Below are 57,671 nucleotides of genomic sequence, written 5' to 3' on the forward strand. Positions count from 1 at the left end.
AAGAAAAATGTGTGTGTAATATAGGCCTTTGATACGTTTAAAAAAAATTCCCTGTCGTTTCAATTAAAACGACAGACGTTTTCTGTGTCCCATAATTCTTGTTTCTTATTTATTTGTAATATCTTTGTAACCGATAACACATTAACTCTATGAATTTAAGAACTGTAATATTTTTTTGTACGCTGATTTTCGGCTATTTCCATTCTTTTTCGGAAACATATAAATATCGTGTGACATTGAGAGATAAGTCTGCAACTGCCTATAGCATTGACCGTCCGCAGGAATTTCTGTCCGAACGTGCTTTGGAACGTAGAAATAGGCAGGGGATAGGTATCGACTCTACAGATTTGCCGGTATGCAAAAACTATATTGACCGTTTGGTGGAACAGGGAGGAAAGTATCTGATGCAGAGTAAGTGGAATAATACTGTGCTTATGCTTACTCAGGATGAAGAAACGGCAGAAAGATTCAGACAAAATCCATTTGTTATGGATGTAAGAAAGGTATGGGTTTCACCCGATACTGTTTTTCCAAGAAATAAGGATCGCAAGAAGGAAATAACAAATAAGTGGAAAAAGACAGACGAATATTATGGAGTGGCTGCCAATCAGATAAAGATTCATCACGGCGACAGTCTTCATAATGCCGGTTTCCGTGGAGAAGGTATGCATATAGCGGTTATAGATGCCGGATATTATAATGTGGACAAAATGAAATTTTTCCGTAAGCTTCATATTTTAGGAACAAAGGATTTTGTTAATCCTGAATCTGATATATATGCCGAGCATAACCATGGCTTGAAAGTACTTTCGTGCATGGCTGTAAATATGCCTAGGGTAATGGTTGGTTCTGCTCCTGAAGCTTCTTACTGGCTTCTCAGAAGTGAGGATAATGATACTGAACAGCCGGCAGAGGAAGATTATTGGGCAGCAGCTGTAGAGTTTGCCGACAGTGTAGGTGCAGATGTTGTGAATACTTCACTTGGATATTATTCTTTTGACAATGTGTCCGACAATTACAGATATCGTGATCTTGACGGACGCACTTCGCTTATGTCGCGTTCTGCCAATATCGCTTCTTCTAAGGGAATGCTTATAGTATGTAGTGCAGGAAATTCAGGTTCATCCAGCTGGAAAAAAATTACACCTCCTGGAGATGCTGAAGGCGTACTGACAATAGGTGCTGTAAATGCAGACGGTGTGAATGCTGATTTTTCTTCAGTTGGTAATACAGCTGACGGACGTATAAAACCAGATGTAATGGCGGTAGGTTTTCATTCTAGTATAGCCGGACCTAATGGAGGAACTTCATATGGTAATGGAACATCCTTCGCTTCGCCGATATTCTGCGGACTTGTTACATGTCTTTGGCAAGCTTGTCCGTGGCTTACTGTAAAGGAACTTATTGATGTGGTTCACCGTTCTTCTGACAGGTATGATTATCCGGACAATATATTCGGTTATGGAATAACGGATATGTGGAAAGCATACAGAATAGGGCAGGAGATGAAAAGCAAGTAGATATGATGGAAAATGAAGCAATGTCTTTATACGAACTGAATTCTTTGGTTCGACGAGGTCTTCATTCTATTCTGCCTGACGAATACTGGATACAGGCGGAGTTGAGCGATGTGCGCTCTAATTATTCCGGGCACTGTTATCTTGAGTTTGTCCAAAAAGATCCTAAAAGCAATGCTTTGATAGCAAAGGCTAGAGGGGTGATTTGGAGTAGTGTTTTCATGCGTTTGCGTCCTTATTTTGAACGAGAAACAGGGCAGGCTTTTGTTTCCGGAATAAAAGTAATGGTGAAGGTTACGGTTGACTTTCACGAATTGTACGGCTTTTCTCTTACTGTTGTTGACATTGATCCTGCATATACTATAGGCGATATGGCGCGCAGGCGAAAGGGAATTCTGAAGCGTCTTGACGAAGAAGGTATCCTGACAATGAACAAGGAGCTTGAAATGCCTGAACCTCTGCAGAGGATAGCTGTCATCTCTTCGGCAACTGCAGCCGGATATGGTGATTTCTGCAACCAGTTGCATTCCAACAAGTTCGGTTTTGTGTTTTATACAAAGCTTTTTCCTGCTATAATGCAGGGAGACAGGGTAGAGGAAACCATAATATCATCTCTGGAAAGAATATATTCTGAAATAGATAATTGGGACGTAGTAGTGATAATCCGTGGTGGAGGGGCAACATCTGATTTGTCCGGTTTCGATACATACGATTTGGCTGCTCATTGTGCACAGTTCCCACTACCTATTATAACAGGTATAGGGCACGAACGCGATGATACTGTGATTGATATGGTTTCGCATACAAGGGTAAAGACGCCTACAGCCGCTGCCGAATACATAATAGGCATGATGTTGCAGACGGCAAGCCGACTTGATGATTTGTCGGAACGCCTCCGTAGTGAGATACCAGTCATCCTGAATTCGGAATCGGAACGTCTGAACAGACTTGTTGCACGTATTCCGTTGGTGGTACAGTCCAGACTGCAAAGGGAAAATATGCGTTGCGAGCGTATGTATTCGCGTCTGGTAATGTCATGGCAGAAACGTTTTCTGGTAGAACAACATCGTTTGGATGTTTATCCTCGTCTGTTGATGTATGTTCGTTCTGTTATGGAAAAAGAAACTCATAAGATTGACCTGATGGAGAGAATTCTTAAATCCGCATCTCCGGAACAACTCTTGAAACGCGGTTATAGTATCACTCTTCTTAATGGAAAGTCTGTGAGGGATGCTTCAAAGATTAAATCCGGTGATGAGGTGGAGACTGTTTTGGCAACAGGTAAATTTAAAAGTATAGTAAAATAAGATATAGTTATGGCTGCAAAGAAAGAAACATATACCGAAGCCATGAAGAAGCTTGAAGCGATAGTGGCAAAAATAGAGAGTGGCGAACTGGATATCGACCAGTTGGGAGAAAATCTTCAGGAGGCTCAGAAACTCATAAAGTTCTGCAAGGATAAGCTTTATAAGGCAGACGAAGAAATAAAGAAAATGCTCGATGACGGACATTCGGATGAGGAATGAAAAATGTAAGCAACATGCCGGTATTTAAGGGTTTTGGTCTAAATATTTATTGTAAAAATTGGAATATGTAAATTAAAATCTTACATTTGCCGTCAATGTTATAATATCAGGAACATAAAAATATTAAATAATAAAGTTATGAAAGAAATTGACTGGTCTAATTTGTCGTTCGGTTACATGAAGACAGATTACAATGTACGTTGCTATTATCGCGACGGCAAGTGGGGTGAATTGGAACTTTGTTCGGAAGAAACATTAAATATCCACATGGCAGCAACATGTTTGCACTATGGTCAGGAAGCATTCGAAGGTTTGAAGGCATATCGTGGAAAAGACGGAAAAATCCGCGTGTTCCGTCCGCAGGCAAATGCAGAACGTCTTCAAAGTACTTGTAACGGTATCCTTATGCCTGAATTCCCTACAGAACTGTTTTGCGAAGCTGTAAAGAAAGTGGTAAAGGCAAACGAACGTTTCATTCCTCCATATGAGAGCGGTGCTTCGCTTTATATACGTCCGTTGCTTATCGGTACAGGTGCCCAGGTAGGCGTACATCCGGCAAGTGAATATCTTTTCGTAGTATTTGTTACTCCTGTAGGCCCTTATTTCAAAGGTGGTTTTGCTACTAATCCTTATGTTATAATCCGTCAGTTTGACCGTGCTGCTCCTCTTGGAACAGGAACATTCAAAGTTGGTGGTAACTATGCTGCCAGCCTTCGTGCAAACAAGATGGCTCATGATGCAGGATATGCAAGCGAATTCTACTTGGATGCAAAAGAAAAGAAATATATCGATGAGTGTGGTGCTGCCAATTTCTTCGGTATTAAAAACAATACATATGTGACTCCTCTTTCTACATCAATCCTTCCTTCTATCACAAACAGAAGCCTTATGCAGCTTGCTGAGGATATGGGACTAAAGGTTGAACGTCGTCCTATAGCTGAAGAAGAACTTGAAACATTCGAGGAAGCTGGAGCATGTGGTACAGCTGCTGTTATCAGCCCTATAGAGCGTATTGATGACCTTGAAAACAATAAATCGTATGTAATAGCCAAGGATGGTAAACCAGGTCCTATAAGCGAAAAATTGTATAACAAGCTTCGTGCTATACAGTATGGTGATGAAGCCGATCCTTATGGATGGGTAATGATTGTCGAATAATTTGAATATTAAGATAATTTGTAACGACCGGATTTGAAAAAGTCCGGTCGTTTTTTTGTATCAGTTTTGCTCATGAAACACCGGTTTATATAAAACAAAATGAGGATATATCGTAATGACATATCCTCATTGTATGCTTTTAATAAAGTAATTATGCTTCAGCGCAAGGAACTACAGAAACAAAGCTCTTGTTTTCACGTCCTTTCTTGAAACATACAGTACCATCTACCAATGCGTAAAGAGTGTGATCACTTCCCATACCTACGTTTTTACCTGGATTGTGAACTGTTCCTCTTTGACGAACAATGATGTTACCAGCCTTACAAGCTGAACCACCGAATATCTTTACGCCTAATCTCTTGCTTTCTGATTCACGACCGTTCTTAGAACTACCTACACCTTTTTTATGTGCCATTTTCTTCTACGTTTTTAATGATTAAGCAATAACTTGTTTGATTGTCAATTCAGTAAACTGCTGACGGTGACCGTTCAGTTTTCTGTAACCTTTTCTTCTCTTCTTGTGGAATACAAGTACTTTGTCACCTTTAACAAGGCTAGATTTTACTTCACATACCACTTTAGCACCTTCTACAGTAGGAGCACCTACAGTTACGTTACCATTGTTGTCAACCAACAAAACTTTGTCAAATTCAACAGTTGCGCCGTTTTCAGCGTTCTGAATGTGGTGTACAAACAGTTTTTTGCCTTCTTCAGCTTTGAACTGCTGACCGTTAATTTCTACAATTACGTACATTTTAAATAAATATTAAACGGGTTTCTTCCGTAAGGTGGACCGGTTCTTGCAGTCACTTTTTTACCTTGTCGGACTAAAATCGGCTGCAAAGATACTCTAAATACTTTATATAAACAATTTTTTCTTGGTTATTTTTGTCCAGTTTTTGAAGATAATTTATTGTTTGTAAGTGATTTCTGTTTTATTAGTAATCGGCTTTGGGCTTTTAATTCAGGTGCAGGGGTATAAAAAAAGATATGCCTATTATCGAAATAGGCATATCTTCGTATATTTTTATGTATTCCGTTTAGATATTAGAAATACAAGTATCTGTTGTCAACAACTTTTGATTTCTGGTAAAGATCATTGATGAACTGAGTTGCGAATCTGTAATACATGTTTGATAATGTAGATTCTTCAGATTTTACATCAAAAGTTTCTTTTCCGTTTTCTTTGCTTAATACTTGTACCATATAAACACCGGCATTACCTTTTACAGGAGCACTTGTTGCGTTAACGGCTGTTTTAGAAGCTACGGCACCTATAACAGGTTCGCTTCCTCTAGTCAATGATATATAAGCAGGTGCAGAGAATGTTACATGTTTTACTGTATCGCTGACAGCGTTCTTTACGGCTTTTGCCTGATCTATTGAAGTGCATGACTTCATGTCTGCCATAATCATTTCTGCCTTTTTGTCACGACGGATTTCAGCACGCAACATGTCTGCTACAGAGTTGATATTACGGTAACCTACTGGGTTAATTCTGTCAAGTGCTGCTACCATGATGTGGTCGTTGTTTCCACATTCGAAAAGAGGAGATACAGCGCCTTCTTTAGCACCGAATATCCAACGTATAACTTCTTTTGTTGATGGTACACCACCTACATAGTGTTCTGCAGATGAAAAATCAGAACGTGGAATAACTGTGTAACCGTATTCTTCTGCATTCTTTTCAAGTTCTTCTATGCTGTTGCTCTGTGCAACGAACTGGCTGAACTTGTTGTATGCTTCATTATATGTATCATTGCTGAATTCTACATTACGTTTGATCACAGCCACTTTGTATTTATCCTGCATGCTTTTCTTGTTCATTACCTGTAGGATGATGTTTGCATGACCGATGTTTAGTTTTGCAATTTCTTTAACAGGCTGGCTTAAAAGTGTCTTAATGAATTCTTCATTTTCAGAGTTAAGCTGAGAACCTTCCCAAGTATTGGCTCTAACCCATGTAGATTCGCCTGTCTGACCATAAACTTTCGCAATTTCTTCGAAGTTTGCTCCACCTTTCAAAGCGTCATATATACTGTCTGTAAGAGTCTTTGTCTTTTCTTCAGTATCGGCATAAACCTGAATCTGGCGGAACTGTATAGAGTCAGGAGCATTAACTTTAGCTATGATCTTGAATGCATTGTATGAATCGTCAGCCTGACTGTAGTATGGGCCGAAAACTTCGTTCATACCAATTGAGTCAAGGCGTGCAACAACATCCGATGGAAGTACTGACTTGTTGACAGGAATATCAGAGTATGATACGCTTGATCCTGTTGAACGGATAAAAGCAGCGTAATCAGCTGTTGTATTGTTAAGCTGTTCGCTATATTCAGTCACTTCGTCCAAAACTGCTTTTCTGTCAGCATCCGAAGGTAATACCTGGATATCTACAAAGCGGATGTCGCGAGTTTCAGCCAGCTGTTTGAACTGTTCCTTTCTTTCATTGTACAAGCTTCTGATTTCATCGTCAGAAATTTTAACCAAAGAGTCGTTTATAGCTGAATATGGAACAGCAGCCATAAGCAGGTCACTCTGTTCAGTACGTGCTTTGAAAGCATCTTCTGCAGAAGTAGGGTTAGCGATAAGTGATTTAGAAATCAGATTCTGGTATTTTTCAGCTAAAGCAGACTGTCTGAGTGTCTTTTCAACAAAGTTCCAGAAATTACCCATAGTCTGATAGTATTCAACATACTGTGAAGGCATCTGGCTTGTGCTCAAGTTTGAATAGTCAACGAGGAACTTCTTCAACATATCCTTATCGAAAGCACCTGTCTGTGGGTTACGGAACGGAGTGTTCATCAACAGAGGGTGTGTACCTTCGTCAATGATAGCCTGGATTTCAGCATCAGTTACTGTAAGTCCCAACTTTTCAGCCTGTTCAGCAATAAGTTTGTTGTTTACGTATGATTGCCATACCTGGTCTTTTACACTTGCCAATTGAGTCTCGTTAAGTGATGCCAAACCATTTGTCAGTTTGATCACTTCAGTGTATTCGTCAACTAGCTTTTGATAATCCTGAGCGGAGATTTTTTCTCCATTAATTTCTCCGATGTCTTGCCTTCCCTGATGTGGCTGGAATATTTTCCAAGCGTCGCCTGCTATGAAAGCGAAGAGGGCAATACCGATAACAATGACCAATAATGGTCCTTTGCTTCTAATAGTTTGTAAAGTTGCCATTTAAATTTATTATTTTTTGTTTATTGTTTTTCTGTAATTAGCGCACGAAGATACGAAAAATGTTTATGAGTTGCTATTTTCTATACAAAAAAATGCTTATTTCTGTATTTTCAGTTTAACCAGCTCTATTTTTGTATTGGTGGCCTTGATAATATTGAACTGGAATTTGTCTATCACTATATTTTCATGAGGCTTTGGAATTCTTTGGTATTCATTTATTATTAGTCCGCCTAATGTCTGATATTCATCGCTTTCCGGAAGACCTATACCAAATTTTTCGTTAATATCTTCTATTTCAAGTCGGCCTGATAAAATGTATTCGTTTTCACTTATAGTTTTGGCTATTGTGTTTTTATTGTCATGCTCATCTTCTATATCGCCAAGAAGTTCCTCTACCAAGTCTTCAAGTGCGATAACGCCCGATGTTCCACCGAATTCATCTACAACAACGGCTAGGGACTTTTTCTGTTGCATGAGCAGTTGCATAAGCTTGTTGGCTCCCATGCTTTCCGGTATTACCGGGATAGATTTGATGTTTTGTTCCCAGTCATCCTGTGTATTGAACATTTCGGAAGAATGGATATAGCCTATTATATTGTCTATATTGTCACGATATACTATTATCTTACTTAATCCACTGTCAACAAATACTCTCATGATTTCTTTTTTAGGAGTACCGGTCTCGACAGCTACTATTTCTGTTCTTGGAATCATACAATCCTTTACTTTAATGCTTGAAAAGTCCAAAGCATTGCGGAAGATCTGTATTTCAGTATCTATTTCCTTTTCGTTGCTGGTATCGTCGTAGCTACTTTCTATAAGATAATCCAAATCAACCTTTGAGAATGCTTTTTCTCTATCTTCTTTCTTTATTTTTTTACCTGTAATTGTCAGTATGGAAGTTGACAGCATGGCAGAGAATTTACTGATAGGGTATAGTACCAGATAACATATATATGTTGGAATACAGAGATATTTCAATGTGAGGTTAGGGTTTATCTTGAATATTGTTTTTGGAAGGAATTCCCCTGTTATAAGTATTATTAATGTTGAAATGATTGTTTGAATGACAACTAGTAGTGCCTCGTTGGTTATTAGTCCTGATAACAGTTTGTTTTCTATTATCTCTGCCATGAGGATACCATATATGACTAAGGCTATGTTGTTGCCAACCAACATAGTAGAGATAAAATTGTTAGGGTTATTATAGAAGACGGTAAGTATCTTTGTGGAGAAATTATTGGATTTTTCCATCTCAAACCTTAACTTATTTGAGGACACGAAAGCTATCTCCATTCCGGAAAAGAATGCAGAAAATGCCATTGTGATTAGTAATTCGATGATAATACCCATTTGTGTTATTTTTAGGCTTATGTGTTTTTGCTTTTATCGGTTATTGGTATTTTGTTTTGTACTTACTGTGTCTGATGGAGCTGTGTCTTCTACTGTAAAAATACCTGTAGGAGTGAATATCTCATATTCGGTCATCTCCTGGTTTGAATCGAAACCATAACCAGTCAGAATTTTGTCTGACTGTTCTATCTTGATAAATCTGTCAGAGTATATACGTTTTTTCGATTGGTCCCAAAATAGCAGTTCTGTGTCAAATTTATCGCCGAGCTGATTTTGTATGTGTACGTTACCTCTTAGTTCCCAGATTTCTTTTTTTTCGTGATAATAGGCTGTGTCGGCTTTTATACTTGCATCAACTCGGAAAAGTGTATCAAACTTTTCAAGGTACAAGCCTTTTTCAAAAGCCCAATATGGTGGGTTTTTCTTACTGAATACCAACCATTCATCTGTTATGATTTTATATCTTATCATACCGGAATCTGATACATACGATACTACACCGGTACTTTGCATGTCGGGTAGGGAATCTTTTTCATCGATAGCTGATGCTAATTTTTTACCCTTTCCGCTACATGACGGGAAAAAAAGAAACATAACAGTTGCCCAAACGGCAACTGTTATGCTTATGAAAAATCTTGTATTAAAAATCTTGTGTCTATATGACATACTTTATTATCTGATAGTTGTTGTTTCGCCAATCCATCCTCCGATTGTAACTGTATGTCCCTTGCTTAAACCAAGGAAGAACAAGTCTTCATCTTTCGGAGTATAAGCAGAATATGTTCTGATAAGTTCGTTGGCTTTATCTGTAACGCTTGGATCAACACTCTTTGCACGCTGCAGTTTGTCTATAACAGCAAAGAATGTACATTTGTTCAATGCAGACTCGTCACTCCAGTTAGGGCTTGAAGCATACATCTGTGCGATAAGGATATATGCATCGCCATAATTGTTGTTGAAAGAGATTGCCTTGTTACAATATTGTTTTGCACGGCTCAACTGCTTTTTGCTGAACAGTATTACAGCTGCATTGTAGCAGTATTCAGCTTTCTTCATAGGATCCTGTTCAAGTTCGATAGCCTGGTCGAAGTAACCGATACTCTTGTCAAGGTCACCTTTCTTGTAATACATATATCCGCAACCTGCTGCTGTAGCTGCAGTCGGTTCAATTGCGTGTGCAGCTTCAGATGCTTCGAAATAAGCTTCTTCTTCTGTACATTTCAATAATTGCATAACTGTAATAACCTGCTTCAAATAGTCAAGGTTAGTTTTGTTCTGTGCAACTTTAGGACCATAGATAGCCTGAAGGTTTTCGCAAGAAGCAGCACCACTGTTTATGAAATATGCATCAACATTATCTTTAGTTGTCTTGAGCAATTCTTTCATCTTTTCTTTCTTTTCTGCTTTGTATGCAGCGTCAGCATAACCTGATACAGTCAGATAATCCTGTATGAACTGTTCTTTGTGGTTTTCGTCTGTTTTGAGTTTACGTGAAGACATATCCATCATGTCAAGGAACATGAAATAATCAGATTTCTCTTTTTCCATGTTGATTGCCTGTTTTGCCCAGTCGTATGCTTTGTTCAGATCAAGATTCTTTCCAGAGAAAACAATGTAGTCATGAACTTTCATACCAATGATAGAACCTTCTGTTGATTTGCTTCTAACCAACTTATTAAGTTTATCAAGATATTTGATACGCTGGTCATGTACTGCCATCAATTCATCAAGGTAAGCTTTCTGTTGAGCTGCATCCTTTGTACTTTGTATCAATCCACGAAGGATTTTAGCACCATTGGTGTATGTACCTACCTGTGCAAGAGGAGCTTCAGTGAATACTGCTTTCCAAGGTTTGTATGCATCCTTGAAATTGTCTGTTTTTACATATTCAGTATAAATACTGATGTTCTGAAGGCAGCGGATACTATCTTCTCCGTGTCCAAATCTAGAACCGTCTTCTACTCCTTTTTGAGCAAAAGTCGCTGCAGAACCCAATGTTAAGGCACACAGCATTGTAAACATCTTCATTCTCATCGTATTATTAATTTAATTGTTTATTGTGTCTTTATAATATTCTATCTATGGTTTCAATTAATTGACTCTCCATTTCATAAACCAAGGTTCATTAAGTGTCAATCCTATTTTCAAGACAAATCTGTCTTCCGACATCAAATTGCTTACGCTAGGAGAAAGTTTTATATATTGTCCGGTGATGCTTAGGACTGTCTTGCGTTGGAAAAGTGATAATGGAAAACCAAAACCGGCAGATGCACCGATTTCTTTTGCCCCGTCTGCATAAGAAGTACCATTCGTATTTGTTGGTATTTTCACATACGGTGAATTATAAAATGCTCCTGCTCTATATGATATTCTTTTAAAGAAGTTTTTGCTTATATTATTAGGTGTGTATTCAGCTCCTACTGCTATCTTGTTTCTATTGCAGTACATGCCGGCAGCACTTGACAATTTGGCTTTTGACCATTCTTGAAGAGTGTAATCAGCCGTTACTGTCAATTTATTCTTGTACTGATATGCCAAACCGATTCCATATGAGGATGGAATGCTATATCCGTCATATGCAGTATTTTCTGTTGTCGATGAATAGCTGCTTCCGTCTGTAACTTGTGTTCCTGTAACCTCTGTAGAATTTAAATTATGTCCCAGGCTGTATGTAAGTCCTAGTGTGAGACTGTTATTCTTGTTAAAAGGTTGTGTGTATTGCAATCCTAAATCAAGTTTATAGCTCTTGACTTTCAGGTTTCTGTATGTTATTGTATAGTCACCTCCATTGCTTAATGTTGCTGTGGTGCTATATTCTTGTTTTCCATAAAGATAACCTATATTTGCTCCGATTGACAAGTTATCGATAATTTTGAAACCTAATCCTCCGAAAATAACATTTGTACCACCGTCACCTGTATATGTGTTTGTTACTGATACGGTGTTGCTGTTCGAAGCGTGGCTTGTGGAATTGAAATTATAACCTACTGTCGAAAAAGGAGTAAATCCAATTGCCATTCCTACTCTTGGATGAAGACGGAACTGTATTGCCAGATAGTCGAAGCTGGAGTTTCTTGCATTCGATCTGATGTTGTTTTCCTCGTAATTGCAGCTTTTCATGCTGAAACCTACATCAAACATAAACGACAAAGAATCTACTGAAGTATATGATGCGGGATTTATAGGATTGATATGACGGTTTGACCTGAGTGCATTTCCTACGCCACCCATGGCTGCATTACTGGTAAAGACTTGGTCAGACAAGTCTCCTAACCCGAATCTTGTATATGGAGAGTTAGTGCTGGATTGGGCAAAAGCAAATACTGATGCTGTTGCAAAAATAGCGCTAATAAGTACCTTTTTATTCGACATTATAATTCAATATTCTGTTTAAACCTTTTAAAACTAAAAATCTATCTGCAAAGATGATACTTTTTAATTTTGTATCAAAAGAAAATTTGTCTCCGCCAGTTAAAAAAACTAAAAGGTCGGGGCATTTTTTTTGGAATTGAGCTATATAGCCCTTTATTTCAAATTCAATTCCTTTTATGACTCCTGCCCTGATAGCTGTTTCTGTACTATATCCCAGTTCCGGCATGTCTCCTCCTTTTTCTATTAAAGGAAGCTTGTCACAGCAGGCGCTTAACGATTTGAATCTTGTGTATATTCCGGGTGAGATGTTGCCTCCCCAATATGTGGCATTGGCATCAATAAATTCGTATGTCAGTGCTGTTCCGGCATCTATTACAAGAATGTTTCTGTTTGGCATCAAATAATTAGCGCCTACTACAGCCGCCAGACGGTCCATACCTAAAGTTTCCGGAGTTTTGTAATTGTTTATTATAGGTACAGGCGTTTTATGAGTTAGCTCCAGTATCGGAAAATCTACATTTGATAATTGTCTTTTTATTGTATTGCTTAATGTTATCACAGAAGCAATAATACATTTGTCTATTTTGTATTTATGACAAAGTATTTTAATACAGTCCAGTGAATGGTTTGAACCTCTAAGTATTTCTACCTGTTCGTCACCATCGAAAACTGCCAATTTGGCGACTGTATTTCCTATGTCTATTATTAAATTCACAATCTATATTTTTGTATTGCATGCAAAGTAAAAGAAAAAAAGGATAAGAATTGCAATAAAATAGATGTTTTGTTTCATATTTATAGATAATTAGTCTTATTTTTGTGTCCAAATTTACAAAAGTGCACTTTAAATAAATTATGTTTGTCAATAAAATAAGAATATTTCTATCGCTGTTAATTATATGGGGGAGCATGTTATCTTATGCTCAAAAACGTGACAGCATTCAGTTTAGTTTGCTCACCTGTTCTCCCGGAACTGAAATATATTCTTTATTTGGTCACACTGCAATAAGATACCAGAATTATACTCAAAACAAGGATATTGTATTTAATTATGGGATGTTCAGTTTTTCATCTCCTAATTTTATTTATCGTTTTGTGAAGGGTGAGACTGACTATCAGTTGGGGGTGAACGATTTTAGATCGTTCGAAGCTGAATATATGTTCAGGGGATCTTCTGTTTATCAGCAGATATTGAATTTAACTTATGAAGAGAAGCTCAAGCTGCAAAATCTGCTTTTTACAAACTATCTTCCACAAAATAGGGTATATCGGTATAATTATTTCTATGACAATTGCACCACAAGAGCGCGTGATCAGATAGAAAAGTGCATTGATGGAGATGTTGAATATCCAAATTCAGTTCCCGACAAAACATTTCGAGGCATTATACATGAGTTTACAAAGGGATTCGATTGGGAGGAATTCGGTATAGACCTTTGTCTGGGAGCCGGTGCTGACAAGCCGATAGGTATTCGCCAACAGATGTTTTCTCCTTTTTATATGCGTTCTTTTGCTGAAAGTGCTTTTATTAAAGACGAAAATGGGAACACCAGACCTTTGGTGTTAAAAGAAGAAGTGATTGTGGATGCCGATACTGTAGATGCCGCTGAGAGTTCTTTCTCGTTTAGCCCTATAGCTTGTGCCACTTTTTTCCTTTTTCTGAATGTGGTAATTGCATTTGTTCAGATAGTAAGGAAAAAAATATACTGGTTTTGGGATTTAATTCTTTATTTGTCTCAGGGATTGGCGGGATGTATAATAGCCTTTCTGTTTTTCTTCTCAACACATCCTACTGTGGATTCCAATTGGCTGATTTTATTATTCAACCCGATACCGTTATTTTATTTGCCATTTATGGTTTACAACGATATAAAACGTAAAAAAGACAAGTGGCATGTAATAAATTCTGTGTATTTAACATTATTTATATTGATATTGCCGTTAATACCACAAGAAATTAATTTATCAGTATTACTTTTGGCACTCGGTTTGTTGTTTAATGCAGTGAGCCATCAGATTGTTTATAGAAAATAAAAATGAGAGAGCGATTTATAACATCTTTAATTACTGCTATAGTTATTTCCGGAATCAATGCACAGAATGTTCCGGCTGTTCCTAAATTGGTTATAGGTCTGACTATAGATCAGTTGCGTACAGATTATATAGAAGCCTTTTCTGCCATGTATGGTGAAAGGGGATTTAAGCGTCTTTTCAGGGAAGGACGTGTATATATGAATGGTGAGTATGATTTTATCAAACCTGACCAGTCGTCTTCCGTAGCTTCTATATATACTGGAACTACACCTTATTATAACGGAGTAGTCGGCAATAATTGGATGGACAGAAATTCTTTATGCGTAGTAAAGAGTGTTGATGATAAATCATATATGGGGGTTTATACCTCCGAGAATGTCTCTCCCAAGTATCTTACGGTATCCAATCTGGCTGATGAACTGATGGTTTCCACTCACGGTCAGGCTCATGTCTATTCTATAGCTCCTACAAAAGAAATGGCTATTATGGGGGCTGGACATGCGGCTAAAGGAGCGTTCTGGATTAATGATGAAACCGGTAAGTGGAGCGGAACTACATACTATGGAACTTTCCCTGAATGGGTAACAAACTTTAATGACCGTAATGGTCTGGATTTCAGAATTGACCAGATAACCTGGGGACCATATCTGCCAGTTACTGCATATAAATATATCACAACAGAAACAAAGCAGCTTACATTCAAACATAATTTTACAGATGAGCGTCTGTATAAGTATAAAAAATTCAAGACAAGTCCATACGTAAACGATGAGGTTAATAAACTGGTAGATGTTTTTCTCAATAATACGAATGCAGGATTGGATGACACGCCGGATTTGTTGACGTTGGGTTATTATGCAGGAAATTATGACGGAAAACCGGACAATGAATATGCTATGCAGATTCAGGATATGTATGTCCGTCTTGATAATACTATAGGCGATTTGCTTGATATGCTTGACCGCAAAGTGGGATTGAAAAACACTTTGATATTTATAACTTCAACCGGATATCGCTCGCCGGAGTCGGAGGACTTGCCTGAATACAGAATTCCTACGGGCGAATTCCATCTTAAACGTTGCTCTGCTTTGCTTAATATGTATCTGATGGCTATATATGGTCAAGGCCAGTACGTAGAAACATATTATGGAAATCAGATTTATCTCAATCATAAACTTATAGAAGATAAGAACTTAAATATTACTGAAGTAATGACACGTTCATCTGAATTTATAGTTCAGATGAGTGGAATACGTTCTGCTTATTCTTCTCAGCGCCTTTTGCTCGGTGCTTGGGATCCGAAAATTGAAAAAATCAGAAATTCATTTACCAGAGAATGTTCCGGAGATTTATATATAGAAATATTGCCGGGATGGAAAGTGGTAGATGAATACTCTAATAGTGTAAGGGTAGAACGTGAGGCATATTCTTCAGTTCCGGTATTTTTCTTTGGATATAACATAAAACCTGAAATTTTATATTCACCGGTCAAAGTGTCTGCCGTTGCACCTACTTTGGCACATTTCATGCGTATAAGGGCTCCTAACGCCAGTGTAGTAGCTCCTTTGACAGGAATACGTAAATAAATCTTTGCAATTACCGCATTTTGACGGTTTTTAATTATCTTTGTACGCCGTTGAATTTATTTAACGGCATTAATCAGTAAATAAAAAATAAAATATATAATGGGATTTAATGAATTTATAAGCAAGTTGTTCGGGAACAAGGCTTCTCGTGACATGAAGGAAATTCAGCCATGGGTAGAAAAGATTAAAGCTGCATACCCTGAAATAGAGAAGCTGAGTAATGATGAGTTGCGTGCCAAAACGGAAGAGTTGAAAAAATATATCAAGGATTCTGCCGTAGAGGAAAACAAGAAAATTGAAGAGCTTAAGGCTACAATCGAAACTACAGATATCGAAAAGCGTGAACCTATATTCGCACAGATAGATAAACTGGAGAAAGAAGTTCTTGACAAATACGAAAAAGCACTTAATGATGTGCTTCCTGTAGCTTTCGCTATAGTAAAAGATACAGCAAGACGTTTCACTCAGAACGAAGAGATAGAAGTTACTGCTACTGATTTCGACCGCGAACTGGCAGCAATGGGAAAAGACTTTGTTCGCATTGAAGGTGACAAGGCTATATGGAAAAACCATTGGGTTGCAGGCGGTAACGATATGAAATGGAGCATGATACACTACGATGTACAGCTATTTGGTGGTGTAGTTCTTCATCAGGGTAAGATTGCGGAAATGGCAACAGGTGAAGGTAAGACTCTTGTGGCTACATTGCCTGTATTCCTTAATGCGTTGACGGGTAACGGTGTGCATGTGGTTACAGTCAATGACTACCTTGCAAAACGTGACTCTGAATGGATGGGCCCTCTCTATATGTTCCATGGATTGAGCGTTGACTGTATTGACAAGCATCAGCCGAACTCTGCTGCACGTCGTCGTGCATATATGGCAGATATCACATTCGGTACAAACAACGAATTCGGTTTCGACTATCTGCGTGACAATATGGCAAACAGCCCTAAGGATCTTGTACAGCGCAAACATAACTATGCTATTGTCGATGAGGTTGACTCGGTTTTGATTGACGATGCACGTACACCTCTTATTATATCAGGTCCTGTTCCTAAAGGCGACCAGCAGTTGTTCGAAGTTCTTCGTCCGTTGGTAGAACGTCTGGTAGAGGCTCAGCGTAAACTTGCTACACAATATCTGGCAGACGCAAAACGTCTTATCGCTTCAGACAAGAAGGAAGAGGTGGAAGAAGGATTCCTTTCTTTGTTCCGTAGCCATAAGGCTCTTCCAAAGAACAAACCTCTTATCAAGTTCCTCAGCGAACCGGGTATCAAGGCTGGTATGTTGAAGACAGAGGCCATTTATATGGAAGCAAACAACAAGCGTATGCCTGAGGCTGTAGAACCTCTTTATTTCGTAATAGATGAAAAAATGAAGAGCGCCGACCTTACAGATAAAGGTATCGAACTGATAACAGGTTCATCTCAGGATCCTACATTGTTCGTTCTTCCTGATATAGCCGCACAGCTGTCAGAGCTCGAAAACGAAACATCTTTGACTGATGAGGAAAAACTGGCTAAGAAAGATGAACTTATGACTAACTACGCTATCAAGTCTGAACGAGTTCATACTATCAACCAGTTGCTTAAGGCATATACAATGTTCGAAAAAGATACTGACTATGTGGTAATGGATGGTCAGGTTAAAATCGTTGACGAACAGACTGGACGTATAATGGATGGTCGTCGTTGGAGCGACGGTTTGCATCAGGCTGTCGAAGCCAAGGAAGGTGTAAAGGTAGAAGCAGCTACACAGACATTCGCTACAATCACTCTTCAGAACTATTTCCGTATGTATCACAAATTGTCTGGTATGACAGGTACTGCAGAAACAGAAGCAGGCGAATTCTGGGATATTTATAAACTTGATGTTGTGACTATCCCTACTAACCGTCCTATCGCACGTAAGGATATGAACGACCGTGTTTATAAGACTAAGCGTGAAAAATATAAGGCTGTAATCGAAGAGATTGAAAAGATGGTTGAAATGGGACGTCCTGTATTGGTCGGTACTACATCAGTAGAAATCTCTGAAATGTTGAGCAAGATGCTTACTCTCCGTAAGATTGAACATAACGTACTTAATGCCAAATTACACCAGAAAGAAGCTGATATCGTTGCTAAAGCCGGTTTGGGACGTACCGTTACAATTGCCACAAACATGGCCGGTCGTGGTACCGATATCAAGTTAAGCGATGAAGTAAAAGCAGCCGGAGGTTTGGCTATTATTGGTACTGAACGTCATGAATCTCGTCGTGTTGACCGTCAGTTGCGTGGTCGTGCCGGACGTCAGGGAGACCCGGGTTCTTCTGTATTCTTCGTTTCACTTGAAGACGATTTGATGCGTCTGTTCTCTTCTGACCGTATAGCATCTGTAATGGATAAGTTGGGATTCAAGGAAGGCGAGATGATAGAACACAAGATGATTTCTAATTCTATCGAACGTGCTCAGAAGAAAGTTGAGGAAAACAACTTTGGTATCCGTAAGCGTCTGCTTGAATATGATGACGTGATGAACAAACAGCGTAATGTAGTTTATACTAAGCGTCGCCATGCGTTGATGGGCGAACGTATCGGTATGGATATCGTGAACATGATTTGGGAACGTTGCGCAAATGCTTTGGATATGGCAACATATCATGAGGCAAAAATGGAAATTCTTCAGACACTTGCAATGGAAACTCCATTTACAGAAGAAGATTTCACATCTAAGGATAAGAACGTACTTACTGAAAAGACATTCGATGCTGCTATGGAAATCTTCAAGCGCAAGACAGACCGCATGGCTATGATTGCTAATCCGGTAATCAAACAGGTTTATGAGAACCAGGGACAGATGTATGAAAACATCATGATTCCTATTACTGATGGAAAACGTATGTATAATATTCCTGTAAACCTGAAGGCTGCATACGAATCAGAATCAAAAGAGATTGTGAAGGCTTTCGAAAAGGCTATACTTCTTCATACTATTGATGAGGCTTGGAAAGAAAATCTTCGTGAACTCGATGAACTTAAACATTCTGTACAGAACGCAAGCTACGAACAGAAAGACCCATTGTTGATTTTCAAGCTTGAGTCTGTGAAACTGTTTGACAATATGGTTTCGAAGATCAATAATAATACAATTTCTGTATTGATGCGTGCTCAGATACCGGTTCAGGAACCAGAACAGGTTCGTGAGGCAGCTCCGGAACCAGCTCCAAGAAAACAGCAGTATAAGGAAGAAAAGGTTGACCTCAATGATGCTTCTCAGCAGAGTGCTGCCGGTAAAGATACCAGAGAGGTTAAAAATGAGCCTTATAAAGCAGAAAAAACAGTTGGCAGAAACGATCCATGTCCATGCGGAAGTGGATTGAAATATAAGAACTGTCACGGAAAAGTATAAGAATTTTAATAAAATACACGTTTAAAAGGTCGTCTCTTAACAAAGGGACGGCCTTTATTATTATACCTTTATTACCTTTTAACTTCATAATATTCAGAAATATATTATTTTTGTACAAATAAAAAAATGAAGATATTATGAGAAAATATGCTTTATATATTTTTTTGCTGGTGAGTGTCGTAATTTCATCATGCAGTTCTATCCAGACACTTACTTATGATCAGCTGTCTCCGGCCGAAGTTAATTTCCCGTATCAGATATCTGTAGTTGGCGTCGTCAATAATATGCCGTCTCGTCCTGAACCTAAAAAGAATATTCTGACTTTAGGTCAAATTGAAGGTGAAGGAAAGAATGCTACCGAGGCATTGGCTGGTCTTTTGGCAGACAGTAAATATTTTAATCAGGTTATAATATGCGATTCTGCTCTACGCTCTGATAATTTTTCAACAAGCCTTTCAGTTGATGAAGTTGGCAATCTTTCTTCAATGCTTGGAGTAGATATGATTATTTCATTCGAGAGACTATTGCTAAATGTCGAGAAAAAGGAATTTATTAATCCGGGCTGGGATGCATCGATACCTGTTCTTCAGGCTCAAGTCACTCCTGTGGTGAGATTGTATTTGCCGGGAAGGCAGAATCCTTTGGTCGAACTTAGCGCAACGGATTCATTGTATTTCGATTTGGGATATAGAATTTCTGAAAAAGAGCTTATTCAAGAAGCTACATCTCACGCCGCATCAGTTATATGCAATAAAATAGTTCCTTACTGGCAGACGGTAAACAGGTTATATTTTAATGGTGGAGGAGTAGAAATGCGTGATGCCGGTGTTTATGTAAATGAAGGAAATTGGGAGGCAGCACGAGAATTATGGACTCAAGTTTATAATCGTCAGAAAAAGGGAGATACAAAATTCAAGGCTGCATATAATATAGCGCTTTCGTATGAGATGACAGGCGATATGAATAAAGCCGAAGAATGGTTGAACAAAGCGTCCGATTACGTCAAATCAGGTTCGGACGATGAAATGGTTTTAAAGTATTATATTACCCAGTTTATAAAGAGGAAAGACGAGTTTGGAAAATTGAATATTCAAATGGGACGTTTTAATAACAATTTCTGAGCCGTTTGTTTTGAAACTTTATAATTTTTAGTAATTTTGAGGTAATAAATATTTTATGCCTATGAATGTTAGTGAAAAAACACGTGCAGCTATATCGTCATCTATTAGAGAAGCATTATGCAGATATGTTTCGGGCGATGAGAATACTGTTGTTACAGATATACATTTGCAACCGAAGCAGGATAGTGGAGAACTATTGATATTCAATGACGATGATGAAGAATTGGCCCGTACTATTATAGATGAATGGATAGAATGCGATTCGGAAGATTTTATGACTGAAGTCGAATCTGTCTTACGTTCGGAAATTGTAGCATTGAACGACCAGGGATATTTCGAAAAGTTGTCTTTACTGAAGCCATACTCATTTGTATTGGTAGATGAAGACAAGGAGACTGTCGCTGAGTTGATGTTGATTGATGATGAAGATACCTTGTTGCTTAACGATGAACTTTTGAAAGGGCTTGACGAAGAGCTTGATGCCTTTCTGAAGGATCTTTTGGAAAAATAATTAGGATTTTGTTATTATTCGGGGTAAGGTTACATAAATAGCCTTTCCCCGTTTTTTGTTTTATATTTAATGATGATTTATGGGAGAAAGGATTTTGTTTAGAAGAAACGAACAGTTGCATACCGTGAATCCCAGATGGCGCGGTAATCCTTCCGTTAAAGGTAAATTCTTTAACCGTCAGCACAGATGGCGTCCTGGAATGGGAAGTATTTTGAAATGGAGGTTCTCGCCTAATCCGCAAAGGAAAGAAAAGCGTAGGATAAAGTGGAATCCCAATGTGAGATATCTCCATAGTCTTGATGCGGTAACAGGCAATTCGCTGATATGGCTTGGGCATAATTCTTTTTTTCTTCAGTTAGGCGGAAAACGTTTCATGATTGATCCTGTTTTCGGAAGCATACCTTTTGTGAAGAGAAGGAGTACTTTTCCTGCCGATCCTTCAATATTCAGGAATATAGATTATTTGCTTATTAGTCATGACCATTTCGATCATCTTGACAAACCGAGTGTTGCTCGTCTGGTTTCAGAAAATCCCGGAATGAAGTTATTTTGTGGTATCGGTACCGGACAACTGATAAAAGGATGGTTTCCTGAAATGGAGGTAATCGAAGCCGGATGGTATCAGCAGCATAAGGATGACGGACTTTGTCTGACCTTCCTTCCGGCACAGCACTGGAGCAAAAGAGGAGTGAGCGATGGCGGTGAGCGCCTTTGGGGAGCTTTTATGATACAGGCAGATGGAATAACTATTTATAATAGCGGTGATACGGGATACGCTCACCATTTTAAGGAGTTGTCTGATATTTTCCCACACATTGACTATTGTATGATTGGAATAGGTGCATATAAGCCACGATGGTTTATGAAACCTAATCATATATCTCCATATGATGCCCTTACTGCTTCTGCCGAGATGGGTGCACGAATGACGATACCGATGCATTATGGCACTTTCGACCTTTCAGATGAACCTTTATTTGATCCGCCTCATGTATTTGCGGCCGAGGCCAGAAAAAGGAATATGGATGTTATGATTCCTGAATTGGGTGAAGTGGTTAAATTACATCATATCAGATAGGATCTGTTTTCTTGGAAAACATGAAATCTATATAAACAAAAAAATGAACAGCCTTTCGGACTGTTCATTTTTTGTTTATAGATATATTCGGTTGATTACTTTTTCAAGGCTGCGATGCTTTCTTTCAGTGCTGCAATCTTGGTTTCTGCATCAGCCTGTTTCTTGCGTTCCATTTCAATAACGTTAGCCGGAGCCTTGCTTACAAACTTCTCGTTGCTTAGCTTCTTCATTACGCTCATGAGGAATCCTTCCTGATATTTCAGGTCTGCTTCAAGTTTCTTCAGCTCTTCTTCCACATTGATAAGGTTGCCCAGAGGAACTGCATATTCAGTTGTACCAACCATGAACGAAGCTGCACCTTCTGCCTTTGCATCTACCTGTGCTATTTCAGACAGGTTACACAATTTCTCTATAACGGCGTTGAAGTCTGCAACAGGACTTTCTCCAACCACTTCAAGATTCAGAGCCTCTTTCTGAGCAATGTTCTTCTGAAGTCTGATAGTACGGATGCCACCGATAACTTCTTTTACAGCTTCAAATTTGTTTATGATAGTTTCATCATAAGTCTCTGTCATGTTAAGAGTCTGAGTCATGATGCTTTCACCATCCTTGCGGTCATAGATGTGCTGCCACAACTCTTCAGTGATGAATGGCATGAACGGATGCAGAAGTTTGAGCAGTGTATCGAAGAAACTCAAAGTCTTTTCGTAAGTCACGCTGTCGATAGGCTGTCCGTATGCAGGTTTCACCATTTCAAGATACCAGCTTGAGAATTCGTCCCAGAACAGTTTGTAAACTACCATAAGAGCCTCGCTCAGACGGTATTTGCCGAACAGGTCGTTTACCTCGGCTGTAGTCTTTGCAAGCATTGCCTCAAACCATTCAGTTGCCAGGCGTGCGTATTCAGGCTGTTCGTTGCCTTCTACGTTCCATCCCTTTACCAGACGGAATGCGTTCCATATCTTGTTGTTGAAGTTACGTCCCTGTTCGCATAGAGCGTCGTCAAACAGGATATCGTTTCCTGCAGGAGCTGCAAGCATCATACCCATGCGTACACCGTCGGCACCATATTTATCAATCAGTTCAAGCGGGTCTGGTGAGTTACCGAGTGACTTGGACATCTTACGGCCGATTTTATCGCGCACGATACCTGTGAAATATACATTCTTGAAAGGCATGTCGCCCATATATTCATATCCTGCCATAATCATACGTGCCACCCAGAAGAAAATGATGTCCGGTCCTGTTACAAGGTCGGCAGTAGGGTAGTAGTATTTTATTTCCTCATTGCCCGGATTGTTGATTCCGTCGAACAGAGAGATAGGCCATAGCCATGAAGAGAACCATGTGTCCAGACAGTCCTCGTCCTGACGCAGGTCTTCAATCTTCATGTCCTTATTGCCTGTTTTCTCGATGGCAAGTTTCAAAGCTTCTTCAGCTGTTTCTGCCACTACGAATCCACCCTGAGGCAAGAAGTAAGCGGGAATTCTGTGTCCCCACCACAACTGACGGCTTATACACCAGTCCTTGATGTTCTCCATCCAGTACTTATATGTGTTCTTGTATTTTGCAGGATAGAATTTCAGCTCGTCGTTCATTACAGGAGGCAACGCCATGTCTGCAAAGTGTTTCATCTTGAGGAACCATTGCATTGACAGCTTAGGTTCGATGGCTACGTTTGTACGTTCAGAGAAGCCTACCTTGTTGTTGTAGTCTTCAACCTTTTCAAGCAAGTTTGCTGCTGCAAGGTCTTTGGCGATTTGTTCACGAACGTCGAAACGGTCCATTCCTACATACATTCCGGCAGCCTCGCTGATAGTACCGTTGTCGTTGAAGATGTCGATAGATGGCAGATTATATTTTTCGCCCAGCATGTAGTCGTTTACATCGTGTGCAGGAGTAACCTTCAAGCATCCGGTACCGAATTCGATATCAACATAGTCATCTTCGATAACAGGGATTACTCTGTTCACCAGCGGAACAATCACTTTCTTTCCCTTCAGCCATTCGTTCTTTGGATCGTTAGGATTGATACACATAGCAGTATCACCCATGATTGTTTCAGGACGAGTAGTTGCAACTACGGCATAACGTCCTTCAGCATCTCCTTCAACCTTATATCTCAGGTAGTAGAGCTTGCTGTGTTCCTCTTTATAGATAACTTCTTCGTCAGAAAGTGCTGTCAGGGCTTTAGGATCCCAGTTTACCATACGCACGCCGCGGTAAATCAGTCCCTTGTTGTAAAGATCAACAAAAACCTTTATCACGCTCTTGCTTCTTTCTTCGTCCATAGTGAAGGCTGTGCGGTCCCAGTCGCACGAAGCACCAAGTTTGCGTAGCTGTTTCAGGATTATGCCTCCGTGTTCGTGAGTCCATTCCCATGCATGTTTCAGGAACTCCTCTCTTGTGAGGTCGGTTTTCTTTATTCCCTGCTGAGCCAATTTGTTTACCACCTTAGCTTCTGTAGCGATAGATGCGTGGTCTGTACCCGGAACCCAGCATGCGTTCTTGCCCATCATACGGGCACGACGTACCAGGATGTCCTGTATAGTATTGTTAAGCATGTGTCCCATGTGGAGCACTCCGGTCACGTTTGGTGGCGGGATTACGACGGTATATGGTTCGCGTCCGTCCGGTTTAGAACTGAAAAGTTTGTTGTCCAGCCAATACTGGTACCATTTCCCTTCCACATCTGCGGGATTGTACTTACTTGCTAATTCCATGATTTATATCTAATTATTATTTGTTTTTACGAAATGTATAATCGGTTGCAAAATTAATAAAAGTTGTTCGAAAATTCAATATAATGACCTATAGTCTTTATGACTTATTCCGGACGACGATATTGTTTTCTTTTCCAGAAATTGAATCCGGCATAAATCTTCAGGCTTCCAAAGGAATTTGTCATCGAGAAGTTATCTTTTCTATAGTCGTAGGTGTGTAGTATTAGTGTGGCTCCTACATAGTATTTGCTGTTGTTCCAGGTTATTCCGGCTCTGGTTATGAGGTCGAAGTTTATATCCTTCACCCACTGTGTCCAGTCAGAATTAGGAGTAGTAGGTGTGTCGTTTATTCTCGCTTTTTTATATCCGATGGCAGGAAGTAATGAAATATTAAGAAGACAGTTTTTGGCAAAGACCCAGTTGTAGCCGTATCCGAGGCTTAAATTAAAGTCTGTATATGCAAGCTTGTTGAAGTTTAATGAAGGACGTATCTGATCCTTGATTTCCTGTGGTAGTTTGCTTTGGTCTAAAGTAATGTCATGCTGCGAGAAGGCAAAGCCTGCCATTAGCGATCCGCAGCTTTTCTTTTGGTTTGTTGACTGGCTGTATGCTGCCGGATATGAATATTTTTCGCTGTTGAATATATAGTAGGCATTAAGTCCTTTAATCTTGCTGTTGAAGCCGTTGAAATTTGTGCCTATATATTTTTCGGCATTATCAAAGTTTTTGCAGGTGGTTATTCTGAAATTGCTTCCTGTTTTTCGGTAATACAGATCCACACCGAATTTAGCACTGTAAAGGTTGAAAACCATTTCTGTTCTTGGCTTTTCCCTCTCTTTCTTGAATAAGCTGGCCAGATCGAACGAGTAGCCCAGGAAAATCCATCTCCATCCGAAATAGACTCCAAGCTTTGTGTTTACTTTTGGTGCGAAACCCAGTAATTGATTACCGTTTTCGCCTGTTCCGCTCAAGCGATAATGTTCAAACCATGTACTTTGTTCAAGCATCATGGTCAGGTTGTATTTATTGGGCTGTATATAATTCGTGTCCGTTGCGTTAAACCATTCAACGCTTCTATTGAAAAACTTTTTGAACGGACTTGTTTGATTGTCGTATTTTAAATCAGACAAACAATTCAGCGAATCGCTTATAGCAGTCTGCACACATTCTTTTTCCTCATTCTGTGCTTTCAGTAAACATGGAATGAGGAGGAACAGTATTGTTGCTGAAACTAAAAGAATGCGTGCCGACATTTTATTAAAGTTTATTCAGTATGCGGTCCATAGCCCAGTTGGTAGGAGTGGCGCTGATGCCATCGCAGGTACAGATTGCTTTTCCTTGCAGATGTTCCACTACGGCCTTTATCAGTGGTAGCTGCACATGCGGAGGATTGGGTGGAAGTATTTCTTCGCGTCCTCTTTCCGTATGTAAAGCTATAGGGTCGTAAGTGAACACTGAAAAACATATCATGCCTTTGTCTCCTATTATTTCAATTCTGTCTTCTTTTGCAGATTCATGAGCAACAAAACACCATGAGCCGGAACCGGGGAGACCCGAATCGAATTTAAAGCATGCGCTTATGGTGTCTTCAGCTTCGTATAAACCGCCACGATTGTTCTTGTATCCTTCAGCTTCGAGTATGCATCCGAACATATCTTGCAGCAAGTCCAGCTGATGAGGCGCCAGATCGTAGAAATATCCTCCTCCTGCAATAACTGGCTGCACGCGCCACGGAAGGTTCTTGCTGTTATAGTCCAGGGCTCTTGGAGGTTGTGCAAACCTTATTTGAACATTTATTACGTTTCCTATTTCTCCGGACGTTACAAGTTCCTTCACTTTTTGGAAATACGGCAGATACCGCCTGTAGTAAGCCACAAAACAAGGAATTCCTGTCTCTTTTGATATTCTGTTTATTCTGGCACAATCTTCGTATGATGCCGCCATAGGTTTTTCTATATACACAGGCTTTCCTGCTTTCATTGCCATGATGGCAAATGTGGCATGCGAGGATGGAGGTGTTGCTATATATATGGCATTTACTTCTTCATCACCTATCAGCTCCTGCGCATCAGTGTACCATTTAGGTATGTTGTGTCTTTGAGCGTATGATTTTACTTTTTCTTCATCGCGGCTCATTACGGCAACTACTCTGGATCCTTCCACCATATTGAATGCGGGACCACTTTTCTTTTCTGTCACTTCTCCGCATCCTATGAAACCCCAATTTACCTTATCAAAATTCATCATAACAGACTAATAATTTCGCTTAAAGTATTCGTTATATAAATCTTTGTATTCCTTGGTCTTGATATATCTCTCCAGCCAGCTGTTTATACTGTCAAGCAGTATTGGAGCATTTCTGTTAACTCCCCATGAGTAGAACTGATTAAAGCTTATGTTTGTATTCAGATCAAGATTTTTGAATCTTCTCATGTACATTTTTGCGGTTCTTTCATCGCATACGGCATAATCAATATCTCCTGCCGATACCATTGCTAATAGTTGTTCTGGCCCATAGTCGGTTATTTCTTCTATGTATATCGAATCGCCTATCTCGTCCATCAGATTATTGATTCTCATCAGTGCAGGCGAGTCCTTTATTATATGTATGGTCTTGCCGGCAAGTCCTAGAGGGCTGTCAATGCGATTGTCTTCGTCGTTTCTTTGAATAAGTATCTGTTTCCCGATGGCGAATGGATTTGTAAATAAGATACTGTCTTTCAGTTGTGAGGTAGTTGCAGTTCCCAGTGCAATCATATCGTATCTTCCTTCTATGACACCTTTGATTCTTTTCTCAAAACTCATTTCGGGTGTCATTTCAAGTTTTATGCCTTTTTCTTTTGCAAAAGCACTTAATACTTCATAATCAAACCCGTAGGTCTCTCCCTTGAATATATAATAACTTAGGGCATTGTATTCTGTTACAGCTTTTATGACTCCCGACTCTATAATCCCATGATAATCTCTGGGATAGAACTTTTCCTCAGGATTCTTTCTGGAGAACAATAGTATTATAACAGTCGATACGACTATTATGGATATTATATATTTCAGAATCTTTTTTGCCATATACTCAGCTGATTTTATATAGTTAATCAAAGAAGTTCCATGAGATGCCTATCTTTAGTCCTCTTGGGTTTAACGGATAATGTGGAGCAAAGAAATAACTTCTTTCGCCTGTTCCTTGCACCAGGTTATACATCATCAGGAAAAAGCGAGTACGTTTCAGATGTAAATTAATGTATCCGTTCACCAGTGGATAACCTCCAAGCTTATATTTTGTTTCCGGATTCTGCAGATAGAACTGTCCTATTGCCGGTGCATAGTCAGGTGCATAGTATTGTGTAAAATATCTTACGTCTGCTCCCAATTCCACTGTAAGAACTTTTTTGGCCAGTCCTGCTCTGATGTAGAGATTGTGATAAAGCACAAGATCCGGCAGTGGAAGAACACTGTTGTTACTGCTTTTCTGATACACAATCTCATTGTCAAGATGTAAGATGCCAAATTTGAAATCTTGCCTTAGTTTGGCGCTGAACACCTGTATGCTTCCTGGGTTCTGCCTTACAGTAACATTGTTCTTATACGTCTTTATATTGGCATCGTTGGCATCTGTGTATCCTACTGAGACATTGTCCAGATACGTATAGTTAGTGATGTTTTCCACGCCTGCCTGCAGTTGCGTACGCCAGCGGTCTATACTTAGTCTTCCCTCTATCTTTGTGCGTGTTATCATTGACAGGTCATTGTCCCACCAGTAGTGTTTCGAATGGAAATGTCTGTAATAGAATGCCGGATTCAGGTTCTTTATATATGCGTTTACATCCAGCCTTACAGTGTCGTTGAACAGACGGAAGTTCAAGTCTCCTCTTACTTCTATATTGAATTGTCCTATATCTTCACCCAATATCGCAACTTCACCCAATACATCATAGTGTAAAGTTTTTCCTTGTGCCTTTGTCAATTGTCCGCCCACTGACAATACATTCTCCTTGTAGTCTCTCATATATTGTCCAGGAGTACCTTCTATACTGTCTGTCATTGAGAATCTCCTGTGTTCGAAACTCAAAAAGGCTGTCAGTCCGGCTTTTGCCCATTTGTTGAACCCTTCTCTAAGTGATATTCCAACCGTATTCTTGACAGACATGTATTTTGTCACGTCAGTGGAGTCGGTTCCAAGATAGTGGTTTTCGAAATATTTCCTGTTTTGCTCATCGTTGTATGAGATATACTGTCGTGTGTTCATATCCACCTTTACGGTGTGTATGAAGCTTGTTACCGGAATAAATACTTCTTTTGCTATGGTATCGTTCTCGGTACTTTCATCTTTATAAAATCCCAGATTATATCTGTGTGTCAGGAACGCGTGGTATCCTGTATTCTTGTTCCAGATATCTTCGAGGTTAGTCTGTATTTCATACGATTTATACACTCTTCCACCGTCTGCCATTTCTATAGGTGCTGTCACGTATCGGTCGTCTGCTATACCTCCGTTTTCGGTAACTCTTATGTTGTCGTTTATAAAATTGAAGTGCATTTCGTATTTATCGCCATGATAATATGCAAACAGGTTACCGTTGAACTGTGCTGTTGACTGGTTCATATATTTACCTCTGCCATATATGTAGTCTATGTCGAAACCGAAACCAAGCCTTTTGTTGGCATTAACGGCAAAGTAGGCTTTAAATCTTTCTTCGGCACGTCTTCCTGCTCCGTGTTTGTAATAAGTAAGATTAGTGAACGGAGATTTTGTGTTTGTATATTTGACTTTTCCCGGTGTTACAAGAGCAAAATCATAAGGGTCAGTGAAAAATTCCTGTGTGGTTTCTGCCCTTTCGAAGAAAACATGTGATATGCGTGGCGAGCCAAGATTACCAAGATAAGTATAATGTCCTGTCGGTCCGCCATTGTCGTTTGTGTTTTGAAATCCGAATTGGAGAGTGTCAACCGGTATTGCAGTTTTTGTCCCGAAACGTTCGTCTATGGTCCATGAACTCAAACCTATGGGCACGGTACTTGCATCAACCACGGCAGTTGTGTCTATAGGATTTCCGTTTCTGTCATAACGGTCGCTGCTGAGTCCTGAAGCAGATGAGCCGTATTGGCTTTGCATCATATTTTGTGCGAATGTATTGACGCACACTAATATTAATATAGCTGTAATAAGTATCTTTCTCATATCGTGGCAAAGATAGTGCAAAACGATAGAAGTACAAAGCGAAAACATAGTTTTCGGCTTTTAATTCAGGGGTGAGTCCTATCTTGTCCAAAGATACGATATAAAAACGAAAAAAGGAGGATAATCATTATAGATTACTCCTCCTTTTTGGTATATTATTGAGTTATTATGCTTCTTTTATTATTTCCATACCGATGCGGATAGCTTCTTCGTTCATCGGTATAAGATGATGGTGACGTTCCGGCAGAGTCTTGCGCAAAGCTTTTACTACACTTTCTGTTGATACTACCGGCATCAGTTTCAGCAATCCGCCAAGTACTATCATGTTGAAAGTCTTTGCCATGTTGCGTTCATTAGCTTCGTCCATAGCATCAATGCGATAAACTTTTATATCTTTTCTGGTAGGAGGATTGATAATTCCATATCCGTCGTAGATAAGTATTCCGCCAGGTTTTACCTTACTTTCGAATTTTGCAAGTGATGGCTGGTTCAATATAATGGCGCAGTCATATTTGCTCAATATAGGAGATGAAATTCTTTCATCGCTCACAATGACAGTTACGTTTGCTGTACCACCTCTCTGTTCAGGTCCGTATGCCGGCATCCAGGTCACTTCCTTGTTTTCCATCAATCCGGAGTAAGCAAGAATTTTACCCATGGACAAAACTCCCTGTCCTCCAAATCCGGCTATAATTATTTCATGCTTCATTTTCTTTTTGAATAATAGGGTGATTGAATATTATAAAGTAGTGTCCTTAAGGTCGCCTAGCGGGTAGAACGGGAACATGTTCTCTTCCATCCATTTGTTGGCCTTTTCCGGTGACATTTTCCATCCTGAGTTACAAGTAGATACTATTTCCACCAGGTTGGAGCCTTTTCCCTGCATAGAGTTTTCGAATGCTTTTCTTATGGCTTTCTTTGCCTTGCGGATGGCTGCAACAGTTTGAACAGACTGTCTTGTCACATAGCATGTGCCTTGCAGTGTAGCTGCAATTTCAGTCATTTTAAGCGGATAACCGTGTATTTCAGGGTCACGTCCGTAAGGACAAGTAGCTGTTTTCATTCCCACCAGTGTAGTAGGAGCCATCTGTCCGCCTGTCATACCGTATATAGCGTTATTAATGAAGATGATGGTAATATTTTCACCTCTGTTGAGTGCATGTATAGTTTCTGCTGTACCAATACATGCCAAGTCGCCATCTCCCTGATATGTGAACACCAGTCTGTCCGGCCACAGTCTCTTTATTGCAGTGGCAAGTGCTGGCGCACGTCCGTGAGCGGCTTCCTGACAGTCAATGTCAAGATAGTTATACATGAATACAGCACATCCCACAGGGCTGACACCTATAGCCTTTTCGCTCATTCCCATTTCTTCTATTACTTCGGCAATAAGCTTGTGTACCACACCGTGGCTACATCCCGGGCAGTAGTGCATTGGGTTATCATTAAGCAGTTTCGGCTTCTGGTAAACCAGATTTTCCGGCTTCATTATTTCTTCTTTTGTCATATTATTTTCCTCCGTCATTGTCATAGTAAGAAGCGGAACACGAATTCTATCATCTTCAGGAACAGTGAAGCGCCGCATACATAAAAGAATACGGTTTTGTCATCGCCTAAAGTGAAATATAGGATAATAGATGCCAGTGCTCCAATCATGAACAGAATGTTCAATATGTTTCTTATCTTGTCGTTGTCCATTATTTATTCTTACTGGGGTTATTTAATGAGTTTTTCTTTCAAAGCATCTACCACTTCGTCCGGATCTGGTACGATACCGCCCAAACGGCCGAAGTGATGTACTGGTACGTTGCACTCTACAGCCAGTTTTACATCTTCAATCATTTGTCCGCTGTTGAGTTCTACCACCAATATACCTTTGACTTGTTTTGCTCTTTCTGCAATTTCCGGAGATGGGAACGGCCATAATGTTATAGGACGGAACAGACCTACCTTTATACCTTCCTCGCGTGCATGCTCCATTGCCTTTTGTGCTATACGTGCGCATGAACCGAATGCTACTATCAGGTATTCCGCATCTTCGCATTCTATTTCCTCATAACGTCTTTCGTTGGCTTCTATTTCAGCATATTTGTTCTGCAGATGTAAGTTTCTCTGTTCCATTACGGCAGGGTCAAGTTCCAGAGAAGTGATTACGATAGGTTTGCGTCCTTTGCAGCCTGTAGAAGCCCATGGACACTGTTCGATTATTTCTTCGTCTGTACGTCTTGGGCGTGGTTCAGGCAATACCACCTTTTCCATCATCTGACCTATTACGCCGTCAGCAAGTATCATTGCCGGATTGCGGTATTTGAAAGCCAGGTCAAAACCTAGTTTTACGAAATCTGCCATTTCCTGAACTGATGCCGGTGCAAGTGCTATCAGGCGATAGTCGCCGTGTCCTCCTCCTTTTGTAGTCTGGAAATAGTCCGCCTGACTTGGCTGTATTGTTCCCAGTCCAGGACCTCCACGCATTACGTTTACGATAAGACAAGGCAATTCTGCTCCTGCTATATAAGATATACCTTCCTGTTTAAGGCTGACGCCGGGACTTGATGATGATGTCATTACCATTTTTCCTGTTCCCGCACCACCATATACCATGTTTATTGCGGCAACTTCACTCTCTGCCTGCAAAACCACCATTCCGGTTGTTTCCCATGGCTTCTGTTCAGCCAGTGTCTCAAGCACTTCTGATTGCGGAGTGATAGGGTAACCGAAGTATCCGTCCACGCCGATGCGTATTGCGGCGTGTGCTATGGCTTCGTTACCTTTCATTAGAACTACTTCTTCTGCCATATTTTTCTTTATTTATCGTTTATTCTTAATAGTATGGTTATTCACATTTAGCCCTGTAAACAGTCAGGCAACCGTCAGGACATACGATAGCGCATGATGAACAACCGTTGCAAGTGTCTTCTACCACCTGCTGTACATAATTATATCCTTTTTGATTTACTTTTGGAGTAAGAGCCAATACTTTAAGCGGGCAGGCTACCACACAAAGGTTGCATCCCTTGCATCGCTCGGTGTTTACTACCACCACTCCTTTCATTTTAGCCATAAATATACGTATTTAGTTTTTATTGATTAAACATATCTTTATTATAGAAATTCAGGATATCCATCATCATGGCTCTGGCGTCTTTTGCCGGACTTTCCGGATTGATGTTTATGGCTTCCTGATAATTGTTGAGCGCGCCTTGCCAGTCACCAAGTTTTCTGCATGCATTTCCTTTCAGATAATAAGCTCTGTCGGCATACTCATTATTCTGTTCTATAATCCTGTCCAGGGCTTCCTTGGCTTCGGCTATATGGCCGTCATTAATCATTATTTTTATGTTCTCCAGTATATTATTCATCAAGATACAAAATGTTAAGACGTATGCAAAGATACATTTTATTTAATATCAAAGTCTATTTTTTAAGAATAAATAGTCATCAAATATCCTTTTTTAGTGTGTCTTGTTGTTATTTTATGTATTTCTTTTGTAAGTATTTTTATTTATTATACCTTTGCGAGGTTGAAACAAAAAGAATGAAAAACGGAAATATAACTAACTTTAAGAGTTTAAAATGAACAAAATTATTTCAAAAGAACATTTTTCAGAGAAAGTTTTTAAGCTTGTTATTGAAGCTCCTCTGATTGCAAAATCTCGTAAAGCAGGTCATTTTGTTATCGTGCGTGTTGGCGATAAGGGTGAACGTATGCCTCTTACCATAGCCGAAGCAGATCCTGTGAAAGGTACCATTACATTAGTGGTTCAGAAAGTGGGATTGTCTTCAACTCGTCTTTGTGAGTTGAACGAAGGAGATTATATCACAGACGTAGTAGGACCTCTGGGTAAAGCTACACATATTGAAAACTTTGGTACTGTGGTTTGTGCCGGAGGTGGAGTAGGGGTTGCTCCTATGCTTCCTATCGTTCAGGCTCTGAAGGCTGCCGGAAACAAGGTTATTACAGTACTGGCCGGACGTTCAAAAGAACTTATCATTCTGGAAAACGAGATGCGTGCAAGTTCTGACGAAGTAATTATAATGACTGACGATGGCTCATACGGAAAGAAAGGTCTGGTGACAGAAGGTATCGAAGAAGTGATCAAGCGCGAAAAGGTAGATAAGTGTTTTGCCATCGGTCCTGCCATCATGATGAAGTTCGTTTGTCTGCTCACAAAGAAATACGAAATTCCTACAGATGTATCTTTGAATACTATCATGGTTGACGGTACAGGTATGTGTGGTGCATGCCGTATCACTGTAGGGGGTAAGACTAAGTTCGTTTGTGTGGATGGTCCTGAGTTCGACGGACATCAGGTTGACTTCGATGAGATGTTGAAACGTATGGGGGCATTCAAGGATATTGAAGTGGAGGAAATCCACAAGCTCGATCCTAAACCGGATACATGCGAAGCTGTAAAACCGGCTGACGACCGTTCTGCACAGTGGCGTGAAGAATTGCGTAAGAGTATGAAACCTAAAGAACGTACCCTTATCCCACGTGTACATATGAACGAGCTTGATCCTGAATACCGTTCACACAGCCGTAAGGAAGAAGTTAACCTGGGCTTGAATGAAGAACAGGCTCTGACAGAAGCTAAGCGTTGTCTTGACTGTGCCAATCCTTCATGTATGGAAGGCTGTCCTGTAGGAATCAATATACCGACATTTATAAAAAATATAGAGCGTGGTGAGTTCCTTGAAGCTGCACGCGTATTGAAACAGACTAGTGCACTTCCGGCTGTTTGCGGTCGTGTATGTCCACAGGAAAAACAGTGTGAGTCTAAATGTATCCACCTGAAGATGGGACACGAGGCTGTAGCCATCGGCTATCTTGAACGTTTCGCTGCCGATTATGAACGCGAAAGCGGACAGATTTCTGTACCTGAAATAGCTGAAAAGAAAGGAATCAAAGTAGCGGTTGTTGGTTCAGGTCCTGCAGGTCTTTCATTTGCCGGCGATATGGCAAAGATGGGTTACGATGTAACTGTGTTCGAGGCTTTGCATGAAATTGGTGGCGTGTTGAAATACGGTATTCCTGAATTCCGTCTTCCTAACAAGATTGTTGACGTGGAAATAGACAACCTGTCTAAGATGGGTGTGGAATTCGTTAAGGACTGTATCATCGGTAAGACTGTAAGCGTGGAAGATCTCGAGAAAGAAGGATTCAAAGGTGTCTTTGTTGCATCTGGTGCCGGTCTGCCTAACTTTATGAATATTCCGGGTGAGAACTCTATCAATATCATGTCATCGAATGAGTATCTGACACGTGTCAACCTGATGGATGCTGCAAGCGAAGATTCTGATACTCCTGTCACATTCGGTAAGCGAGTTGCTGTAATCGGTGGTGGTAACACTGCTATGGACTCTGTTCGTACAGCACGCCGTCTTGGTGCAGAAAAGGCAATGATTATCTATCGCCGTTCGGAAGCGGAAATGCCTGCACGTCTTGAAGAAGTTAAGCACGCCAAGGAAGAAGGAGTAGAGTTCCTTACACTGCATAACCCTATTGAATATATTGCCGACGAAAAAGGTCGTGTGAAACAGGTTGTTCTTCAGAAGATGGAACTTGGCGAACCTGACGCTTCAGGTCGTCGCAGTCCTGTTGCCATACCTGGAGCTATCGAAACAATAGATATCGATATGGCTATCGTCAGCGTAGGTGTATCTCCTAATCCTATTGTTCCAAACTCTATTCCTGGCCTGGAACTCGGACGTAAAGGTACAATTGCAGTAAATGACGATATGCAGTCTTCAATTCCTACAATTTACGCAGGTGGTGACATCGTTCGCGGTGGTGCTACAGTTATCCTTGCCATGGGCGACGGTCGTCGTGCTGCTGCTGCAATGGACAAACAGTTGAGCGGAAAATAATTTTAGACAAGAGTTTTAACGGTTACATTCCGTTCTGAAATAATTATGAGGACAGTCTTGGCTATCTGTGATAGTTGAGGCTGTTCTTTTTTTATGGCATAAAAAAACTCGACTGCTGGAATAACAGCCGAGTTCCATATAATATTAAGTTGATATATTAATTATTAGCCGGTAAATCACTTACAGGTATAGATGTTGTTTCCGGTGTTTTTAATTGGATACTACTCCAGTCTTTCCATGTAGGAGATACAATGTATTGCGGTTCCTGCATTTTACCCAACAGAGCTGTAGCTTTTTTCACTTCAGCATTTGTTCTTTCAAACAGTTCCTGCATAGTGATATCGCCCTTTGCGTCTTTTATGGTCTTTAACAGGTAGTAAGTGTAATATCCCTGTTTCTTGTCATGATATACACTGGATGTCTGGTCGCCGCTACTTGATGAGAAACTGATTGTATTACCTTGTGGCATACCTAATTTAGGAACTACACGTACACCCTTTTGTGCTATCAGAGGAGCAGCACTCTTGTAACCACCGCTGAAACATGCGTCAAGGAAAACGTATGCACCTTTTACAGGATATGTGGCCAGTCTTTGATACAGGTCGGCAAGAGAAATACCAAGATGTATATTCTTACCGGTGATATCTACCGGCAGAAGGTATGCCTGTTTTGTCGCTTCATCATTGTTTCCGTGTCCTGAGTAGTAGAAGAATAGTTCTGCTTCAGGGTCTGTACTGGCCATGTTGAGCAACCAGTCGAGCTGTTCGTGCATCATACCTGCAGTGGCGTTTGGTATTACCTTAATTTGTCCTGTAGGGATACCGAATGTCCGGACGCAGTATTCTCTGAATATCATAGCGTCATTTACGGCGTATGGAACATTTATTTCAGCATTGGCTCCTGTCATGCTGTAGTCTTCATTACCGATAATCAAGGCATATCTGTGATTGTTTACAGCTCCTTCAGGAATGTCTTCAAGAAGTTCGCTCTTGAACGACAGTTGGAAATCCTGTACGTTTACTTTTCTGTTGGCTATCTTACCGTTTATCTTTATTGAATTTGCTGCAGTAAGATATTCTCCTACTTTTACTTTATATGCCTCGTTTATATGTGACGATTGTGTTTCTTCTACAGCTGTCAGCATTACGGCAACAGAGTCTTCTGCAAATCTCTTGTTCACAATAAATCCATAATCCAATGTAGCCACATCTCCCGGAGCTATACTGTCTATTATCATTTCCGGCGAATCTGTGGTATATACATTCTTTGGAAGTCTGAAGTTTACTTTTACATTCTTTGCAGTCTTCGTACCGAAGTTTTGTAAAGCGATAGTCAGTTTACCGTTAGAGCCAAGAGTGATTGAAGAACCGTTAGAGGCAAAGAACTGATGGTCGGCAATCTTAAGTCTTGGCATAGCATATTCCTGTGCGTTTACAATAAGTTCCGAAGGGTCCGCATCGAATCCGTTGGCTTCGAAAGCATATATATTGATTTTGGTAAGAACGGTAGGCATCTCTTTCTTTACAAGATATCTGAAAGTGTATTCTTTCGACTTTCCGGCTTCTATATTTCCACCGTCAATTTCTCTCGGACCTTCGAAATATTGGTCGTATCCCTGTTGTTCGGAAAGTCTTAATCTAATACTGTAAGCATCTCCTTTACCTTTGTTTTCTATGGTAAATTTAACTGCGAAGCTTTCTCCTGCATCAATTACTCTGTTATTGTTTCCATCGATAAAGCTGTCAACCCTTATTACTAGTTGTGCCGGATCCAGCGGAACAGGTGTGGATGATGTGTTATCTGTAACATTTTCAACTTTTTTCAGAGCTTCATTATAAGCCATCAGTCGTGGTTCGAATGTAGTAAATGAAGCACCGTCTGCTATTATCTTGTTTAGCACTTCATATTCACTGTTCATATCCATATATTGATATACCCCGGCAAGTCCTTGCATATAGATTTTTGATTCTGGTTTCTGTTTCAGAATCAACAGGAACAGTTTTTGGGCTTCAAGAAGGTATGTGGCAGCCTTTTGTCTTACCAGAGCATATTCAGTATCACTGGCTATGGTTGCTCCGTCGTTTACTATTTTTGTTGCAACATTGAAGTTGGCACGTGCCAGTCCGGTGAGTAGTTCGAAATTGTTAGGAGCAAGGGCATACAGTCTCTTGTATATGTCAAGCGCTTCTATATTGTTTCCCTGCTTTTCCAGTATTCTGGCTTTAATAGGCAGAACCTGCAGGTTGTTTGGATCTACGGCGAGAATTCTGTCAATGGCATTCAGCAGTTTGGGCATATTGTTTGTGGCAATATGTACATTGACAAGGTTGTACAGAAAGTCGAGCGAAACAGGATATTTCTGAATAGCCTTTTCCAGTATTTGTTCCTGTTCTGCATAGTTCTTCTGGCTCATGTAAATCATGTTCAGATATACATAGCAGTCTTTTTCCTGTGTCTGGTCTCCTGTTTCAAGATATAGGTTGAAATATTTTTTTGCTATTTCCAGTTTTTGCAGATTATAAGCCGAAACAGCTGCGAAATATACAATAGAGTTGTATCTGTTGTCCTTTGGTAGTATCTCGCTTCTGAATATAGGCATGTATCTTACGTCGATATAAGCCGAAGCAAAGTCAAAAGCTTTTGATGTTTCCTTCTGCTCATAGTAATACAGTGCGGCATTCAAAAGGAACGGATACATTGAGCGCAGTCTGTTTTTAGTACCGTTTATATAGTTTGAATTGTTGTCTGTTCTGGTAAGTTCGGCAAAATCTCTGTATGACTCCCATAAGTAAGCATACATGCTGTTCATGTTGTTGCCTTTGTCCTTTTCACTTTCAAAAAGAACATATTGCTGATTGGCTTTCTTGTATAAGCTGCCTGCATCTTGGGCGAATGTACATATCGAGCAGGATACCAGCAGTAAGAATGAAAATAGTAATTTAACCATAATATAAAGAATTAAAATAGAAGGACTGTAATGAATATTATCAGCCCTTCTTTAGTATGTCATTTGATATTAATCAATAATTATTTTTTAGCGTTAGGGAAAGCATCCACAATAAGGAACTCGATGTTTATACGTCTGTATTCGCCACCTCTTTCCTTAGCTACTTCAACGTGGTATTCATATTCGTTCTTAGTAGTTTGCAGTGTGTTGATATTGTTCTTTATATAGTCCATAACACCGGCAGCTCTAAGAAGAGCCAACTGTTCGTTTCTTGTGATTCCGCTTTCTTTTGTCACTGTTATGTTATCAAGATTGCCATCTTTGTAATACGGTTCGTCAACGAATTCGCCATATTGTCCTTTATATGCAATTTTGCTTCGTATAGGGCTGGCATCTGCAGAACCTGTAATTATGATTTTCACGTGTTTGCCTTCGCCCAGATAGTTTGCAAATTCGCCTTCAAACGCATTCTTGATAATCTTCATCAATGACATTGCCGCATTTGAGTTTTGTATGTCATATCCGCCTGACGGGAAGTCTTCTTTTGCAGAGAACTCTTTATTTATAACTTCATACTGATAGCCGATTTTGTAGTTCAGGATTTTTTCTCCATCTGCATTTACATCCGGAACTACTTCTGTCTTGACATTAATCTGTGTATTGTCGGTGATAAGTTCGTCCTGTTTGTTTTCAGCTACTACATCTTCCTTGATAGCTTCCAGTTTAGCCTCTTCCTGGCTTGCCTGTTGTATGATTTCCAAAGGTACGAAGTTGCTGTCGTCCTGTATAGCCGACATCTTTTGTCTTCCAAGGTTATCGTAAATATATACCTTGTTAGTAGTTTCGTTTTTAACTTCTACGTATGCCAGCTCGAATTCGTCATTTTCGTTCAGGTAATATACGGCATTCTCGAATTTCAGGTCTTTACTGTCTTTAAAAGAATCCAAGTCTTCCATTGGCACTTCAAGTGCGATAGACGACATTGTATTAAATCCGACATTAAGCATTCCGTTTGTGGTATCATAATTACCTATAAACGGATTTTCCAAGGAGATTCTGTCACCAGCCAGTTTTGTAGCAGCTTCATTTTCGAATATAATCTGCTGTTTGAGGCGTGTTTCGTCGTTCACACGGATGGCATATTCTTCCATTGTTTCACCCTGCATCATTTTCACCCATTCATTCATCTTGGCATCAACTTCGCTGTTTACCAGTTTTCCGTAGAATGGGTTCAATCCGTTGGCATCCCAGAAAGCAATGGATTTTTTTCTTCCGGAAATCAAATATACATCTTTACTCTGATTATCCATGAAGAATTTCAGTTTGGAAATTCCTTTGCCGCTTTCGTCTATTTCATCTTCTATCTTGTTGTTTTTAAGATTGATGATTACGACCTTGCTGTCGTCTTTCACAACTGCTATATATTTTCCGTCCGGATGAAAGTAAGGATTTCTCAATGTTCCTCCTATGCTGTCGAAGGTGTGGCAAACAGTCCATGTTTTTGTATCGAATATTTCCAGACCTTTTTCCTTGGTAGTGACGGCAAATTGAGATGCGTCTTTATTAAAGCTGCTTCCTGTTAATGTTGCGTCGGTCTTGATGTTCTTTCTGAGTTCTTTTGTATTGAAATTCCAGATGTTTATTTCATTGCCGTGAGTTGAAGCTATAAAATAGTTATTGGAACTCATCTCAAGTGAAGTAGCAGGAGAAGGTGTCTTTATATATGCCTGAGGAAGATATTCCTTGGTATCGTAAATGATAATTTCATTTGCAGACGTACCTGCTATGAAATGTCTTGCATTGTCCGAATAGCACATGCTTGTAGTTTCGGCATCTTTATATTCTTTTCTTTTTTCTTTCAGAGTAAACAGCTTTTTGTCTTTTGTATAGAAAGAAAAAATGCGTATTTCTTTACCTTCTCTGGATACAGCTATAGAACTTCCGGTAGGGTTGAATACTATGTTGTTGATTTTGTTGTATGTTATGATAGGATTGTCTCTTAATGCAAGCAATTCGCCGTTTGACAGATATGCAATACAGTATGTTGTATTATCAAACATTTTTATTTCATACTTTGACGGGAATTCCTTTTTATAATCAATTTGAGCGTTTGCTACATTGATGCCTAGAGTAGCGGTAAGCATACAGGCTAATAAACCAGTGCCTTTAAAAGTTAAATCAATTTTCATACTATATTCTTATTTGGTTTTTAATATTTTATCACTGTAGGTTTTGAATTCTTTAGGTTAGGCGGACACCAGCCTACAGGAACATAACTGTTGCATGTAGGTTCGCAATAGGTATATTCATTTTCATCAATGATTAATGTTTCGCCTTCCACCTTTTCATTGAATTTTATTGCTGTTGCAAGGTGTCCCGGATAATATAGCAGTACCGTTTCCAGTCCTAGCAGATCTCTTACGAGTGTAGAGAATAGTGCTGATCTGTCTTCACAGTCGCTGAAAGGGTAGTACAAAGTCTCTTCAGGAAAGAATGGATGATCTTGTCCCCATACAATATCGTCCAATTTATATTCGAAGGCTGTCTGTACGAAACCTATCAGTATATTGGCAGCTTCAATTTCATTCTTCCCGTTTATTTTTTCCTTCAGGACAGGATATAACTGTTCCTTTATGTCATTGCTTAAAGGTGTTGATGCATATACTATCCATTTAGTCATTTCGTCATTATTCGAATGAGATTGCGGATATGATAAATAGAAGTTCATCAGATTGGTGTTGAATTTCAGGTCAACACTTATTGAATCTTTTGTTTTTGATTTTATCAGGTGTGGTTCTGATATTGCCATGTCAAACTTCTGTTCTTTCCTGATGTCCAGACTCATTGAAGTTTCCCCTGGAAAATCCTTTGCGAATATGTACAAACCGTTTTCTTCAGAATCCAATGGATAGAACATCTCGTTCTGTATGTTGAAGTAGCGTTTGCCATAGATAGTATTATTGCTGGCTATCATCATGTAGAGTCTGTTTGATTTTGATCTTCCTATTCTGGTCTTGTATCCGGACTGGTTGAATAGGAATGTCTGCAACACTACAGCTTCGTTTGATTCAGCTCCATAATACTGTCTGCTTAATTCCTTTAAGGTATTGAGATAGGCCCAATCACATAGGTTATGCTTTATTCTCAAAGTCAGACAGTCTCTTATCAGGTTATTGAATGCACTGTCCGACAGATAGTTCCACATGTCAGCCACATCATTCTCTTCCGCCCCCTTAAGATTGTATTTCGACGTTTCCTTGAATCTCACTTTCATGTCTGTGCCATAAGCTGTAAACTTGAAATAAGTTTCGTTTTGCGATATTTCTTTAATAGGGCATATTGGCTTGGGCTGCTTGTCCTCTCTGTCGTTGTTTATTTTTATTATGTCATTATATTTTAAGATCTCTCTCTTCCGGTTTGCCAGTTCGTTTTGGTCCGGAGCATCTGGGGCAGGCATAGGTTTTACATCCTTTTCTCTGTCCTCAATTGATTCTTCAGAATTAAACCAAGCCCATCTGTGTCTCATGAATTCAGAGTATTTCTTGTTTATTTCATTTCTGAATTCTATGTATTCTTCTACTTTCTGTTGCTTGAATTGTTTGTATATTTCCTCCGGAGTCTGATTTTGTGAATTTACGGGTGAAAGATACAGACAACATAATCCTAATATAAGAACGGGCTTTTTCATATCTAAAAATCTAATGTTAAGGTCTGATTTCCATATGTAATATCTTTACACTCATTTTAGGATCCAGTTTTTTGCAATTGGACAGCCATTCTTTGAATTTCATATAGTCCAGCTGTCTTGGCATATATTTCCCGCCTATATTGTCAACTGCTTTTACAAAAGGAGTAGGTGAGAATATTACATATATTTGGTTATGCTCTACTGTTCCGGAACAAGCCAGTGAATACTGATCTACCAGGTTTATCTCTTCTTTTGCCATTTCAGGCGAGAAGAAAACATACTGCTGACCGTGTATAACCTTTTGCTGTCCGTCGCTGTCATTCTGATATGGTAACAGACAGAACGCAGTTGGTGTCTCGTCTATTAGATATGCTGCTACATATCCATCGACGGGTGCCTGAAAAAGAAGGTACATATAGTCGTTGTCATGAAATTCCTTGCTTATGAATCTTTCGCTTGTACCATTTCTTAGGATCATGGCCTTGAAATCGATGGATGAGTTTTTTATCTCCCTGGCCCTGCCACATACATTACATTTCACTACGAGCATATTCTGTTCGTAAGTTATTTCATACTGTGGGTCGCCGTCGTTTTCAATCCATTCTCCTTTTACTTCGCTTCCGCTCAGAGAGAAAAAACGGTTGTCTGTCTTACCATTCTCGTTTGTTATGACTGTTGAATTTGTCTGACTTACTATAGTTCCGAATTCATCTGCCAGTGCCTGTAGTTTGGCTCTGTCCAAAGCTATGTTTTTGGCCTGTTCAAGAGACTGGTTTGATGGAACGTAATAGATATATTCACCGCATACTTTTTTTGTTTTTTGGGCAAAAAAAGTACACGGTATAAATAGCAATATAAATATTGAAAGGAACTTTCTCATTATAAATTACCAGTTAAGCAGTTTGTCAAGGTCTTTACTCAAATCTTCAGCTTCGCTTTCAAGAGATTTTCTTACAGCGTTTTTAGCGACCTGCTTAGCCATTGCACTATTGTATGCGATTCTGATAAGTACTTCTTTGTTCTTGTTGTCCAAAGTACGGAATACTTCCATCACTGTGATGGTTCTTCCTATGCTTTGAGATATAAGGTTCTTGCTTGACATGATACTTTTTGTAACAGTTGCTGCATCTTCTGCGGATAATTGTGAGTTTGCAACCTGATTTTCTACGAGAGCTGTAATTTCAGTCTGAACCTGTGCAGCAAGATTTTGTTTGGCAAGTTCCAATGCCTGCATTTTGGCACCGTCGTAGTTTTCACCTGTACTGATAGCTTCTCCCATGAGGTATTTCTGGTATCCGTTTTCGTCATACTCATATTGCATTAAGTATGATTTGTCAAGTTGTTTGTCAAGTGGAAGTGCTCCTGGAGCTATCTGCCAGCCTTGTTTTTTTAGTCTTTTAGCTTCTTTTCTTGCATCTTTTGAAGCTTTTTCAGTTAATGCCTTTTTTGATAATTTTGCAATTTCCTTTCTTTCTTCCATTATTTCTTTAGCACTTTTTTCTTGTGCAAATGCGAAATTTAATGAAAGGAACATAAGACCGATTAGACAAAAGAATACATTTTTTTTCATAATGGTAGTTTTTAAATGTGTAAAATACATGTAGATAAACTCTTTCGGTCGCAAAAATAATAAAAGATGTCAAAAACGATTTGTCTAAACGTAAAAATATGTAATTTGAAATTTCTTTATGTTTTTTTTTATTTATGGTGTCTGAAAAGTTATTTTTGCTAAAAGTTTTTCCGGAGAAGAACTGAATAAATAGTTGATAAATATATGAGGTAAATATGTATTAAAGTGCTAATTTTGCATCCGTAATTTATCCTGATATAATGAATATAGAAATAAGAAAAGCCGTTACTGCAGATATTGACAGGCTGATGCAGATATTTTCCATAGCCAGAGAGTTTATGAAATCTTCCGGAAATCCAAATCAGTGGATAAACGGTTATCCGCAAGAGGAATTTATCTCTAAGGAAATAGCAGACGGACATTGTTTCGTCTGTATAAATAAGGAAAACGGAAATATAGTTGCCACGTTCTGTCTTATCAAGGGTCCCGATCCTACATACTCCTATATAGAAGATGGTGAGTGGCCTGACAATGAACCGTATTATGTCATACATCGTCTGGCATCGGACGGTAGTGTCAAGGGTATAGCGTCAATGTGTATAGAGTGGAGCTCTTTAATCTCCCCATGTCTGCGTGTTGATACTCATCATGATAACAAGGTAATGCAGCATCTTCTTGAGAAGAATGGTTTTGTGAGGTGCGGAATAATTTATGTTGCAAACGGAACACCGCGGATAGCATATCAGAGGAACACCAATAATAAATAATTCAAGTTTCTCAAGTAATAAAGTATTATCAGTCAACAAGTTGACTTTGAAGGTAAAGCTTAAATGCCAAACTGTATTCTATAATCAACTCACTGACTATTGAACTTTACATACTAAAGTTCACCTTTAGGTGGACTGATACCTTCTTTATTACTTTTATACCATAAGTTTCGCACTTGCGAAACTTTAGTAAATAACGGGTTATGAAGAAAAACAAGTTTCAGATAGAGGTGCCGGGAGGAGCGGACAAGGTTCTGCTTCACACCTGTTGTGCTCCATGTTCTTCAGCAATAATAGAATGTCTGATGCAGCACGGAGTGCGTCCTACCATATATTATTGCAATCCCAACATTTATCCTCTTGAGGAGTATAATATCCGCAAGGATGAATGTACAAGATATGCCAAGTCGTTGGGACTCGATATAATAGATGCAGATTATGATCATCCGCAGTGGCTGGAATGTATAAAAGGTATGGAGAATGAGCCTGAGAGGGGAGGACGCTGCCTTCGCTGTTTCAAAATGCGCCTGCGTGATACGGCACGTTATGCACACGAACACGGGTTTACCGTTATAACCACAACTTTGGCTTCATCACGATGGAAAGGCCTAGAACAGATAAACGAGGCCGGACACTATGCCGTTGAGCCATATCAGGATGTCATTTGGTGGGAACAGAACTGGCGTAAGGGCGGTTTGAGTGAGCGCCGTATTGCCATAATAAAGGAATATAATTTTTATAATCAGCAGTATTGCGGATGTGAATTCAGCATGCGTAAGCCTTCGGATAATAAGGTTTTATGACTGTCTTTCGGGCGTGCGCACGTTTCACTTAAAGCGTGCGTCCATTCGAATCAAAGCGTGCGCACGTTTTACATTAAATGTGCGCACGTTTTTTTTGAGACATAAAACCGGATAAAAAGGACATTTTGTATCTAAATCAAGACATGTTCTTTATTGCTGTTTTTCCTCTTCTTTTATTTCTTTTTTCTCAATCGGTTTGGAATTTTCCTTGTAAGCCGAGAATCCTTTCACTATTACCCTTTCCTTCTTCGTACCTTCGTCTTCTTCGGAAATGGCAGAGCCTAGTTTGTCTATGTTCTCTTTTATCGCGTTTCTAGTGTCAAAGAAACTGTCGAGTATCAGTTTCAGATGTTCTTCGGGCTCCAGAACACTTTCTGTAAAGAATGTATGGCAGTGCGAGTGGATACCGATTTCTTTATCGCCTTCATTCTCGGCCATGAAAACCGTAGTGATGAACGAGCTTATGTTCACTGCATTGATGACTTCTTTCAGATACGGCAGAACAGGATTGTCGGCATTAATTGTTCCCCACCACGGATACCATATCATGACAAAAGGAACTTCATCCTGGAACGACAGGTAGAAATCGTCACCCTGATACATGAAGCCTATATTGCCGTCTTCATTCTTCTCGGGGTTGCATCCCATTTTTTTCAGTGTGGAGACAATAAGTTCCTCTGTAGATATTTTAGGTGTATCGGCAGCGGGAAATCCTTCTTTAAAACTGCTTATTATCTTCTTTTCCCTTCGCCATGAAAGGTAAACTATTATTGCCGGCCATAATGCTAATGCAAGGACTGCCACAAGGATTGTAATATCGGAAATGTTGTTCATAATTTAAGGCTTTAAAACGTTTGTTGTGGTATAAAGATAATAAAAAAGATATAGAATAAAAAGGGAGAATGAAAAAATAACAGCTTAATGATGCGTTATTTTATCTTTATAATGAAAATAAACGGAGATTTTTAGTTAAGTTTGCATCCAGAATATACATATATCATTAATGAAAGAATTTGTAATATCCGAAGCACAGACCGAGAAGGCTGTATTGGTGGGTCTGATAACCCAAAACCAGAACGAAAGAAAGACAAATGAATATCTTGACGAATTGGCATTCCTGGCAGAGACTGCCGGTGCAGAAGTCGTGACACGTTTCACTCAGAAGCTTGATACTCCAAACTCCGTGACATACGTGGGTAAGGGAAAACTTCAGGAGATAAAGGATTATCTTCTGCAGATGAACGAGGACGAGGAAACGGAGATAGGTATGGTGATATTCGATGACGAACTTTCCGCCAAACAGCTCAGAAACATTGAAAACGAACTGAAGGTGAAGATTCTTGACCGTACTTCGCTTATTCTTGATATATTTGCCATGAGGGCACAGACCGCAAACGCCAAGACTCAGGTAGAGTTGGCACAGTATAAATATATGTTGCCAAGACTGCAACGTCTGTGGACACACCTTGAACGTCAGGGTGGTGGTTCCGGAGCCGGAGGTGGTAAAGGTTCTGTGGGACTTCGTGGTCCGGGTGAAACACAGCTGGAAATGGACCGCCGTATCATCCTTAACCGTATGGCGTTGCTCAAACAGAGACTTGCAGAAATAGACACTCAGAAATCTACACAGCGAAAGAACCGCGGACGCATGATACGTGTGGCGCTCGTGGGATATACTAACGTAGGAAAATCAACAATAATGAACCTTCTTGCAAAGAGTGAAGTGTTTGCAGAAAACAAACTGTTTGCTACACTTGACACTACCGTGAGAAAGGTTATCATTGAAAATCTTCCTTTCCTGCTTTCCGATACTGTAGGATTTATCCGTAAGTTGCCTACCGACCTTGTTGAGTCATTCAAATCGACTCTGGACGAGGTGCGCGAGGCAGACCTTCTGGTACACGTGGTAGATATCTCACATCCTGATTTTGAAGAACAGATACAGGTTGTGGAGAAAACCATATCAGATATAGGTGCCGGAGGAAAGCAGAGTATGATAGTATTCAACAAGATTGATGCTTACAGCTATGTGGAAAAAGCAGAGGATGACCTGACTCCGAAGACGAAGGAAAACATTACGCTGGAGGAACTGATGAATACATGGATGGCAAAGATGGACGACAACTGTATCTTTATCTCTGCCAAGGACAAGTCGAACCTGGAGGATTTCAAGAATATGCTGTACAAGAAGGTACGCGAACTGCATGTTCAGAAGTATCCTTATAACGACTTCCTCTATCAGACATACGATTTAGGCGACGAGGCTTAAGTTACAAGTTGACAAGGTCTCCATCCGGAAGGTAGCCTTGTTAACTCGTCAACTTGTTAACTCGTCAACTGAAATAAGAAAGCATACTAATAACTAGAAACTCAATAACTCAAAAACTTAAAATAATATGGCAACACCAGAATTTAAGTATCAGCCAATGTTCGAACACGGACATGACAATACAGAGTATTATCTGCTTACTAAGGACTATGTTTCAGTAAGCGAGTTTGAAGGTAAACCTATCTTGAAGATTGAAAAAGAAGGTTTGACAGCTATGGCTAATGCGGCTTTCCGCGATGTATCTTTTATGCTTCGCCGTTCGCACAACGAACAGGTTGCAAAAATCCTTACTGACCCGGAAGCCAGCGACAACGATAAATACGTAGCTTTGACATTCCTTCGTAACGCTGAAGTTGCAGCCAAGGGAGTACTTCCTTTCTGCCAGGATACAGGTACTGCTATCATCCATGGTGAAAAAGGACAGCAGGTATGGACTGGATACTGCGACGAAGAGGCTTTGTCACTTGGTGTTTACAAGACATATACTGAAGAGAACCTGCGCTATTCACAGAACGCTCCTCTTACAATGTACGAAGAAGTGAATACACGTTGCAACCTGCCTGCTCAGATTGATATCGAAGCTACACAGGGTATGGAATATGAATTCCTCTGCGTGACTAAGGGTGGTGGTTCTGCCAACAAGACTTACCTCTATCAGGAAACTAAGGCTATCCTTAATCCTGCTACTCTTGTTCCTTTCCTTGTAGAAAAGATGAAGACTTTGGGTACAGCAGCTTGTCCTCCATATCACATCGCATTCGTAATCGGTGGTACTTCAGCTGAAAAGAACTTGCTGACAGTGAAACTTGCTTCTACTCGTTTCTACGATAACCTGCCTACTACAGGTAACGAATACGGACGCGCTTTCCGCGACGTGGAACTTGAAAAACAGGTATTGGAAGAAGCTCACCGTATCGGTTTGGGTGCACAGTTCGGTGGTAAATACTATGCACACGATGTACGTATCATCCGTTTGCCACGCCACGGAGCATCTTGCCCTGTAGGTCTTGGCGTTTCTTGCTCAGCTGACCGTAACATCCGTTGTAAGATCAACAAAGACGGTATCTGGATTGAAAAACTTGATTCAAACCCAGGCGAACTGATTCCTGAAGAATTGCGTCAGGCTGGCGAAGGTAACGCAGTGAAGATTGACTTGAACCGTCCTATGCCGGAAATCCTTGCAGAACTTGACAAGTATCCTGTAGCTACACGCCTTTCTTTGAACGGTACTATCATCGTAGGCCGTGATATCGCTCACGCTAAACTGAAAGAACGTCTTGACCGCGGTGAAGACCTTCCACAGTATATCAAGGATCATCCTATCTATTATGCCGGTCCAGCCAAGACTCCGGCAGGTATGGCTTGTGGTTCTATGGGACCTACAACAGCCGGACGTATGGACCCATACGTTGATCTGTTCCAGAGCCACGGAGGCAGCATGATTATGCTTGCTAAAGGTAACCGTAGCCAGGCCGTGACAGACGCTTGTAAGAAGCACGGTGGTTTCTATCTTGGTTCTATCGGTGGTCCTGCAGCTATCCTTGCCCAGAACAACATCAAGAGCATCGAGTGTGTGGAATATCCTGAACTTGGTATGGAAGCTATCTGGAAGATTGAAGTTGAAGATTTCCCAGCATTTATCCTCGTTGATAACAAAGGAAACGATTTCTTCAAGCAGATTAAGCCTCGTTGCGCAGGAAACTGCAAATAATATTTTAGTTGACGAGTTAACAAGTTAACGAGTTGACAAGAATTCGCCGGATTGCAAGTCCGGCGTTTCTTTTATCTAAATTATGAGTTTTTAGGTTTTTAAGTTCTTAAGTTAGTCGATGCTTACAAACTCACAAACTCACAAACTTACAAACTCACAAACTCACAAACTTACAAACTCACAAACTCATGCATATCATTCAATTTATTAAGAACTGGACTTTACCGATAGCTATGGCGATGGGGGTAATACTTTATTTTGTATATGTGAACATACCTTTCCTGGAGCCGACAAAACCGTTTGTGGAACATGCTGTGGCTGTATTGCAGCCTTTGCTTATTTTTCTGATGCTTTTTCTCACATTCTGTAAGGTTGATGTGAGTGAGCTCAAGCCTTGCAGATGGCATGCCGTGTTGCTTCTCATACAAAGCCTTTCGTTCATTCTCATGGCCGGAATTCTGTATATATTCCCTGATATGCACTCCAGAATATTGATTGAGGGAGCTATGTTGTGTCTTATCTGTCCTACGGCTACGGCTGCAGCAGTAGTGACCGGAAAACTGGGAGGCAGTGCTGCACATCTTACATCATATACAATTCTGATAAACCTCGTGACAGCTTTTCTTGTTCCGCTGGTGGTTCCCGTCATACATCCGCAGGAAGGAGTAGGATTCCTTTCTTCATTCCTGATGATTCTTGGAAAGGTATTTCCTCTGTTACTGTGTCCGTTTATTCTGGCAGTCCTTTTGCGTTATCTTTCGCCTAAACTTCATGCGTTTATAGGAAAGTATCACGGATTGTCATTTTATCTATGGGCTGTGGCGCTGACTCTTGCCATTGCCGTAACAGTGAAGAGTATAGTCCATAGTGACGTGTCTATATGGTATCAGGTAGGTTTGGCTTTTATTTCGTGTATAGCCTGTTTCCTTCAATTCTATATAGGGAAGAGAGTAGGCCGCAAATATGACGATACTATTAGTGCCGGGCAGGCGTTGGGACAGAAAAATACAGTATTGGCCATTTGGATGGGATACACTTTCTTTACTCCTGTTACTGCCGTTGCTGCCGGTTTCTACAGTGTATGGCATAATGTATTCAATTCTTATCAGCTTTACCTTAAACGTAAGGAAGAGGAAAAATAAAAACAACGGCTGCACCGGAATTAAATCTGATGCAGCCGTTTACTATAATTGTGTGTTTATCAGCTAATACTTTTATGCCTTACTGTCCATAATACCCATTTGTGGTATTTCCTGTGGAACATAGTCTCCCTGGAAGAATCGGCTGGCACGCAGCAAGTGTCTCCATACACTAACCAATTCCTGTGTTTCCTGCAATATGTTCAGATATACCATTGATGCTTTAAGGCTTCTGTTGTCAGCTTCCTGCATGTGGTTCATCTGATGTTTGCGAAGAGCTGAAATCTTGTTTTTAAGGTCATCACCTTTTTTCAGGATATCATCTGCTTCAGAGTAGTTGTTGGCTATAATGGCATTGCGTGTACGATCCATCAACTCACACAATTCTTCTCTGATAGGCAAGAACTCTGCGACATCATCTTTAGGAACTGGGTTGAAGTTGTTGTCAACATGTTCCTTACATGGTTCACAGATACGCTTCAAGCAGTATAGCATTTCTTCGCAGCTGTTTGTTCCAAGGTGGAACCATGTATTCTTTTCTATTGCTATGGTGATTGGAATACGTCTTAAACCAAGTATTTCCTTGCGACGGCGTTTTTTCAGGAGTTTACGCTGCTCGTCAGTCTCGTTAAGCGATTTTTTCAGTTTCTTCAAATCCTCGTTTATGAAACCGTCTGTCATCTTAATATATGCATCCTTACTGAAATCGATGTAGTGTGTAAGAGTTTCCTGTACGTGTTCGCGGAGCAATGCAAGTGTTTCGTTCTTGTCTTTGCTTGCCATCATACGCTTGAACAGGTCGTCCTGTTTTTCAGCTTTTTCTTTCTTGCTGTACATAATGTTGCTGCGTACAAGGAGGAATACAGCCAAAGCGATGAACGCAACCATACCTACTATGTTGGTGTAGAACATTATTACAGTTACAAGGGCACATGCTGTAAAGGCAACGAATGCAGTGATAAACCATCCGCCAATTACTGAAAGCATACCGGTGATACGATAGACTGCGCTTTCACGTCCCCATGCGCGGTCGGACAATGATGTACCCATAGCCACGATAAATGTAACGTATGTGGTAGAAAGAGGAAGTTTCATTGTTGTACCCATGATGATGAGTAAACCGGAAAGAACAAGGTTCACGGCTGCACGGATAAGGTCGAATGCGGCACCGTTTTCAAGAATTGCTTCATCCTTGTTGAATCGGCTGTTAATCCAGTTTCTTACGTTAGCAGGAATTACTCTCACCAGGAATTCGTTTATGCTTGTTGCACGACGTACGATTGTGCGGGCAAGACCTGATGAACCGAACATCTCGTCACCTTCTTCCTGACGGGCAAGATCGACTGAAGTCTTGATTACGTTTTTAGCTTTTTTCGATGTGGCAAGTGCATACACCATTACGATACCGGAAGCTACAAGGAATATCAGTGGAGTTTTTGCCGACGACATGAGCGATTCCATCATGAAACCATCCACACCTGCACCGTTAGAGTTTGCGACGAAGTCTGTATAAGCTGAATAACCGGCCAAAGGAACACCGATAAAGTTTACAAGGTCGTTACCTGCAAATGCAAGAGCCAGTGAGAATGTACCAAGAAGAACGATGATTTTCAGTACATTGACTTTGCACCAGTGTAGGATTTGCATAAAAATAGTGAAGAATACGAAACATCCAGTCACCAGCACCGCTGTGTTCGCGTCCACCCATGCCATTACTTCAGGAGTAATGAAAGGAGCAGTCTTAAGTCCCTTTATAAGAATAAAGTAAGAAAGAGAAGTTACGGCTATACCTCCGAATATACCAATAGTCCAAGAAAGATTCTTTTTATAGTTGAAGCTGAATATAAGACGTGAAATATACTGTACCACTGTTCCGGCTATGAAGGCTATGGCTACTGAAAGGAAGATACCAAGAATCACAGATAACGCTTTTTCTGTGTTCAGTAAGTCGCCGAGTGTAAGACCGCTTTCATCGGAAATCAGTTTAAGTAATGCAAGTATCAAAGTACCTCCCAATAGTTCGAATACCATTGATACTGTTGTTGATGTAGGAAGTCCCAAAGTGTTGAAAACATCCAGCAGTACCACATCAGTCACCATTACGGCAAGCAGGATACACATTATTTCGTAGAAGCTGAAGTTATTTGGTTGGAATATACCATGGCGGGCTATATCCATCATACCATTACTTAACACAGCTCCTGTAAATACACCTATTGCAGCTACGATAATGATTGTCTTGAATTTTGCAACTTTTGCTCCTACAGCGGAGTTCATGAAATTCACGGCATCGTTACTGACTCCAACCATAAGGTCGAAAACTGCCAGCATAAACAGGAATATTACAATCCCTAAATAAATAGTTTCCATAAAAATAATTAAGCTTTGATTTTTCGGGTGCAAATATCGGTAATTTAATTCTAAATATATGTTACAAATATGTTACAAATTTCCGTGTCGTAAAAAAATACACTATGCAGTGTTCTATATGTTATTTGATTTGATTTATTTATGTTTTCTCTCATTAAAAAAACAATATTTCGTATTTATATACTATGATTATTTGTCTATTTTAGTAAATTTGTAGCCGAATTCTAAAAATACCATAGCAATGTCAGAGTCAAAGAAAATTAAAACCGCTCTTATTTCGGTTTATCACAAAGACGGTTTGGACGCAATAATTGCCAAACTGCATGAAGAAGGTGTACAGTTTCTAAGTACAGGTGGAACACGTCAGTTTATCGAATCATTAGGTTATCCATGTATGGCGGTAGAAGATATTACTACTTATCCGTCTATTTTAGGTGGTAGAGTGAAAACTCTTCATCCGAAAATCTTTGGAGGTATTCTTTGCCGTAGAGAACTGGAAGGTGACCGTAAGCAGGTTGAACAGTATGAAATACCGGAAATAGATTTGGTTATTGTAGATCTTTATCCATTTGAAGCTACAGTTGCATCTGGTGCAAGCGAACAGGAAATTATAGAAAAGATTGATATAGGTGGTATTTCACTTATTCGTGCAGCTGCAAAGAATTTCAATGATGTGGTAATTGTTGCAAGCAAGGAACAGTATCCTACACTTCAGAATATATTGAACGAAAGAGGTGCTGTTACTACACGTGATGAAAGAAAAGCTTTGGCACGTGAGGCTTTTGGAGTTTCTTCTCATTACGATACTGCAATTCATGCTTATTTTGCAGAAAATACTAAGTAATTTTTCAGATTAATTTATATTAAAGGGTTAGCATGTCATGTTTATGATGTGCTAATCCTTATGCCGTATTAATAAACAAAGACCTAAAAGATGGGTTTATTCTCTTTTACACAAGAAATAGCGATGGACCTTGGCACAGCCAATACCATCATTATAAGTAATAATAAGATTGTTGTTGACGAACCTTCAGTGGTGGCTCTCGACAGACGTACCGAGAAGATGATCGCGGTGGGTGAACGTGCAAAACTGATGTACGAAAAGGAGAATCCTAATATCCGTACAGTACGTCCGTTGCGCGACGGTGTGATTGCCGACTTTAATGCCTGCGAACAGATGATGCGCGGTCTGATTAAGAAGGTTAACCCGGGAAAAAGACTTTTCACTCCTTCTCTGAGAATGGTTATCGGTGTTCCTTCTGGTTCTACTGAAGTGGAATTGCGTGCCGTACGCGACAGTGCAGAACATGCCGGCGGACGTGATGTATATTTGCTTTTCGAACCTATGGCTGCTGCTATTGGTATAGGTCTTGATGTTGAGGCTCCTGAAGGTAACATGATTGTTGACATAGGTGGTGGTTCAACAGAAATTGCCGTGATTTCATTGGGAGGTATCGTGTCAAACAACTCAATCCGTATCGCAGGAGACGATCTTACTGCTGATATTCAGGAATATATGAGCCGCCAGCACAACGTAAAAGTCAGTGAACGTATGGCTGAGCGTATTAAGATACACGTAGGTGCAGCTTTGACTGATCTTGGTGATGAGGCTCCGGAAGATTATATCGTCCGTGGTCCTAATCGTATCACAGCTCTTCCTATGGAGGTGCCTGTTTGTTATCAGGAAATAGCTCACTGTCTTGAAAAGAGTATCGCCAAGATTGAAACTGCTATATTGAGCGCTCTTGAAAATACTCCTCCTGAATTGTATGCTGATATCGTAAACAACGGTATTTATCTTGCAGGAGGCGGTGCTTTGCTTAGAGGATTGTCAAAGCGTCTTACTGATAAAATAAATATTCAGTTCCATGTAGCAGAAGATCCGTTGCTTAGTGTAGCAAAGGGTACGGGAATAGCTCTTAAAAATGTAGATCGCTTCTCATTCCTGATGCGCTGATAGTTTCTGTTTTGGCTTTTATGAATGCTTAAATAATATTCTGTGCGTAATATACTGGAATTCTTAATAAAATATTCTCATTGGACTTTGTTTATATTGCTCCAACTGTTGGCTGCAATTTTACTGTTCAGGTTCAATAGTTTTCAAGGGAGTGTATGGTTTACCTCTGCGTCCGAAGTGACGGCTTCTGTCACTAAGGTCGCTGCTGAGGTGACACGTTATTTCGGTCTTGAAAAGATGAACCGTAATCTTACTGAACGTAATGTTCAGCTTATGCAGGAATTGGAATATTATAAGAAACTGGTAGGTGAGGCTAATGATGGCAAGGATAGTTTGATAGTTATCCAAGGTATGCAGGAGGTTATAAGGACAGATTCGTCTGTGGTTGTAATAAAGCAACCGCCTACGATGATGGATCAGTCGTTTGTGGTTTGTCCTGCAAGAGTGGTAAACGTCAGTGTCAGACGCCTTGACAATTACTTGGCTATCGACAAGGGGGAATCCAGTGGGGTGCGTACCGGAATGGGGGTTATCAGTGGAATGGGAGTTGTAGGTATTGTATGCCGTACGTCAAAGAACTATTCTCTGGTACTGCCTGTTATAAATTCGGGAAGCAGCATCAGTTGTAAGATCGCGCGTACAGATTATTTCGGCTTCTTGAAATGGGAGGGAGGGGACCCTCTTATGGCTTTTATGACAGATGTTCCCCGACATGCTGAATACGAAATAGGTGATACTGTGGTGACAAGTGGTCATAGCACTGTCTTTATTGAAGGAATACCTGTCGGTACAGTGACTTCGAAAGATGAAAGTGATGACGAAATGTCATTGACTTTAGGAATACGTCTGTTTACGGATTTTGGCAGACTTAATGATGTGTATGTTATGGCTCTGCCCCCGCGTGAAGAATTATCGGAACTGGAAAAAGATATAAAATACTGAATATGACTGCTGCATGGGTAGATAAGATAAAATGGTTTGTCATCCTTGTTTTGATACAGGGAGTGATAATAAGTCAGGTACAGGTGTCTCGTTATGCTGTACCTTTACTTTATGTAGTGTTTATTCTGAAACTTCCATCTGATACCGGAAGAAAATCTTTATTGTTTTATTCGTTTCTTATAGGATTGTGTGTCGATATGTTCGGCAATACTCCGGGACTCAATGCTACAGCCTCGTTATGGCTTGCAATGGCTAGACCGTCATTGCTCAGATGGCAGACTTCGCGTGACAGTTCGGATTCGTTTGTTCCCGGAATAAAGTCTATGCGTTTGGCTCCTTATTTAAGATATGTATTTCCTTCTGTGTTGTTGCACTCTGCCGTATTGAATGTTGTGGATGCTTTTTCTGTAGCCAAAATATCGGATATAGTTATCGCAACATTGGCTGATACGGCTGTTACTGTGGCATTGATAATGATAATTGAATTAGTAGGGAGGAAAAAATAGTGAAACGGGATTACCAACTGGAGAAAAGGAAATATACTATCGGAGGTGTAGTTACTCTTATTGTCCTTGTTTTCATTATACGCTTGTTCACTCTTCAGATAATGAGTGACGACTATAAACGCAATGCTGACAGTAATGCTCTTCTGCAGCGTGTGAAATATCCTCCACGTGGCTTGATTTACGACAGACAGGGACGTTTGCTGGTCTTTAACCAGCCTGCCTATGACATTACTGTGGTAATGAAGGAGGTTGAGAAGTTTGACACTTTGGAGCTTGCCACATCATTGGGAGTTTCCAAGGATTTCCTTGTAAAGCGTTTTAAGGATATCAGAGACAGGCGTTTGAATCCGGGATATTCAAGATACACCCATCAGGTGTTGCTTACACAGCTTTCTTCCGAGGATTGTGCGGTTTTTCGTGAGAAGCTGTTTAACTTCCCTGGTTTTTATATTCAGGCCAGAACTGTAAGGCAGTATGGATATGATTGCGGCGCGCATATACTTGGCGATATAGCCGAAGTTTCGAAAGGTGAGATAGAAGATGATCCTTATTACAAGCGTGGTGATTTTATCGGAAAGTTAGGAGTAGAACGCTCGTATGAAACCCAGTTGAGGGGAGAAAAGGGTGTGGAGATTTTGCTTCGTGATGCCCATGGAAGAATACAGGGTAATTACATGAATGGCAGTTTTGACAAAGCTCCTGTGGCAGGAAAAAATCTCAAGTTAAGTCTGGATATAGAGTTGCAGGCTCTTGGCGAAAGGCTTTTGGAGGGAAAGATAGGAAGTATAGTAGCTATCGAACCATCCACCGGAGAAGTGCTGTGTCTGGTTTCATCTCCATCGTATAATCCGCATCTTATGGCAGGAAGGTTTAGAGGAGAAAACCATTTGAAATTGTCTAAAGATCCTTGGAAACCGTTGCTCAACCGTGCCATTATGGGAACATATCCTCCGGGTTCTACATTCAAGACTTCGCAGGCATTGACATTCCTCCAGGAAGGAATTATAAACACTGAAACACAGTATCCTTGTTCGCATGGTTTCAATTTCAGAGGTCTGCATGTGGGATGTCACTCACACGGTTCGCCTTTATCGGTAATACCTGCCTTGGCAACATCTTGTAATGCGTATTTCTGTTGGGGATTATATTATATGATAGGTGCCCGCAGTAAGTATGGTTCCGTACAGAATGCCATGAATACATGGCGTGACTATATGGTATCAATGGGTTTTGGATATCCTCTCGGTATAGACTTGCCTGGCGAAATGCGAGGTATGATTCCTAATGCCGCATTCTACGACAAGGCTTATCGCGGATCTTGGAACGGATTGACTATCATA

Annotated in this window: 46 protein-coding genes and 1 pseudogene (1 of these 47 running past the window's edge); 21 read left to right on the forward strand and 26 right to left on the reverse strand. The window is 40.1% G+C overall.

Annotated elements, in window-relative coordinates:
• Positions 1-149 precede the first annotated feature (149 nt).
• The 4 genes from NW213_RS13940 to NW213_RS13955 all read left to right on the forward strand — a co-directional run bounded on the left by NW213_RS13940 (position 150) and on the right by NW213_RS13955 (position 4,201).
• Positions 150-1,520 (forward strand): S8 family serine peptidase, encoded by a 1,371-nt coding sequence (locus tag NW213_RS13940; RefSeq protein ID WP_258323147.1) that lies wholly within the window; start codon positions 150-152, stop codon positions 1,518-1,520.
• A gap of 5 nt (positions 1,521-1,525) precedes the next feature.
• Positions 1,526-2,824, forward strand: a complete 1,299-nt coding sequence (gene xseA, locus NW213_RS13945) for an exodeoxyribonuclease VII large subunit (protein WP_258323166.1) — start codon at positions 1,526-1,528, stop codon at positions 2,822-2,824.
• 9 nt (positions 2,825-2,833) lie between these two features.
• On the forward strand, positions 2,834-3,043 hold the full coding sequence (xseB, locus tag NW213_RS13950; RefSeq protein WP_154045054.1) for an exodeoxyribonuclease VII small subunit: 210 nt from the start codon (positions 2,834-2,836) through the stop codon (positions 3,041-3,043).
• Between the two features lie 138 nt (positions 3,044-3,181).
• Positions 3,182-4,201, forward strand: a complete 1,020-nt coding sequence (locus tag NW213_RS13955; RefSeq protein WP_154045053.1) for a branched-chain amino acid aminotransferase — start codon at positions 3,182-3,184, stop codon at positions 4,199-4,201.
• Between the two features lie 151 nt (positions 4,202-4,352).
• Here NW213_RS13955 and rpmA read toward each other — a convergent pair whose 3' ends face one another.
• From rpmA to NW213_RS13995, 8 genes are all read right to left on the reverse strand, one after another.
• Positions 4,353-4,616, reverse strand: coding sequence for a 50S ribosomal protein L27 (rpmA, locus tag NW213_RS13960; protein WP_154045052.1), 264 nt, complete (start codon positions 4,614-4,616; stop codon positions 4,353-4,355).
• A gap of 21 nt (positions 4,617-4,637) precedes the next feature.
• A complete protein-coding gene (gene rplU / locus NW213_RS13965; RefSeq protein WP_154045051.1) occupies positions 4,638-4,955 on the reverse strand; it encodes a 50S ribosomal protein L21 in 318 nt (105 codons plus the stop codon).
• A 293-nt stretch (positions 4,956-5,248) separates the two neighbouring features.
• Positions 5,249-7,384 (reverse strand): peptidylprolyl isomerase, encoded by a 2,136-nt coding sequence (locus tag NW213_RS13970; RefSeq protein ID WP_258323148.1) that lies wholly within the window; start codon positions 7,382-7,384, stop codon positions 5,249-5,251.
• Between the two features lie 96 nt (positions 7,385-7,480).
• Positions 7,481-8,737: a hemolysin family protein gene (locus NW213_RS13975; RefSeq protein ID WP_204393486.1), complete on the reverse strand. Its 1,257-nt coding sequence runs from the start codon at positions 8,735-8,737 to the stop codon at positions 7,481-7,483.
• A gap of 33 nt (positions 8,738-8,770) precedes the next feature.
• A complete protein-coding gene (lptC, locus tag NW213_RS13980) occupies positions 8,771-9,403 on the reverse strand; it encodes an LPS export ABC transporter periplasmic protein LptC (protein ID WP_154045048.1) in 633 nt (210 codons plus the stop codon).
• A 6-nt stretch (positions 9,404-9,409) separates the two neighbouring features.
• Positions 9,410-10,771 carry a tetratricopeptide repeat protein gene (locus tag NW213_RS13985; protein WP_258323149.1) on the reverse strand — a complete coding sequence of 454 codons (1,362 nt, stop codon included), beginning with the start codon at positions 10,769-10,771 and terminating at the stop codon, positions 9,410-9,412.
• A gap of 57 nt (positions 10,772-10,828) precedes the next feature.
• Complete coding sequence (locus NW213_RS13990; protein WP_258323150.1) at positions 10,829-12,109, reverse strand: hypothetical protein; 1,281 nt, start codon at positions 12,107-12,109, stop codon at positions 10,829-10,831.
• The gene (locus NW213_RS13995) at positions 12,099-12,824 is read right to left on the reverse strand and encodes a type III pantothenate kinase (protein ID WP_204393492.1); all 726 of its coding nucleotides are present in this window, start codon (positions 12,822-12,824) and stop codon (positions 12,099-12,101) included. The genes NW213_RS13990 and NW213_RS13995 overlap by 11 nt, the downstream gene beginning before the upstream one ends.
• Positions 12,825-12,964: 140 nt before the next feature.
• Between NW213_RS13995 and NW213_RS14000 the strand changes: the two genes are divergently transcribed.
• The 6 genes from NW213_RS14000 to NW213_RS14025 all read left to right on the forward strand — a co-directional run bounded on the left by NW213_RS14000 (position 12,965) and on the right by NW213_RS14025 (position 21,832).
• Positions 12,965-14,143 (forward strand): DUF4105 domain-containing protein, encoded by a 1,179-nt coding sequence (locus NW213_RS14000; RefSeq protein ID WP_375338157.1) that lies wholly within the window; start codon positions 12,965-12,967, stop codon positions 14,141-14,143.
• Positions 14,144-14,145: 2 nt separating this feature from the next.
• Positions 14,146-15,729 carry an alkaline phosphatase family protein gene (locus tag NW213_RS14005; RefSeq protein ID WP_154045043.1) on the forward strand — a complete coding sequence of 528 codons (1,584 nt, stop codon included), beginning with the start codon at positions 14,146-14,148 and terminating at the stop codon, positions 15,727-15,729.
• Positions 15,730-15,828: 99 nt separating this feature from the next.
• Positions 15,829-19,122, forward strand: a complete 3,294-nt coding sequence (gene secA / locus NW213_RS14010; protein ID WP_154045042.1) for a preprotein translocase subunit SecA — start codon at positions 15,829-15,831, stop codon at positions 19,120-19,122.
• A gap of 137 nt (positions 19,123-19,259) precedes the next feature.
• Positions 19,260-20,243 carry a DUF6340 family protein gene (locus NW213_RS14015; RefSeq protein ID WP_235339367.1) on the forward strand — a complete coding sequence of 328 codons (984 nt, stop codon included), beginning with the start codon at positions 19,260-19,262 and terminating at the stop codon, positions 20,241-20,243.
• A 61-nt stretch (positions 20,244-20,304) separates the two neighbouring features.
• On the forward strand, positions 20,305-20,754 hold the full coding sequence (locus NW213_RS14020) for a hypothetical protein (RefSeq protein ID WP_235339366.1): 450 nt from the start codon (positions 20,305-20,307) through the stop codon (positions 20,752-20,754).
• A 79-nt stretch (positions 20,755-20,833) separates the two neighbouring features.
• Positions 20,834-21,832 (forward strand): MBL fold metallo-hydrolase, encoded by a 999-nt coding sequence (locus tag NW213_RS14025; RefSeq protein WP_204393498.1) that lies wholly within the window; start codon positions 20,834-20,836, stop codon positions 21,830-21,832.
• Between the two features lie 95 nt (positions 21,833-21,927).
• Here the strand turns inward: NW213_RS14025 and NW213_RS14030 are convergent, their stop codons facing one another.
• The 11 genes from NW213_RS14030 to NW213_RS14080 form a co-directional block, all read right to left on the reverse strand.
• On the reverse strand, positions 21,928-24,555 hold the full coding sequence (locus NW213_RS14030) for a valine--tRNA ligase (RefSeq protein WP_258323152.1): 2,628 nt from the start codon (positions 24,553-24,555) through the stop codon (positions 21,928-21,930).
• Positions 24,556-24,659: 104 nt separating this feature from the next.
• Positions 24,660-25,808: a DUF4421 domain-containing protein gene (locus NW213_RS14035; RefSeq protein WP_258323153.1), complete on the reverse strand. Its 1,149-nt coding sequence runs from the start codon at positions 25,806-25,808 to the stop codon at positions 24,660-24,662.
• Between the two features lie 4 nt (positions 25,809-25,812).
• On the reverse strand, positions 25,813-26,802 hold the full coding sequence (locus tag NW213_RS14040; RefSeq protein WP_375338158.1) for a Gfo/Idh/MocA family protein: 990 nt from the start codon (positions 26,800-26,802) through the stop codon (positions 25,813-25,815).
• Between the two features lie 6 nt (positions 26,803-26,808).
• Positions 26,809-27,624, reverse strand: a complete 816-nt coding sequence (locus NW213_RS14045; protein ID WP_154045033.1) for a transporter substrate-binding domain-containing protein — start codon at positions 27,622-27,624, stop codon at positions 26,809-26,811.
• 22 nt (positions 27,625-27,646) lie between these two features.
• Positions 27,647-29,734 carry a putative porin gene (locus tag NW213_RS14050; RefSeq protein WP_258323154.1) on the reverse strand — a complete coding sequence of 696 codons (2,088 nt, stop codon included), beginning with the start codon at positions 29,732-29,734 and terminating at the stop codon, positions 27,647-27,649.
• Between the two features lie 166 nt (positions 29,735-29,900).
• The gene (locus NW213_RS14055; RefSeq protein WP_154044975.1) at positions 29,901-30,443 is read right to left on the reverse strand and encodes a 2-oxoacid:acceptor oxidoreductase family protein; all 543 of its coding nucleotides are present in this window, start codon (positions 30,441-30,443) and stop codon (positions 29,901-29,903) included.
• Positions 30,444-30,473: 30 nt separating this feature from the next.
• The gene (locus NW213_RS14060; protein WP_204393506.1) at positions 30,474-31,241 is read right to left on the reverse strand and encodes a thiamine pyrophosphate-dependent enzyme; all 768 of its coding nucleotides are present in this window, start codon (positions 31,239-31,241) and stop codon (positions 30,474-30,476) included.
• 20 nt (positions 31,242-31,261) lie between these two features.
• Positions 31,262-31,432: a hypothetical protein gene (locus NW213_RS14065; RefSeq protein ID WP_204393508.1), complete on the reverse strand. Its 171-nt coding sequence runs from the start codon at positions 31,430-31,432 to the stop codon at positions 31,262-31,264.
• Positions 31,433-31,450: 18 nt separating this feature from the next.
• Positions 31,451-32,530: a 3-methyl-2-oxobutanoate dehydrogenase subunit VorB gene (locus NW213_RS14070; RefSeq protein ID WP_204393510.1), complete on the reverse strand. Its 1,080-nt coding sequence runs from the start codon at positions 32,528-32,530 to the stop codon at positions 31,451-31,453.
• 37 nt (positions 32,531-32,567) lie between these two features.
• Positions 32,568-32,795, reverse strand: a complete 228-nt coding sequence (locus NW213_RS14075) for a 4Fe-4S binding protein (RefSeq protein ID WP_154044972.1) — start codon at positions 32,793-32,795, stop codon at positions 32,568-32,570.
• 19 nt (positions 32,796-32,814) lie between these two features.
• Positions 32,815-33,093 (reverse strand): tetratricopeptide repeat protein, encoded by a 279-nt coding sequence (locus NW213_RS14080; RefSeq protein WP_258323155.1) that lies wholly within the window; start codon positions 33,091-33,093, stop codon positions 32,815-32,817.
• A gap of 214 nt (positions 33,094-33,307) precedes the next feature.
• Here NW213_RS14080 and NW213_RS14085 point away from each other — a divergent pair, with 214 nt between their 5' ends.
• Positions 33,308-35,602 (forward strand): bifunctional dihydroorotate dehydrogenase B NAD binding subunit/NADPH-dependent glutamate synthase, encoded by a 2,295-nt coding sequence (locus NW213_RS14085; protein WP_235339358.1) that lies wholly within the window; start codon positions 33,308-33,310, stop codon positions 35,600-35,602.
• 157 nt (positions 35,603-35,759) lie between these two features.
• Here the strand turns inward: NW213_RS14085 and NW213_RS14090 are convergent, their stop codons facing one another.
• From NW213_RS14090 to NW213_RS14110, 5 genes are all read right to left on the reverse strand, one after another.
• Positions 35,760-38,549 (reverse strand): caspase family protein, encoded by a 2,790-nt coding sequence (locus NW213_RS14090; protein ID WP_258323156.1) that lies wholly within the window; start codon positions 38,547-38,549, stop codon positions 35,760-35,762.
• An 80-nt stretch (positions 38,550-38,629) separates the two neighbouring features.
• Positions 38,630-40,738 (reverse strand): WD40 repeat domain-containing protein, encoded by a 2,109-nt coding sequence (locus tag NW213_RS14095; protein WP_375338159.1) that lies wholly within the window; start codon positions 40,736-40,738, stop codon positions 38,630-38,632.
• Positions 40,739-40,758: 20 nt separating this feature from the next.
• Entirely contained in the window at positions 40,759-42,237 is a 1,479-nt protein-coding gene (locus NW213_RS14100) for a hypothetical protein (RefSeq protein WP_258323157.1), read from the reverse strand.
• 16 nt (positions 42,238-42,253) lie between these two features.
• Positions 42,254-43,117 (reverse strand): DUF4384 domain-containing protein, encoded by an 864-nt coding sequence (locus tag NW213_RS14105; protein WP_258323158.1) that lies wholly within the window; start codon positions 43,115-43,117, stop codon positions 42,254-42,256.
• Positions 43,118-43,123: 6 nt separating this feature from the next.
• Positions 43,124-43,807: a hypothetical protein gene (locus tag NW213_RS14110; RefSeq protein WP_258323159.1), complete on the reverse strand. Its 684-nt coding sequence runs from the start codon at positions 43,805-43,807 to the stop codon at positions 43,124-43,126.
• Between the two features lie 260 nt (positions 43,808-44,067).
• Between NW213_RS14110 and NW213_RS14115 the strand changes: the two genes are divergently transcribed.
• Both NW213_RS14115 and NW213_RS14120 read left to right on the forward strand, forming a co-directional pair.
• Complete coding sequence (locus NW213_RS14115; protein ID WP_204393514.1) at positions 44,068-44,574, forward strand: GNAT family N-acetyltransferase; 507 nt, start codon at positions 44,068-44,070, stop codon at positions 44,572-44,574.
• Positions 44,575-44,777: 203 nt separating this feature from the next.
• Positions 44,778-45,377: an epoxyqueuosine reductase QueH gene (locus NW213_RS14120; RefSeq protein WP_258323160.1), complete on the forward strand. Its 600-nt coding sequence runs from the start codon at positions 44,778-44,780 to the stop codon at positions 45,375-45,377.
• 150 nt (positions 45,378-45,527) lie between these two features.
• Here the strand turns inward: NW213_RS14120 and NW213_RS14125 are convergent, their stop codons facing one another.
• Complete coding sequence (locus NW213_RS14125) at positions 45,528-46,202, reverse strand: hypothetical protein (RefSeq protein ID WP_204393539.1); 675 nt, start codon at positions 46,200-46,202, stop codon at positions 45,528-45,530.
• A 178-nt stretch (positions 46,203-46,380) separates the two neighbouring features.
• Between NW213_RS14125 and hflX the strand changes: the two genes are divergently transcribed.
• From hflX to NW213_RS14140, 3 genes are all read left to right on the forward strand, one after another.
• Complete coding sequence (gene hflX / locus NW213_RS14130) at positions 46,381-47,646, forward strand: GTPase HflX (RefSeq protein WP_154044969.1); 1,266 nt, start codon at positions 46,381-46,383, stop codon at positions 47,644-47,646.
• 127 nt (positions 47,647-47,773) lie between these two features.
• Entirely contained in the window at positions 47,774-49,417 is a 1,644-nt protein-coding gene (locus tag NW213_RS14135) for a fumarate hydratase (protein WP_154044968.1), read from the forward strand.
• Positions 49,418-49,605: 188 nt separating this feature from the next.
• Positions 49,606-50,559, forward strand: a complete 954-nt coding sequence (locus tag NW213_RS14140; protein WP_258323161.1) for a bile acid:sodium symporter family protein — start codon at positions 49,606-49,608, stop codon at positions 50,557-50,559.
• A 72-nt stretch (positions 50,560-50,631) separates the two neighbouring features.
• Here NW213_RS14140 and NW213_RS14145 read toward each other — a convergent pair whose 3' ends face one another.
• Positions 50,632-52,926 carry an inorganic phosphate transporter gene (locus NW213_RS14145; protein WP_258323162.1) on the reverse strand — a complete coding sequence of 765 codons (2,295 nt, stop codon included), beginning with the start codon at positions 52,924-52,926 and terminating at the stop codon, positions 50,632-50,634.
• Between the two features lie 241 nt (positions 52,927-53,167).
• Between NW213_RS14145 and NW213_RS14150 the strand changes: the two are divergent.
• From NW213_RS14150 to mrdA, 5 genes and pseudogenes are all read left to right on the forward strand, one after another.
• Positions 53,168-53,752 (forward strand): annotated as a pseudogene (locus NW213_RS14150) (IMP cyclohydrolase); the annotation flags it as partial.
• A gap of 108 nt (positions 53,753-53,860) precedes the next feature.
• Positions 53,861-54,883 carry a rod shape-determining protein gene (locus NW213_RS14155; protein ID WP_154044964.1) on the forward strand — a complete coding sequence of 341 codons (1,023 nt, stop codon included), beginning with the start codon at positions 53,861-53,863 and terminating at the stop codon, positions 54,881-54,883.
• A 42-nt stretch (positions 54,884-54,925) separates the two neighbouring features.
• Entirely contained in the window at positions 54,926-55,825 is a 900-nt protein-coding gene (gene mreC, locus NW213_RS14160) for a rod shape-determining protein MreC (RefSeq protein WP_258323163.1), read from the forward strand.
• 2 nt (positions 55,826-55,827) lie between these two features.
• A complete protein-coding gene (locus tag NW213_RS14165; protein WP_154044962.1) occupies positions 55,828-56,331 on the forward strand; it encodes a rod shape-determining protein MreD in 504 nt (167 codons plus the stop codon).
• Positions 56,331-57,671, forward strand: the 5' portion of a protein-coding gene (mrdA, locus tag NW213_RS14170) for a penicillin-binding protein 2 (RefSeq protein WP_258323164.1). Its footprint extends 510 nt past the window's final position; only the first 1,341 of its 1,851 coding nucleotides appear in the window; it begins with the start codon at positions 56,331-56,333; its stop codon lies beyond the right edge, outside the window. Before NW213_RS14165 ends, mrdA begins: the two co-directional genes overlap by 1 nt.

Origin of the sequence: Bacteroides sp. ET336 (genome assembly GCF_024733815.1) — a bacterium.
GTDB lineage: Bacteria > Bacteroidota > Bacteroidia > Bacteroidales > Bacteroidaceae > Phocaeicola > Phocaeicola cellulolyticus.

Coding starts and splice junctions, on each gene's coding strand:
- NW213_RS13940 (WP_258323147.1), top strand. CDS start 150: ATGAATTTAAGAACTGTAATATTTTTTTGTACGCTGATTTTCGGCTAT.
- xseA (WP_258323166.1), top strand. CDS start 1,526: ATGGAAAATGAAGCAATGTCTTTATACGAACTGAATTCTTTGGTTCGA.
- xseB (WP_154045054.1), top strand. CDS start 2,834: ATGGCTGCAAAGAAAGAAACATATACCGAAGCCATGAAGAAGCTTGAA.
- NW213_RS13955 (WP_154045053.1), top strand. CDS start 3,182: ATGAAAGAAATTGACTGGTCTAATTTGTCGTTCGGTTACATGAAGACA.
- rpmA (WP_154045052.1), bottom strand. CDS start 4,616: ATGGCACATAAAAAAGGTGTAGGTAGTTCTAAGAACGGTCGTGAATCA.
- rplU (WP_154045051.1), bottom strand. CDS start 4,955: ATGTACGTAATTGTAGAAATTAACGGTCAGCAGTTCAAAGCTGAAGAA.
- NW213_RS13970 (WP_258323148.1), bottom strand. CDS start 7,384: ATGGCAACTTTACAAACTATTAGAAGCAAAGGACCATTATTGGTCATT.
- NW213_RS13975 (WP_204393486.1), bottom strand. CDS start 8,737: ATGGGTATTATCATCGAATTACTAATCACAATGGCATTTTCTGCATTC.
- lptC (WP_154045048.1), bottom strand. CDS start 9,403: ATGTCATATAGACACAAGATTTTTAATACAAGATTTTTCATAAGCATA.
- NW213_RS13985 (WP_258323149.1), bottom strand. CDS start 10,771: ATGAGAATGAAGATGTTTACAATGCTGTGTGCCTTAACATTGGGTTCT.
- NW213_RS13990 (WP_258323150.1), bottom strand. CDS start 12,109: ATGTCGAATAAAAAGGTACTTATTAGCGCTATTTTTGCAACAGCATCA.
- NW213_RS14000 (WP_375338157.1), top strand. CDS start 12,965: ATGTTTGTCAATAAAATAAGAATATTTCTATCGCTGTTAATTATATGG.
- NW213_RS14005 (WP_154045043.1), top strand. CDS start 14,146: ATGAGAGAGCGATTTATAACATCTTTAATTACTGCTATAGTTATTTCC.
- secA (WP_154045042.1), top strand. CDS start 15,829: ATGGGATTTAATGAATTTATAAGCAAGTTGTTCGGGAACAAGGCTTCT.
- NW213_RS14015 (WP_235339367.1), top strand. CDS start 19,260: ATGAGAAAATATGCTTTATATATTTTTTTGCTGGTGAGTGTCGTAATT.
- NW213_RS14020 (WP_235339366.1), top strand. CDS start 20,305: ATGAATGTTAGTGAAAAAACACGTGCAGCTATATCGTCATCTATTAGA.
- NW213_RS14025 (WP_204393498.1), top strand. CDS start 20,834: ATGGGAGAAAGGATTTTGTTTAGAAGAAACGAACAGTTGCATACCGTG.
- NW213_RS14030 (WP_258323152.1), bottom strand. CDS start 24,555: ATGGAATTAGCAAGTAAGTACAATCCCGCAGATGTGGAAGGGAAATGG.
- NW213_RS14035 (WP_258323153.1), bottom strand. CDS start 25,808: ATGTCGGCACGCATTCTTTTAGTTTCAGCAACAATACTGTTCCTCCTC.
- NW213_RS14040 (WP_375338158.1), bottom strand. CDS start 26,802: ATGATGAATTTTGATAAGGTAAATTGGGGTTTCATAGGATGCGGAGAA.
- NW213_RS14045 (WP_154045033.1), bottom strand. CDS start 27,624: ATGGCAAAAAAGATTCTGAAATATATAATATCCATAATAGTCGTATCG.
- NW213_RS14050 (WP_258323154.1), bottom strand. CDS start 29,734: ATGAGAAAGATACTTATTACAGCTATATTAATATTAGTGTGCGTCAAT.
- NW213_RS14055 (WP_154044975.1), bottom strand. CDS start 30,443: ATGAAGCATGAAATAATTATAGCCGGATTTGGAGGACAGGGAGTTTTG.
- NW213_RS14060 (WP_204393506.1), bottom strand. CDS start 31,241: ATGACAAAAGAAGAAATAATGAAGCCGGAAAATCTGGTTTACCAGAAG.
- NW213_RS14065 (WP_204393508.1), bottom strand. CDS start 31,432: ATGGACAACGACAAGATAAGAAACATATTGAACATTCTGTTCATGATT.
- NW213_RS14070 (WP_204393510.1), bottom strand. CDS start 32,530: ATGGCAGAAGAAGTAGTTCTAATGAAAGGTAACGAAGCCATAGCACAC.
- NW213_RS14075 (WP_154044972.1), bottom strand. CDS start 32,795: ATGGCTAAAATGAAAGGAGTGGTGGTAGTAAACACCGAGCGATGCAAG.
- NW213_RS14080 (WP_258323155.1), bottom strand. CDS start 33,093: ATGAATAATATACTGGAGAACATAAAAATAATGATTAATGACGGCCAT.
- NW213_RS14085 (WP_235339358.1), top strand. CDS start 33,308: ATGAACAAAATTATTTCAAAAGAACATTTTTCAGAGAAAGTTTTTAAG.
- NW213_RS14090 (WP_258323156.1), bottom strand. CDS start 38,549: ATGGTTAAATTACTATTTTCATTCTTACTGCTGGTATCCTGCTCGATA.
- NW213_RS14095 (WP_375338159.1), bottom strand. CDS start 40,738: ATGAAAATTGATTTAACTTTTAAAGGCACTGGTTTATTAGCCTGTATG.
- NW213_RS14100 (WP_258323157.1), bottom strand. CDS start 42,237: ATGAAAAAGCCCGTTCTTATATTAGGATTATGTTGTCTGTATCTTTCA.
- NW213_RS14105 (WP_258323158.1), bottom strand. CDS start 43,117: ATGAGAAAGTTCCTTTCAATATTTATATTGCTATTTATACCGTGTACT.
- NW213_RS14110 (WP_258323159.1), bottom strand. CDS start 43,807: ATGAAAAAAAATGTATTCTTTTGTCTAATCGGTCTTATGTTCCTTTCA.
- NW213_RS14115 (WP_204393514.1), top strand. CDS start 44,068: ATGAATATAGAAATAAGAAAAGCCGTTACTGCAGATATTGACAGGCTG.
- NW213_RS14120 (WP_258323160.1), top strand. CDS start 44,778: ATGAAGAAAAACAAGTTTCAGATAGAGGTGCCGGGAGGAGCGGACAAG.
- hflX (WP_154044969.1), top strand. CDS start 46,381: ATGAAAGAATTTGTAATATCCGAAGCACAGACCGAGAAGGCTGTATTG.
- NW213_RS14135 (WP_154044968.1), top strand. CDS start 47,774: ATGGCAACACCAGAATTTAAGTATCAGCCAATGTTCGAACACGGACAT.
- NW213_RS14140 (WP_258323161.1), top strand. CDS start 49,606: ATGCATATCATTCAATTTATTAAGAACTGGACTTTACCGATAGCTATG.
- NW213_RS14145 (WP_258323162.1), bottom strand. CDS start 52,926: ATGGAAACTATTTATTTAGGGATTGTAATATTCCTGTTTATGCTGGCA.
- NW213_RS14155 (WP_154044964.1), top strand. CDS start 53,861: ATGGGTTTATTCTCTTTTACACAAGAAATAGCGATGGACCTTGGCACA.
- NW213_RS14165 (WP_154044962.1), top strand. CDS start 55,828: ATGACTGCTGCATGGGTAGATAAGATAAAATGGTTTGTCATCCTTGTT.